This window comes from Companilactobacillus sp. y65-5 (assembly GCF_057541095.1).
The window spans coordinates 576,715-634,385 of sequence record NZ_BAAJOA010000001.1; the positions used below are offsets into that span (position 1 = coordinate 576,715).

The 57,671-nt window shown below is 38.5% G+C and carries 55 protein-coding genes and 1 riboswitch (2 of these 56 only partly in view); of the genes, 12 read left to right on the top strand and 43 right to left on the bottom strand.

What is annotated here, in order from left to right; translation table 11 throughout:
* From AC27FM_RS02970 to AC27FM_RS02995, 6 genes are all read right to left on the bottom strand, one after another.
* Nucleotides 1-335, bottom strand: the start of a protein-coding gene (locus AC27FM_RS02970; RefSeq protein ID WP_487085840.1) for an NADP-dependent oxidoreductase. 571 nt of this gene lie to the left of the window's left edge; 335 of the gene's 906 nt are visible here — the first part of the coding sequence; its start codon is at nucleotides 333-335; the stop codon falls past the left edge of the window.
* 89 nt (nucleotides 336-424) lie between these two features.
* On the bottom strand, nucleotides 425-1,057 hold the full coding sequence (locus AC27FM_RS02975; protein ID WP_487085841.1) for an NUDIX hydrolase N-terminal domain-containing protein: 633 nt from the start codon (nucleotides 1,055-1,057) through the stop codon (nucleotides 425-427).
* A 107-nt stretch (nucleotides 1,058-1,164) separates the two neighbouring features.
* Nucleotides 1,165-2,031 carry a hypothetical protein gene (locus AC27FM_RS02980; RefSeq protein WP_487085842.1) on the bottom strand — a complete coding sequence of 289 codons (867 nt, stop codon included), beginning with the start codon at nucleotides 2,029-2,031 and terminating at the stop codon, nucleotides 1,165-1,167.
* Between the two features lie 156 nt (nucleotides 2,032-2,187).
* Nucleotides 2,188-2,883, bottom strand: a complete 696-nt coding sequence (locus tag AC27FM_RS02985; RefSeq protein WP_487085843.1) for an aspartate/glutamate racemase family protein — start codon at nucleotides 2,881-2,883, stop codon at nucleotides 2,188-2,190.
* 36 nt (nucleotides 2,884-2,919) lie between these two features.
* Nucleotides 2,920-3,702, bottom strand: coding sequence for a PhzF family phenazine biosynthesis protein (locus AC27FM_RS02990; protein WP_487085844.1), 783 nt, complete (start codon nucleotides 3,700-3,702; stop codon nucleotides 2,920-2,922).
* A 20-nt stretch (nucleotides 3,703-3,722) separates the two neighbouring features.
* Complete coding sequence (locus tag AC27FM_RS02995; protein WP_487085845.1) at nucleotides 3,723-4,193, bottom strand: YbaK/EbsC family protein; 471 nt, start codon at nucleotides 4,191-4,193, stop codon at nucleotides 3,723-3,725.
* A gap of 99 nt (nucleotides 4,194-4,292) precedes the next feature.
* On the opposite strand from AC27FM_RS02995, the gene AC27FM_RS03000 reads away from it, so the two are divergent.
* Nucleotides 4,293-5,162 (top strand): LysR family transcriptional regulator, encoded by an 870-nt coding sequence (locus AC27FM_RS03000; protein WP_487085846.1) that lies wholly within the window; start codon nucleotides 4,293-4,295, stop codon nucleotides 5,160-5,162.
* A 91-nt stretch (nucleotides 5,163-5,253) separates the two neighbouring features.
* Here AC27FM_RS03000 and AC27FM_RS03005 read toward each other — a convergent pair whose 3' ends face one another.
* The 3 genes from AC27FM_RS03005 to AC27FM_RS03015 form a co-directional block, all read right to left on the bottom strand.
* Nucleotides 5,254-6,663 (bottom strand): C39 family peptidase, encoded by a 1,410-nt coding sequence (locus AC27FM_RS03005; RefSeq protein ID WP_487085847.1) that lies wholly within the window; start codon nucleotides 6,661-6,663, stop codon nucleotides 5,254-5,256.
* A gap of 405 nt (nucleotides 6,664-7,068) precedes the next feature.
* Entirely contained in the window at nucleotides 7,069-7,344 is a 276-nt protein-coding gene (locus tag AC27FM_RS03010; RefSeq protein WP_487085848.1) for a hypothetical protein, read from the bottom strand.
* A gap of 23 nt (nucleotides 7,345-7,367) precedes the next feature.
* A complete protein-coding gene (locus tag AC27FM_RS03015) occupies nucleotides 7,368-7,673 on the bottom strand; it encodes a hypothetical protein (RefSeq protein WP_487085849.1) in 306 nt (101 codons plus the stop codon).
* Nucleotides 7,674-7,850: 177 nt separating this feature from the next.
* Between AC27FM_RS03015 and AC27FM_RS03020 the strand changes: the two genes are divergently transcribed.
* The gene (locus AC27FM_RS03020) at nucleotides 7,851-8,675 is read left to right on the top strand and encodes a helix-turn-helix transcriptional regulator (protein WP_487085850.1); all 825 of its coding nucleotides are present in this window, start codon (nucleotides 7,851-7,853) and stop codon (nucleotides 8,673-8,675) included.
* Here the strand turns inward: AC27FM_RS03020 and AC27FM_RS03025 are convergent.
* The 5 genes from AC27FM_RS03025 to AC27FM_RS03045 all read right to left on the bottom strand — a co-directional run bounded on the left by AC27FM_RS03025 (nucleotide 8,659) and on the right by AC27FM_RS03045 (nucleotide 14,172).
* Nucleotides 8,659-9,519, bottom strand: a complete 861-nt coding sequence (locus tag AC27FM_RS03025) for an alpha/beta hydrolase fold domain-containing protein (protein ID WP_487085851.1) — start codon at nucleotides 9,517-9,519, stop codon at nucleotides 8,659-8,661. The two genes, AC27FM_RS03020 and AC27FM_RS03025, sit on opposite strands and share 17 nt — an antisense overlap.
* A 29-nt stretch (nucleotides 9,520-9,548) precedes the next feature.
* Nucleotides 9,549-10,574 carry a MucBP domain-containing protein gene (locus AC27FM_RS03030; RefSeq protein ID WP_487085852.1) on the bottom strand — a complete coding sequence of 342 codons (1,026 nt, stop codon included), beginning with the start codon at nucleotides 10,572-10,574 and terminating at the stop codon, nucleotides 9,549-9,551.
* Between the two features lie 180 nt (nucleotides 10,575-10,754).
* A complete protein-coding gene (locus AC27FM_RS03035; RefSeq protein WP_487085853.1) occupies nucleotides 10,755-11,696 on the bottom strand; it encodes a zinc-binding alcohol dehydrogenase family protein in 942 nt (313 codons plus the stop codon).
* 12 nt (nucleotides 11,697-11,708) lie between these two features.
* Nucleotides 11,709-13,232 carry an ABC transporter permease/substrate-binding protein gene (locus AC27FM_RS03040; protein ID WP_487085854.1) on the bottom strand — a complete coding sequence of 508 codons (1,524 nt, stop codon included), beginning with the start codon at nucleotides 13,230-13,232 and terminating at the stop codon, nucleotides 11,709-11,711.
* 1 nt (nucleotide 13,233) lies between these two features.
* Nucleotides 13,234-14,172, bottom strand: a complete 939-nt coding sequence (locus AC27FM_RS03045; RefSeq protein WP_487085855.1) for an ABC transporter ATP-binding protein — start codon at nucleotides 14,170-14,172, stop codon at nucleotides 13,234-13,236.
* A 181-nt stretch (nucleotides 14,173-14,353) separates the two neighbouring features.
* Here AC27FM_RS03045 and AC27FM_RS03050 point away from each other — a divergent pair, with 181 nt between their 5' ends.
* Complete coding sequence (locus tag AC27FM_RS03050) at nucleotides 14,354-14,797, top strand: Rrf2 family transcriptional regulator (protein ID WP_487085856.1); 444 nt, start codon at nucleotides 14,354-14,356, stop codon at nucleotides 14,795-14,797.
* Nucleotides 14,798-14,835: 38 nt separating this feature from the next.
* On the opposite strand, the gene AC27FM_RS03055 is transcribed toward AC27FM_RS03050, so the two are convergent.
* Nucleotides 14,836-15,693, bottom strand: a complete 858-nt coding sequence (locus AC27FM_RS03055) for an SDR family oxidoreductase (RefSeq protein WP_487085857.1) — start codon at nucleotides 15,691-15,693, stop codon at nucleotides 14,836-14,838.
* 194 nt (nucleotides 15,694-15,887) lie between these two features.
* On the opposite strand from AC27FM_RS03055, the gene AC27FM_RS03060 reads away from it, so the two are divergent.
* Entirely contained in the window at nucleotides 15,888-16,706 is an 819-nt protein-coding gene (locus AC27FM_RS03060; protein WP_487085858.1) for an N-acyl homoserine lactonase family protein, read from the top strand.
* Here AC27FM_RS03060 and AC27FM_RS03065 read toward each other — a convergent pair.
* The 9 genes from AC27FM_RS03065 to AC27FM_RS03105 all read right to left on the bottom strand — a co-directional run bounded on the left by AC27FM_RS03065 (nucleotide 16,696) and on the right by AC27FM_RS03105 (nucleotide 23,253).
* Nucleotides 16,696-17,241 carry a TetR/AcrR family transcriptional regulator gene (locus AC27FM_RS03065; protein ID WP_487085859.1) on the bottom strand — a complete coding sequence of 182 codons (546 nt, stop codon included), beginning with the start codon at nucleotides 17,239-17,241 and terminating at the stop codon, nucleotides 16,696-16,698. The two genes, AC27FM_RS03060 and AC27FM_RS03065, sit on opposite strands and share 11 nt — an antisense overlap.
* Before the next feature lie 54 nt (nucleotides 17,242-17,295).
* On the bottom strand, nucleotides 17,296-18,060 hold the full coding sequence (locus AC27FM_RS03070; protein ID WP_487085860.1) for an ABC transporter permease: 765 nt from the start codon (nucleotides 18,058-18,060) through the stop codon (nucleotides 17,296-17,298).
* The gene (locus tag AC27FM_RS03075) at nucleotides 18,057-18,959 is read right to left on the bottom strand and encodes an ABC transporter ATP-binding protein (RefSeq protein WP_487085861.1); all 903 of its coding nucleotides are present in this window, start codon (nucleotides 18,957-18,959) and stop codon (nucleotides 18,057-18,059) included. Before AC27FM_RS03075 ends, AC27FM_RS03070 begins: the two co-directional genes overlap by 4 nt.
* A complete protein-coding gene (locus tag AC27FM_RS03080; RefSeq protein WP_487085862.1) occupies nucleotides 18,959-19,168 on the bottom strand; it encodes a PLD nuclease N-terminal domain-containing protein in 210 nt (69 codons plus the stop codon). Before AC27FM_RS03080 ends, AC27FM_RS03075 begins: the two co-directional genes overlap by 1 nt.
* Nucleotides 19,161-20,291: a helix-turn-helix transcriptional regulator gene (locus AC27FM_RS03085; protein ID WP_487085863.1), complete on the bottom strand. Its 1,131-nt coding sequence runs from the start codon at nucleotides 20,289-20,291 to the stop codon at nucleotides 19,161-19,163. The genes AC27FM_RS03080 and AC27FM_RS03085 overlap by 8 nt, the downstream gene beginning before the upstream one ends.
* Nucleotides 20,292-20,427: 136 nt before the next feature.
* On the bottom strand, nucleotides 20,428-21,441 hold the full coding sequence (locus AC27FM_RS03090) for a WxLIP family cell surface protein (protein WP_487085864.1): 1,014 nt from the start codon (nucleotides 21,439-21,441) through the stop codon (nucleotides 20,428-20,430).
* A gap of 132 nt (nucleotides 21,442-21,573) precedes the next feature.
* A complete protein-coding gene (locus AC27FM_RS03095; RefSeq protein ID WP_487085865.1) occupies nucleotides 21,574-22,188 on the bottom strand; it encodes a WxL domain-containing protein in 615 nt (204 codons plus the stop codon).
* A 176-nt stretch (nucleotides 22,189-22,364) separates the two neighbouring features.
* Nucleotides 22,365-22,544 (bottom strand): hypothetical protein, encoded by a 180-nt coding sequence (locus AC27FM_RS03100; protein ID WP_487085866.1) that lies wholly within the window; start codon nucleotides 22,542-22,544, stop codon nucleotides 22,365-22,367.
* 1 nt (nucleotide 22,545) lies between these two features.
* Entirely contained in the window at nucleotides 22,546-23,253 is a 708-nt protein-coding gene (locus tag AC27FM_RS03105; RefSeq protein ID WP_487085867.1) for an NAD(P)H-dependent oxidoreductase, read from the bottom strand.
* 118 nt (nucleotides 23,254-23,371) lie between these two features.
* Here AC27FM_RS03105 and AC27FM_RS03110 point away from each other — a divergent pair, with 118 nt between their 5' ends.
* Nucleotides 23,372-24,082 carry a B3/B4 domain-containing protein gene (locus AC27FM_RS03110; RefSeq protein ID WP_487085868.1) on the top strand — a complete coding sequence of 237 codons (711 nt, stop codon included), beginning with the start codon at nucleotides 23,372-23,374 and terminating at the stop codon, nucleotides 24,080-24,082.
* 52 nt (nucleotides 24,083-24,134) lie between these two features.
* Here the strand turns inward: AC27FM_RS03110 and AC27FM_RS03115 are convergent, their stop codons facing one another.
* From AC27FM_RS03115 to AC27FM_RS03135, 5 genes are all read right to left on the bottom strand, one after another.
* Nucleotides 24,135-24,911, bottom strand: a complete 777-nt coding sequence (locus tag AC27FM_RS03115) for an ABC transporter ATP-binding protein (protein ID WP_487085869.1) — start codon at nucleotides 24,909-24,911, stop codon at nucleotides 24,135-24,137.
* Nucleotides 24,835-25,812, bottom strand: coding sequence for an ABC transporter permease (locus tag AC27FM_RS03120; protein ID WP_487085870.1), 978 nt, complete (start codon nucleotides 25,810-25,812; stop codon nucleotides 24,835-24,837). Before AC27FM_RS03120 ends, AC27FM_RS03115 begins: the two co-directional genes overlap by 77 nt.
* A gap of 19 nt (nucleotides 25,813-25,831) precedes the next feature.
* Nucleotides 25,832-26,803, bottom strand: a complete 972-nt coding sequence (locus AC27FM_RS03125; RefSeq protein WP_487085871.1) for an ABC transporter substrate-binding protein — start codon at nucleotides 26,801-26,803, stop codon at nucleotides 25,832-25,834.
* Between the two features lie 437 nt (nucleotides 26,804-27,240).
* Nucleotides 27,241-28,539, bottom strand: coding sequence for an aspartate kinase (locus tag AC27FM_RS03130; RefSeq protein ID WP_487085872.1), 1,299 nt, complete (start codon nucleotides 28,537-28,539; stop codon nucleotides 27,241-27,243).
* Entirely contained in the window at nucleotides 28,539-29,711 is a 1,173-nt protein-coding gene (locus AC27FM_RS03135) for a homoserine dehydrogenase (protein ID WP_487085873.1), read from the bottom strand. Before AC27FM_RS03135 ends, AC27FM_RS03130 begins: the two co-directional genes overlap by 1 nt.
* A gap of 102 nt (nucleotides 29,712-29,813) precedes the next feature.
* Between AC27FM_RS03135 and thrC the strand changes: the two genes are divergently transcribed.
* The 5 genes from thrC to AC27FM_RS03160 all read left to right on the top strand — a co-directional run bounded on the left by thrC (nucleotide 29,814) and on the right by AC27FM_RS03160 (nucleotide 34,526).
* On the top strand, nucleotides 29,814-31,301 hold the full coding sequence (gene thrC / locus AC27FM_RS03140; protein ID WP_487085874.1) for a threonine synthase: 1,488 nt from the start codon (nucleotides 29,814-29,816) through the stop codon (nucleotides 31,299-31,301).
* A complete protein-coding gene (gene thrB, locus AC27FM_RS03145) occupies nucleotides 31,288-32,163 on the top strand; it encodes a homoserine kinase (RefSeq protein WP_487085875.1) in 876 nt (291 codons plus the stop codon). Before thrC ends, thrB begins: the two co-directional genes overlap by 14 nt.
* A gap of 147 nt (nucleotides 32,164-32,310) precedes the next feature.
* The gene (locus tag AC27FM_RS03150) at nucleotides 32,311-33,525 is read left to right on the top strand and encodes an MFS transporter (protein WP_487085876.1); all 1,215 of its coding nucleotides are present in this window, start codon (nucleotides 32,311-32,313) and stop codon (nucleotides 33,523-33,525) included.
* Between the two features lie 64 nt (nucleotides 33,526-33,589).
* Nucleotides 33,590-33,979: a winged helix-turn-helix transcriptional regulator gene (locus AC27FM_RS03155; RefSeq protein WP_487085877.1), complete on the top strand. Its 390-nt coding sequence runs from the start codon at nucleotides 33,590-33,592 to the stop codon at nucleotides 33,977-33,979.
* 112 nt (nucleotides 33,980-34,091) lie between these two features.
* Nucleotides 34,092-34,526 carry an ACT domain-containing protein gene (locus tag AC27FM_RS03160; protein ID WP_487085878.1) on the top strand — a complete coding sequence of 145 codons (435 nt, stop codon included), beginning with the start codon at nucleotides 34,092-34,094 and terminating at the stop codon, nucleotides 34,524-34,526.
* A gap of 299 nt (nucleotides 34,527-34,825) precedes the next feature.
* Here AC27FM_RS03160 and AC27FM_RS03165 read toward each other — a convergent pair whose 3' ends face one another.
* The 11 genes from AC27FM_RS03165 to hutI all read right to left on the bottom strand — a co-directional run bounded on the left by AC27FM_RS03165 (nucleotide 34,826) and on the right by hutI (nucleotide 49,833).
* Nucleotides 34,826-36,133, bottom strand: a complete 1,308-nt coding sequence (locus tag AC27FM_RS03165) for a bifunctional folylpolyglutamate synthase/dihydrofolate synthase (protein WP_487085879.1) — start codon at nucleotides 36,131-36,133, stop codon at nucleotides 34,826-34,828.
* A 29-nt stretch (nucleotides 36,134-36,162) separates the two neighbouring features.
* Nucleotides 36,163-36,687, bottom strand: a complete 525-nt coding sequence (locus AC27FM_RS03170; RefSeq protein ID WP_487085880.1) for a folate family ECF transporter S component — start codon at nucleotides 36,685-36,687, stop codon at nucleotides 36,163-36,165.
* Between the two features lie 39 nt (nucleotides 36,688-36,726).
* Nucleotides 36,727-36,827, bottom strand: a riboswitch (THF riboswitch).
* 16 nt (nucleotides 36,828-36,843) lie between these two features.
* Nucleotides 36,844-37,722 (bottom strand): YitT family protein, encoded by an 879-nt coding sequence (locus tag AC27FM_RS03175; protein WP_487085881.1) that lies wholly within the window; start codon nucleotides 37,720-37,722, stop codon nucleotides 36,844-36,846.
* Between the two features lie 108 nt (nucleotides 37,723-37,830).
* Complete coding sequence (gene hutH, locus AC27FM_RS03180; RefSeq protein WP_487085882.1) at nucleotides 37,831-39,381, bottom strand: histidine ammonia-lyase; 1,551 nt, start codon at nucleotides 39,379-39,381, stop codon at nucleotides 37,831-37,833.
* 39 nt (nucleotides 39,382-39,420) lie between these two features.
* On the bottom strand, nucleotides 39,421-40,818 hold the full coding sequence (locus AC27FM_RS03185) for an APC family permease (protein WP_487085883.1): 1,398 nt from the start codon (nucleotides 40,816-40,818) through the stop codon (nucleotides 39,421-39,423).
* Between the two features lie 49 nt (nucleotides 40,819-40,867).
* Nucleotides 40,868-41,461, bottom strand: a complete 594-nt coding sequence (locus tag AC27FM_RS03190; protein WP_487085884.1) for a HutD family protein — start codon at nucleotides 41,459-41,461, stop codon at nucleotides 40,868-40,870.
* Nucleotides 41,462-41,463: 2 nt separating this feature from the next.
* A complete protein-coding gene (locus tag AC27FM_RS03195) occupies nucleotides 41,464-43,143 on the bottom strand; it encodes a formate--tetrahydrofolate ligase (protein WP_487085885.1) in 1,680 nt (559 codons plus the stop codon).
* A 36-nt stretch (nucleotides 43,144-43,179) separates the two neighbouring features.
* A complete protein-coding gene (locus AC27FM_RS03200; RefSeq protein ID WP_487085886.1) occupies nucleotides 43,180-43,806 on the bottom strand; it encodes a cyclodeaminase/cyclohydrolase family protein in 627 nt (208 codons plus the stop codon).
* Between the two features lie 12 nt (nucleotides 43,807-43,818).
* Nucleotides 43,819-44,715: a glutamate formimidoyltransferase gene (gene ftcD, locus AC27FM_RS03205; protein ID WP_487085887.1), complete on the bottom strand. Its 897-nt coding sequence runs from the start codon at nucleotides 44,713-44,715 to the stop codon at nucleotides 43,819-43,821.
* Nucleotides 44,716-45,360: 645 nt separating this feature from the next.
* Nucleotides 45,361-48,420, bottom strand: a complete 3,060-nt coding sequence (locus AC27FM_RS03210; protein WP_487085888.1) for an ATP-binding protein — start codon at nucleotides 48,418-48,420, stop codon at nucleotides 45,361-45,363.
* Between the two features lie 147 nt (nucleotides 48,421-48,567).
* Nucleotides 48,568-49,833: an imidazolonepropionase gene (gene hutI, locus AC27FM_RS03215; protein WP_487085889.1), complete on the bottom strand. Its 1,266-nt coding sequence runs from the start codon at nucleotides 49,831-49,833 to the stop codon at nucleotides 48,568-48,570.
* 214 nt (nucleotides 49,834-50,047) lie between these two features.
* Here hutI and hutU point away from each other — a divergent pair, with 214 nt between their 5' ends.
* Nucleotides 50,048-52,075: a urocanate hydratase gene (gene hutU, locus AC27FM_RS03220; protein WP_487085890.1), complete on the top strand. Its 2,028-nt coding sequence runs from the start codon at nucleotides 50,048-50,050 to the stop codon at nucleotides 52,073-52,075.
* A 75-nt stretch (nucleotides 52,076-52,150) separates the two neighbouring features.
* On the opposite strand, the gene AC27FM_RS03225 is transcribed toward hutU, so the two are convergent.
* Nucleotides 52,151-54,961: a BspA family leucine-rich repeat surface protein gene (locus tag AC27FM_RS03225; protein WP_487085891.1), complete on the bottom strand. Its 2,811-nt coding sequence runs from the start codon at nucleotides 54,959-54,961 to the stop codon at nucleotides 52,151-52,153.
* 163 nt (nucleotides 54,962-55,124) lie between these two features.
* On the opposite strand from AC27FM_RS03225, the gene AC27FM_RS03230 reads away from it, so the two are divergent.
* Entirely contained in the window at nucleotides 55,125-56,285 is a 1,161-nt protein-coding gene (locus AC27FM_RS03230; protein ID WP_487085892.1) for a cation:proton antiporter, read from the top strand.
* 42 nt (nucleotides 56,286-56,327) lie between these two features.
* Here AC27FM_RS03230 and AC27FM_RS03235 read toward each other — a convergent pair whose 3' ends face one another.
* The gene (locus tag AC27FM_RS03235; RefSeq protein WP_487085893.1) at nucleotides 56,328-56,789 is read right to left on the bottom strand and encodes a GAF domain-containing protein; all 462 of its coding nucleotides are present in this window, start codon (nucleotides 56,787-56,789) and stop codon (nucleotides 56,328-56,330) included.
* 44 nt (nucleotides 56,790-56,833) lie between these two features.
* On the bottom strand, nucleotides 56,834-57,671 hold the 3' portion of the coding sequence (locus tag AC27FM_RS03240; RefSeq protein WP_487085894.1) for a YhdH/YhfP family quinone oxidoreductase. It continues 173 nt past the right edge of the window; 838 of the gene's 1,011 nt are visible here — the last part of the coding sequence; its start codon lies beyond the right edge, outside the window; the stop codon is at nucleotides 56,834-56,836.

The window sequence follows — 57,671 nt, forward strand, 5'->3', positions numbered from 1 at the left end:
GGGACTTGAAACAATAGTGGCGGAATCCGCGAATCTATCACCGTACTAGACGACCCATTAAGAGACGCACCGATAACCCTCTTACCTAACCATTTTTTACTACGTAAATCTCCAACGTTAGACACGATCCCCGCAAATCCGTATCCAATTACGATTGGCAACTGAACTGGTCGGATACTTTGAAGCTCACCAGTTTCCGTCCGCCAATCGTACGGTAATACTGGAGTGTACTTGGTATTGACTATCACTGACAAAGGACTTATTTGTGGTCCAGCGATTTCTTTTATTTTTAAATCAGAAATCCCATTGTACGAATCTTGAATAATTGCTTGCATTTGACTTCACTCCTTTAAGGTTTAGTGAAAATATAGCAAGCATTGAACAATTGCGATAATAAGAGTTCTTATATTGGAAATACCCATAATCAGTCAAAAACCGTCTGCCAAACTGTACTGTTATGACACTCAAATGCTCTTTTTAAGTCGACAGGCAAATTACGATTCAACGACAAATTTAGTTTTAAGGCCTCATCCAAAGTAAAATATTCCGCATCATCAGTCTCGGAATTATCAACATCCGTCAATTTATTATCATCGGGTGCGCATTCAATAAAAATTTTATAAATATAACTAAGATTCTTTTTAGCATACGCGTGCTTTTGCATGTCTATAACTGCGATCACACGCTTAGGATCAACATGAATGCCAGCTTCTTCACGTGTTTCTTTAACTGCGATCTCACTAGGAGCGTATCCGATATCTGCCCAGCCACCAGGGATAGACCAAGTACCACCTAGTTTTTCATTTACTAATAAAATTTTGCCATCACTATTAAATGTCGCTGCTCGAACGTCGACTTTTGGAGTTACATATCCGTTGTCGGAATCAAAAAATACGTCTAGTTGTTTTTCGTTGGCTCCTGTATATCGAAACATCAACTTCTTGGCTACACCTTCTAGCTGGTCGTATCTTTCCATATCAAAAACATCCTTGGTATAGTGTTTGCCAGATTGTGCGATGGCCTGTAATTGTTGTATTAGTATCTCTAAACTATCCATGTCTGATCTCCCCCGATAAATTTAGTTAAAGCATAGCAAAAAAAACTAGCCTGAGGCAAATATCAAAAAAGCACCTCTGGCTAGTTTTTCATTCCGACGACGGTATTCTAGTCGCCCGGTTGATCATTATATGTCTTTTTAATTAATTGAGAAAATGGCGTTACTTGTCCGTCCATTTCCATGTTGCCGCTGTAACTAATAAAAGCAACATTGGTCGGAGCATCTGTACCGTATACCTTGAATCCACCTTGGACGGGTACTGCAACAATGTCAGTACGTCCTGCCATTGCCAATGCATGCTTGTATAATCCAACAGCTTGTTCGGAATTTTGAACCATATCAGAATTTCCTGACGAATATTGCACGGCATTTGCCTTCGGAGTTGCACCAGTATAACTGTGAGTTTGACTTGAAACTGGCACATTACTATTTGCATTAGTAGATGTTGCAGTCGCACTCGGCATAGCAGCTTGTTCACTGCCTCCCGCTTGATTAGTTGGAGTAGTTTGATTAGGTAATCCTTCCGTATCCTTTACAGATGCAAGACGATAATTCTTATTCAAATAATAATAAGAACTTTGACCTTCAAAGACACTCAAAGGAATATTTTCAAACACTTTTCCCAGTTCGGCAGATTTTCCTGACTTCACAGTAATGACACGTTTAAGATTTGAAACGACATGAAAACTAGAATCTTGTAAGTCCATGATCATGAAGCAGGTCGAATGGAAATTCACATCCCTGTGGCTATCATTTTTAATCTTCAAATCAACTGTATATCCGTTTGCATCCTCGTTAGCGATGAATTTGAATTTAACATCTTTTCTTTCTGAGTTCGGCAAATTTTGATAATTAGTAGTTTGAACTTTTTCTTCTGGCTTGGTTGATTTGGTAGTTTCACTCTTCTTAGCACCACAACCAGCCACGAATAAGAAAGCAAGTAATGCTAATAAAATCCATAATTTCTTTTTCATAATCTTACCTTCTATTGTGAATATTATTAATTCACAACTCATATTTAAGCACGGTAAGATTAGATAACAATTAATTTTCACTGAATATACAACTTGTATTTTCAGTAAAAATCATTCCGGATAAATTGAAATTTTAAAGCAATTTTATTAATTTTTTTAGTTTAGGATAAACTCTGTCGCCCGTTCGATGTGAATCTGTGCAATATCTAAAACTTTGATTGAAAAATCTGTAGGTCGAAGGATCAACGGAAGCTCTGTACAACCTAAAATAATGCCATCTAATTTATTCTGCTCAATCAACTGTTGTGCCATACTCAGTAATTCCTGCTTTGTATCTTTTTTTACTAAGCCATTTTCTAATTCATCAACAATCTTTTGATGCAGCCAAGTTTGTTCTGTCATACTAGGCAATACTATCTCGATGCCAGCATCAATAAAAGGTTGACTGAAAAACTTATTTTGCATAGTGAACTTGGTCCCAAGAAGGGCCAAACGCTTCAATTGTAAGTCTTGTGCTCGTTTTAAGGTCGCCGTTACGATACTCAGTAGTGGTAATGTGGTTTGTTGTTGAACTTGATCAAAAACGATATGCGGGGTATTGCCACACATCAATCCAAAATCAGCTCCACTCGCCTGTAATTGATTAGTTGCTTTGACAAGATAATCAACCACGGCTGAATAATTCTTCTGGTCTAATAATTCAAACATACGGTACATATTAATACTGTTAATAACGATTTCCGGAAGCTGTTTATCGGTTCCAAGAATTTGTTGCGTTTGCTTGATCACATCTAAATAATAATTAACCGTCGCTTCAGGGCCGATTCCACCAATAATGCCTAACTTTTTCATTACTATTCACCTTCGATTCAGTAATAATTGCGACCACTAAACATAGATTTCACTAGCTGAATAAAGAGCGGCATTGCCACTTAATAAAGTTCGTGAACCTTGATAATCGCAATATAATACACCTGAACGAGCCGATGCCTGATAGGCTGTTATTTTAGTTTTACCCAAGCGCTTAGCCCAATAAGGAACAATGTGACAGTGGCCACTGCCGCAGACAGGATCTTCTGGCACTGCTAACTTGGGGCCAAAAGAACGAGAGGCACAATCATAACTATCACTTGCGACCGTGGCATGCTGTAACAAACCGTCTAATTGACTCAACTGGTCCATGTTGGGAGTAAGTTGTTCAATATCAGTTCCATCTGGAAAGACACATAAAAGATCTCTACCCATGTACGCCTCTTCTGGCTGAGCACCAAAAGCAGTCGTCATTGCTTCAGTCACAGGAACTGGTTTCAAATCGTAAGAAGGAAAATTCATTTCATACAGGTCACCTTTTTTAGTTACCGTTAACTCCCCACTCTTAGTTTTGAAAGTTACTGTATCGCTATTTTCGGGAGCGGCGTATTTAAATACTAGAAAACCCGTCGCCAAAGTGGCGTGACCACATAGATCGATTTCACCACCTGGAGTGAACCAACGCAGATCATAATAGGTACTATCATGTTTGACGGCAAAAGCCGTTTCTGATAATTTATTTTCCATCGCAATATTTTGCATCAATTGATCACTTGGATATTGTGGTAAAAACAGTACCGCCGCTGGATTACCCTTAAAAACTTCATCTGTAAAAGCATCAACCACGTAACTTTTGAACATTATAAGACTCCCTTTCTCTACTAGTTCACTAACCTACCGACATCAACCCAACGCTCGGCATTAATGTATTTTTCAAGTTCTGATTGTGATAATTGAATAGCACTATTACTGTCGCCGCCACCCGGATAGAGGACTGAAAATCGTTTCAAAGAAATATCCAAAAAGATTTTTACACCCGGCTTAGTCACAAATGGGCAAACTCCGCCAGGAGCATGTCCAATGGCATCTTCAACTTGTGCACCCGGGATCATTTTCGGTCGTTGTCGAAATTCACTTTTGAACTTATGATTATCAATTTTGGTGTCTCCCGTCATCACGACTAATATTGGTTGTTCATCAATAAAAAATGATAAAGTTTTAGCAATATGAGCCGGTTGACAGTTTAAGGCTTGCGCGGCTTCTAAGACAGTCGCACTTGATTCGTTAAGCTGGATCACACGATCGTCCAGACCTAATTGATCAAAATACTTTTTGACAGTTTGAAAAGACATTTGCTCAACTCCTTGTTGTCTGTATAAGGATAATGTATAGTAAATTCCATCATTAGTAAAACAAATAATAGTAATACTAATATGAAGGGAATTAATACGATGAAACGTTTATTGGCCTTACAAAAAGTAATTGAACTACATAGTTTTTCCAAGGCCGCTTTAGAGCTAGGCTATACCCAATCGGCTGTCAGCCACATGATTGCTAGTTTAGAAGATGAATTTTCAATTAAACTACTGTATCGCTCACATTCAGGTGTAAGTCTGACCTTAGAGGGCGCTCAAATATATCCCTTGATTCAAAATACCATTCGCCAATATCAAGCAATGCAGGAAAAAGTTCAAGAAATCAAAGGACTAAGTTCTGGAACCGTCCGGATTGGAACTATTTCTAGTATTTCTGCACATTGGTTACCGTTACTAATCAAAAAATTTCAGGAAAAATATCCACAAGTCAATTTTATTTTGCACCAAGGCGACTATACGACCATTCCTGAATGGGTTCGAACTAATCAAACTGACTTCGGTTTCGTCAGTCCCGATGCCCTGCCAAATACCCAAGTTCAATTCGTTAAATCTGGATATTTAAGGGCCGTATTACCGCCAAACCATCATTTGGCTAAACAAAGTTTCGTCACCTTGGAGGACTTAGCATCTGAACCCTTCTTAGAATTAGAAGAAGGTTCATACAGCGAACCATTGGCGGCTTTTGCGGAGGCTAATCTTCAACCCAATGTTAAGTTGAAAGTTCACGATGATTATTCCATTCTCTCCATGATTGAATTAGGCCTAGGTGTGAGTATTCTACCTGAACTAGTTTTGCGAAAAACGGCGTATCAAGTGGCTATTTTGCCGATTAAACCAGAATTAACTAGAAAGATCGGTATCATCAGTCAAAAGAAAATCATGTTACCGATAGCCAGCCAATATTTTATTGATTTTATGATGGAAAATGTCGATTTACTGCCATAATAAGATAAAAAAAGACACACTCCCTCGAGTGTGCCCAAAGTCTAAAATATCTCATCAATTCGATTCATTTTAGACCCAAATTTTTTAATAATTATTGAATAGTAATAGCTGAGCCATTATATTCTTGATTGAATGTATCAAGACTTTCCCAATGAATGGCACCCATATCCCAACGATTATGTCCGCCTTGTCCAGCAGCCATTTTATTAGGATAATACAATGGATCTTGCACAGCAAAGCCTAAACTAGGACTAAATCCTACAATAACCTTACAGTGATTTCTTGGACCAACTGCATCATATGAAGAGTATCCATAATATAGGACAGCATGATTACTTTTTACTAAACTGGCGATAGTATCTGCATTAGCACCAGAAATATTAACAACCTTTGAAGAATAACGTTTACCAAACTCTGTTAATCCATTGGCATTAATTACCCATCCAAAGCCTTCACCAGTATAAACATTACCTTTTTGACCGTCAGCGTATGTTGGGTACATTGGCAAATTGTCTTGGGCATTTTTGAGCCAAGCGTATGAACCAGTATTAGCTACACCAGCATTTTGCAAAAGCATTGCCATTGCTGCAGATGCACAGCCCCAAGGAGCGAATACAGGTGCGTATTGGCTAATCCAAGGAGTGTCTAAGTAGCTGCTAGTTTTAGTAGTATCTGCTATTGTCAGATATTGTCCTGAAACCCATTCGTCAAGACCTACTTGATACCAACGTTGATTGTCTTGATCGCGGTAATTGGCTAATTGCCAAGCAGATCCATTTGGTAGATATGTTCCCGTAGTACCATTTTGTCCTGCATCACGCCAAACAGCTGCTCCATAGCCTTGTAAATAAGAGATAACTCCAATTTTATTTTCAAGTTTGACATTTTCTTGTTTAACTTCAACTGAACTTAAAGCATTATCTTTAACCCAAAAGACTGGGGAATTGTCGATATTGACTAAGTAGTAGATTTGGCCTTCTTGTTCAGCACGTGAACTTAGATGGTAACTATCCCTATAGCTAGATGTGCTGAATTCTGCATTTGAGAATCCATTATCAAGTAAATAATAAGTTTGTTGATTATTAGCTAGATAACTATTGTCATCCGCATAATACTTCACCACTTGATTTTGTGAAGCATTAGCTGGTTCAACTTTTATTACACCTTCAGATGCTGAATTATTACTATTTACTGCATCTGTGTTTGATAAATTATCATTTACTGAATTGTTATCGGTAGTTGCAGTCTGTTCAGTTTGTAAGGCATTGGATTGTCCAGAAGTATCTTGATCCACCGTTGATTCAGCAGTAGATGTTGATGCTTGACTTGCCTCAGAGATTTGTGGTGCAGTAACTGTAGATTCAGAGACTGCTGCTTGTTGAGTTATTTGCGGTTCAGCAACCTCAGCTGCTGATACTGAATTACTAGTTTGACTATTAAGAATAGCAACTGATAATAGCGTAGCTGCCACACTTGTAAATAATAATTTATGTTTAACCATACATATTTCCTCCCTATAAATATATATTAATTACTCAATTTCAAATTGAAAATTTCAAAAATATTAGTCGATTATTTTAACTGTGTGTGGAAATCCTCATCACTATTTTTTGCCTTTATTTTAATCTATACAAGTATTTTATGCCCTAAACAGGATACAGCTTTCCCCAAAGCAGTAACTAAAAAATCAACTATATAATTCAACTTGAAAGCGTTACCTCTCTTCTCCCCCTTATTATTTCTTTAATGTTATATTACCACAATAAATATAAACGTATACATGCTTATTCATTTTTTACACATATAGTCATCTGGATTGATATTCAAAAAACATCCCCTTAACTAAAAGTAGAACAAAAAATTGCCGTGAATTTGATCACGGCAATTTTTTTATTATATTCAATTATTAATATATGGCGTAGTTAACGCCTTTTGCAAGATAGCTGATCTTGTCTTCGTAATCTTTTCCTTCGTCCATTTGTCGCAAAGTTCGAGTGACTTGTGTGTCATCTTTTAATCGACCAAACAAATAGTTGAAAGAATAATTCTTGTCGAGTAGATTGTAAGTTCTCAACACTAGATTCTTCGAATAGTCATCTTTATCGATTTCTTTGTTGTTATTGATATCCGTGTATAATTCTGATAAAAGTCTCTTTGCTTCTGTATTGTCTGTCATTTTCATAAATATACACCTGCTTTTTATTTTTACTGTCCGTTAAACGTGTTATTAACTGAAGATACGGTAGTATACTTCCTATCAATAGTTTCAATTTGTTTATATAAGTTTTTCCCATCTTTAGTTAATTCAAAATCTTCGAACAATGATAGTCGACCCAAGTACGATTCCAATGAAAGTAATGTTCGATTATTAATATCATTGACATCGTCTAATTCTCTATAGACATTTAAAATAGCTTTTCCCGCAAGCTTATTACTTTCAAGCGCCATATCAAGAGTTTCGTATAACTTTGAAAGGACTAGTCTCAGTCCCTCCAAATCTTCTTGCTTCATTGGGCTTCACTCTCCGTCCCTCTAAGATTTATAGGCAATCATACAACATAGCCAAAACTATGTCTATCTATATGATACCGCTTCCACATAAATACTTAAATAGAGGTTAATACTTTCCTAAAAATATTAGATATGAGATTATTTTATTTACAACAAATTGGAATTTAGGTGGAATAGATGAATGACTTAGGTACGTTTATTAAAGAAAAACGGCAAAAGCTCGGTCTGACACAGTCGGAACTTGCTGACGGCATTTGTACGCAACCGATGATCTCTGCAATAGAAGCCCAAAAATACATTCCTAATTCGCAAATCTTAATGGCCATCTGTAAGAAGTTACAAATAAAACTAGATGATTTATATTTAGATGAAAATTACCAAATAAGCCGCTTTGATAAATTAAATAAACAGATTATATTATTGTGTAACAATCACCAATATCAACAGCTAAAGGAATTCTTGCTCCTACCTGCAACCATCCATGCGGTCGAAACCGAACGAGAAACACAAGCCTATCATTATTATCTAGGTGTCAGTTACGTACAGGCTGACGACGATCATTTCAATGCCAAGTTGAATTTCAAATTAGCCTTGTCAACGACCAATCGACATTCAAAATTATCTACCTTGGATCGACTGGCTGCTATTTCCATGTCAGCCATCCTTGCTCAGGACCAACTAAAATTGGAGTCGGAACATTACCTCAAACTAGCATTTCAAAAATTTTCAACGGCAAAATATGAGACTAATCAAATCGCACTATTTTATTTAGCGGCATATTCTGCACGGTTGCTAGATCACGACGCAGAGGCGATCACCTGGCTTATCCATGGCATCGAATTTGCTACTTCTCATGATTCGCATTACATGCTAGGTAATATGTACTACTTGCTGGCCCAATTAGTAAGTGATTCTAAATCAACGCAGGTTGGAACTTACGAGACACGCTCCAAAATATTCGCAGATTTATTTAACGAAAAAATATTTAAAACAGATGATTGACTAACCAATCTGCAACTAAATTGATCACTTCCGGTTGATACCATTCGATCGTGGCATGATCAGCACCTTCAACAATAATTTTGTCGACGGGCACGCTGTTATCCCTCAAACGTTGCTCCATCTCTTCAGCTTGGTATGGAGAAACCACCGTATCGGCATCACCGTGCATCAACAAAAATGGTGCCAGGCCTTTTTTGACGTGGTCGATCGGACTAGCGAACTTCGCGTTCTCTTCAACCTCCGTGATAGAGCACGCTGTATCCTCACCAAATGAAACTCCGTTAACTAATAAAGCCTCAGTTGAAGTAGTAGAGGCGTGAAAATCAGCGTTCAATCCCTTACCGATCGTCAATAAGTCGGAGATTCCATAGAGAGAGACCACCGCTGAAACTGTCGTATCATCAACATCTCCTGTATCAGGAATGTATTCGCGCTTTTCAGCTGTTGTACCCAAAAACTGCGCTAAATATCCACCTGCAGAATCTCCCATCACAGCGATTCGCTCAGGATCGATGCCATATTTTTTAGCATTGTTCCGCAAATATCCCAACGCATTCTTCCCATCATTTAATATATCTGGAAAGGCATTAGGTACGGCACGGTACTCTGCAGCGGCGACCACTATCCCTCGCTGAGCAATGGCCGTGCGCATCTGGATGTACTTGTGATAATTGGCAGAGGTGAATCCACCGCCCGGAAAGTACAAGACTGATGGCTTAGCATGGTCAGTCTCTGGTACTAACAATGACATTTTTAATTCACGAATCGTATCATTTTCTTTGATTTGTGAAAAAGTCACATCTCGATATTCATTTACTTTTGGTACTGTAATTTTTATTTTCAAAATTTCCCCTTCTCCTACTAAAATAAAAGTTAGTGTTTAATGAGACTGATTCCAACTAATCCTAACAATGATACTAACGAAAAACTTGCTAGTGTGATGTAGTAATCCGTATTTGAATCCAGAACGTCTCCTTGATCCGCACCTGTCTGTCCCACCGTCTGACTAGTATTGGCTTTGTTAGATTTAGTAGTTGACGTAGCTGGTTGTGACAACAAACCTGATTGTTGAAGCTGACTGTTCGTATTAGTGTCAGCTGCTGTGGAACTACTCTTTAACAAATTGGCTGAACCACTCGAACTAGTGGTTGAATCTGTGGCACTACTAGTTGTTGCTGCCTGACTAATAGGTTGGTTATTTTCAGACTGTGCATCATCGTTATCACTATTAGATGTTTCCGTCGAAGAACTAGTTGTAGTACCGGAATTAGCTGAATCCGTTACTGAATTATTATTATTTATTTGTGAGTTATTATCAATTTTGTTATAAACATAAGTCACCGTGCCACCTGTACCTGATAGCGTACCATTGGCAGGTAGGCTGTTTTCATCCATCTTTAAAAAGCTGTATCCAGCGATGTTTAATTGGTTCGTCGTATAATTCAAATAATCAGAATCAGCTGGATTATTTGAATGACTAGCTTCTGTGCTCTGCGAAATTTCATTACCATCAGTATCGACGTATTTTACTTTTACATCCCCAACGGTGACTTTACCTTGCAGCAAGATCTTGCCATTATCATCTAATTCATTAGCAAATGAATACTGAGTATTATCCTCTGGGTTCACAACGATCGACACATACCGTGAACCAACTTCTGATTGTCCCGCACTAAAGTGGGCTACGACTGGATCAGTTAGGTTGTCCCCTGTAATGTCAGGTAATTTAACTGATCCATCATACCAATAAACACTGTTACTACTGGATAATGTAGTTTTTACTTGTTCGCTCGTTGTAGTTTGTTCGTCTGCACTAGCGATCATGGGTTGTGATTCATAAACTCCGAATCCCAATGTCCACAATCCCAGCGACAGTACTGCATATTTCTTGAAATTCATAACCAAAACTCCCTCTCCGTAAAATCAGTAAAACTTACATTACAAATTAAATTGTAATAATGATATTTGAATTATTTATGAAGTTTACGGTTACATTTTTGTTACCGTTACATTTCAAGCAAAAAAGTCCAACTAAGTCGAATTAGTGAATCCGTCTTAGTTGAACTTTTTTCATGATGATTATGGTAACACTACGATCTTGCCGAAGCTGTGACCACTCTGTAAATATTCGTGTGCCTGCGATACTTGATCTAAGGTGAATATCTTCGTTGGACTGACATCTATGTGCTGGTCTTCGATCAATTTGATCAAATCATTCAATAAGTCTACATCCACATCACCTGAATAAAATGATGTCAAATATCGATTATTTGGTATTCCCATGATCGGATCGAAATCATTCAGATCCCAGACGCCACCTAATTGTCCAGTTGAACTAACAATGCCAAACTTATTCAATAGTTTGAGTGAATCAGGAACTGTTTTGGGACCCATCAAGTCCAAAATCTTATCGAACTTTTGATCAGTCTGTAAGATGCCGTGGTCATCTAAGACTACATTATCAACCCCAACAGATTTTAGCAGGTCTGATTTATCCATGTTCCTCGTCGTACTAGTCACCATGACTTTTTTCATCGCCTTAGCTAATTTCACAGCAGAAACACCCACTCCACTAGTTCCCGCACGAATCAATAATGAATCATCGTCATGTAACTGCAGTCCAGTCAATGCGCCATAAGCAGTGTAATAAGTCTCCGGGATGGCTGCTAAATCTGACCAGGAGAGATCGGTAGTGATCGGGAAGATATGCTTGTTTGGTACGAGGACATATTCCGCATAGCTCCCGTCGTATTCTCGACCCATCTCACCCATGAAGGTCATTACCTTTTGACCAACCAGTAAATCAGTCGTTTGCTCAATAACACCAACGGCTTCGATCCCCAATATCCTTGGGAATTTAACACTAGGTGACTTACCTTCGCGAGTGAATATCTCTGAATGATTGATACCGAATCCCTTTACCTTGATCAAACTCCAGCCGGACTTGACTTCAGGTGTCGGAACATCTGTATACTCCAACACTTCTGGGCCACCCGCTTTTCTAACCATCACTGCTTTCATAAGTCATTCTCCTTATCTATCCAATAATCCGTGTTCGACTAAGTATTCACGAGCAACTTTAGCTGCTTTTTCATGTTTAACAGCTACGCGATAGTTCATTTCTTGCATATCCGTTTCGCTGATTTTGCCAGCTAATTTATTTAGCGACTGTCTGATCTTTGGATACTTGGTTAGTATCTTTTCAGACATCAGTGGAGCTCCTTGGTATGGTGGGAAAAAGCTCTTGTCATCTTTCAAAGCTACTAAATCGTATTCTTGAATCTGAGGGTCAGTAGTATATCCATCGACTAAGTTGACCTTGTCATTCGCAATAGCTTTATATCGAATCGAAGCTTCCATTGTTTGAGTGTGATCAAATTTCAAATGATAAGCCTTGCTGATACCGGGATATCCATCGCTCAATTGATAGAAGTCGGGATCAAATCCAGCATTGATCTTGCTCTCGATGGCGATCAAGTCAGATACACTTTTCAAGTTATACTTTTTGGCAAAGCTCTTCTTAACTACTAGTGCATATCCATTCTCATACTTCATGGGTTTCAAGTATTCGAGATTCTCCTGTGATTTCAACAGAGACTTCGCCAACTTATATGTCTCTTCTGGATTATGCGTGGCACCTTTTTTGGTTTTAACCAATGATTCCAAGACTGTACCTGTGAATTCTGGATAAATATCGATCGAGCCAGACTTCAAAGCCTTGTATAAGAATGATGTTCCACCAAAGTTAGGCTTAGTCGTCACCTTGATATTCGGATTATCTTGTTCGATCAAATCCTTATACATGTTGATCAGGATCTGTGGCTCACTACCCATTTTACCGGCGATAGTGATAGTTGTTTGGGGATTAGCGATGGTACGATACCCAGCTACGCCTCCGATCAAAACAACTAGCGTCGCAAAAATAATTCCAATCTTCTTCAATGATAATTTGGAGATCCCACGAATCAATCCACTGAAAATCAACGCTAAAATTGCAGAAAGAACTGCACCGATAATCAATAGTGAATTATTATTAGTTTCGATTCCCAACAGAATATAAGTACCTAATCCACCCGCACCGATCAAGGCTGCCAATGTGGCTGTACCAATAATCATTACCATTGCGATACGCAATCCGGAAATAATCATCGGCATGGCTAGTGGAATCTCGATCTTTATTAACTTTTTCCTACGAGAAAGCCCAAAGGCTTCCGCGGCTTCTTCAAGGTTGGGATCAATCGTCGTCAATCCAGAATAGGTATTCTGAAATATCGGCATCACTGCATAAACAACCAATGCAATAACTGACGGCACTGTACCAATCCCCACCAACGGAATCAACATTCCTAATAATGCTAAGCTTGGAATCGTCTGTAATACGCTAGTTATGTTCAGAATCAATTCGGCTGCCTTTTTATGATTCATCAAGATAATTGCTAAAGGAATAGCGATAACTGCTGCAATCAATAATGAAATCAATGAAATTGAAATATGTTGACCAACGGAACTTAAAATATCGTTTCCCTGCGTTTTGAAAACATGAATAATCCCTGACACGCTACTCACCATCCCCTGCTAGATAATTCAATAGATTTTGAGTAGTGACTTTCCAAACCCTATCATCAGAACTCTTTACTAAGGCAAAATCATTAGACTTTAAAAGATTTGCTAAATCAGAAATATTTTCTTCTTCACTTAATTCAGCTTCATCTCCCGAAACTTCCTCGCAAATCTGACTATCTATGATCAGTTTGATCTTCTTATCATCATTATGTTGATTTTTGAAAAAACCATCGACAAACTGGTTTTTAGGATTATTGATGATTTCATCACGGCTACCGATCTGCTCTAAGTGTCCGGTACGCATGATCGCAATCGTATTTCCCAAACGCAAAGCTTCATTCATATCGTGAGTGACAAAAATAAATGTCATGTTCATCTCTTGATGTAGCTTCAAAACCAATTCTTGTAGTTGATTACGCGATATCGGATCAAGCGCACTAAATGGCTCATCCATCAAAACTACCTTGGGATTAGATGCTAAGGCTCTAACAATACCCACCCGTTGTTGCTCTCCACCGGATAATTCGTGCGGCATTCTTTTAGAGTATTTGTTAGGATCAAGTCCGACCTTTTCTAGTAAGTCAGTCGCCACCTGATGTCTTTTTTCTTTAGGCCACTTCAATGACTCCGGTTGGATAGTAATATTATCCTCAATATTTAGATTGGGGAATAATGCGATATTTTGCAAAACATATCCCATCTGTAACCTCATGGCTTGTATGTCAAACTCATCGATATTTTTACCATCGATAGTTATTTCACCTGACGTTTGACTTATCAGACGATTTATCATCTTCAAAGTTGTAGTTTTCCCACTTCCACTAGGTCCAACCAAAACAAAAAAGTCTCCATCTTTAATCTGAAGATTTAGATCATTAATTGCGGTATTATCATTGTTATCGTATCTTTTATATACATTTTTAAACTCAATCATATAAACACCCTTTTTTAGCACGTTCTATGTAACTCAATAAGTTACAACTAGAATATAATTTTTATATATCATTGTCAACCGATACGCTTATAGTATTAATTAATTGACTTATAATCTAAAAGTATTTAATATTAACTGTAATTAATAGTGTTACACCATTATAGACAAAGGAGGTCACACAATGCGTGTATCTACCCGTTTCAGTGATTCGATTCATATTTTGGCTTTTTTAGAGATATACAAGCATATCAAGCTATCCAGTGAGGTCATCGCAGGTAGTGTGGAAACCTCTCCGGTCGTTGTTCGTCGATTGATGAGCGTTCTACGTGAAGCTGGTTTGATAGATACTAAGCAAGGATCTGCCGAACCAAAACTAGCTAAGCAACCTAAGGATATAACTTTACTAGACATATACTTCGCCACAGAGGGCAATAAACCACTGTTTGAATTGGATAAAAAAACTAACCCTGAATGTATCGTCGGTGGTAATATCCAAGACGTTTTAGGCGACTATTATGAACAAGCAAAAATTTCTGCACAGCGAAAACTCAATGACACGACCTTAGAGGACTTGATCGAAACGATTTTGGTGAAACAAAAAGCAAAAGAGATCACAAAAAAATGAGAGCTTAGGCTAATAACCTAAACTCTCATTTTTTGTAACTAATTTATTTTTGAATTCAAGAAATCTTTTAGATCAGTTGCAGAATGTCCCATGATTTGTTCAAAATCATCCGTAACGACATCGAGTAATCCCATGGCACCAGCTTGATACATCGAACCTAACATGTGCCCTTCTCCACCTTCGTCATACATATCAGCGAATTCTTGGACCGTTACTGGTTGATAACCAATCTCTGATCCAGATACTTCTGACAAAACTTCAGCTAGAACAGGCATTGTGTAATTTTTATTTTGAGTTAACGTATAAATTTTACCATTCAAGCGCAATCCTTCAGTTGTAGCAACCTTGGCGAATGCCTTAGCACTATCTTCCAAACTAATAAATGACAGTGATTTATTACCTATCGGATAAATCACATTTTTGCGTTCAACCAATTCTGGTAAATAAGGAACCAAAGGATCAGCGTACAAAGCGTTCTTAATGATCGTGTAGTTCAAGTCTGATTCTGCTAATCGACGTGGTAAGTATCCATAAAACGCGGACAAATCAAAAGGATTATTTTCTTGGTCCGCAATAAAGCCCATCGCTAAAATATGTCCTACTCGAGCTTTTTCAGCAGCAGCAATTACATTTTCTAACTCAGTTACACGGCTGAAACTATCGTGGCTCTTACTTGGAACATAAACAAATACATCCTTGCCAGTTAAAGCCTTGACCATCATAGTTTCATTCAGATAGTCGATCGGTAAAACTTCGATTCCTTGATCAGCTAAGTTGCTGGCCTTACTAACAGTGTGTACCCCAACACTTATATCTGAGTTAGGTACAAGTTCCATAACTTCTTTCAATATTTGTGAGCCTAAATGCCCTGTGGCACCAGTAATAATATATTTCATTTTTGATCACCTCTGTATATTTGTTATGTACATGTTACTTTATTAGTTACATGCTTGCAAATATTTTATCTTCACATATTATCTAACACATTTCAACAGACTGTATGATATCTTACAGATTGCGTATTTTTAATTATTGTTTAATAAAATAATCCTTATATACTGAAATCATCAAACAATTGAGAGGACAAAATATGCAAGATATAAAAATTCACGTTTTACATACTGGGTTAGTACGAGTAGATAAAGGAGTACCATTTCACGAAGTTTCTCGTAATCCATTGGCTTTTACGGGGCTATTCAGATCTCAAAAAAATCAAGTCGTCCTACCTGTATCAAGTTACTTGATCGAGCACCCTAAAGGACTAGTCTTGATCGACACAGGGTGGAATGAATTAGTAAGAACTTCTCAATGGCAAGAACTAGGTTCACAAATCGTCATCAATAAGGCTTACCTGCCAGCTGGTTGGTCAGTCAGAGAACGCTTAGATGTTTTAGGTTACAAACCTGAAAATATCGACTATCTAGTCTTTAGCCACCTTCACAGCGATCATGTCAGTGGATTGCCACTAGTCAAAAAAGCCAAGAATATTTTGGTGTCCGCTGAAGAATGGCAAGCCGGTAATAGCGATAAGCTAAGATACATCCCTCGATCATGGTCAAACACTGACGTGAAGACTTTTAATTTTCATCCCTCAGATTTAGGACCATTTCATCGTTCATTCGACCTATTCAATGATGGTTCTATTAATTTCATTTATACACCTGGTCACAGTCGTGGATTGGCAGCCACACTGGTCAAAGGAAAAGACGGCAAGGAAGTCTTATTAGCATCTGACGTCGGCTACGCCCAAAAGGCAATCGACAAGTTATACACACCCGGTATCGTAATCAACCGTAGTCAGGCTATAGAATCCATCGGTTGGGTTCAAGAAAAATCCCAAGAACCACAAGTAATCGAGACCATCACTAATCACGACCCAGATGTGCAACAACATATCATCACTCTATGATCCAGTACGACATTATGGAATCAAAAGACTTGTTCATGAAATCCACAATATTATCATCTATGCCATTTTCCAAGCTCCATTTAATAAATGTCATCACATTTGTAGCATAGATGGTTTTGGTAAACTCATTAGGAATAGCTATCTTAGTTCTTTCCAAAAGTGAGTTCAGCGATTCTCCAATAATCTGTTCAAAATCAATTTGTAAATCAATCTTCTCAGCATGAATCGCCAGTAAAGCTAAAATTCTTTCAGCACTAGGTTCCAAGTATCTAATAAATTTTTTCAACGAGTCTGCATTGCTAAAAGAACTCATACGATCGTCCATTGCCTGTTGTAGTAACGATGTGTAATGGGCATTTTCTTTTTCTAGCAGTTCGTATTTATCTACATAGTGCTGATAAAATGTCGAACGACCAATCAATGACTCATTACAAATATCAGTGATCGTCAATCGCTCAAAGGCTTTGGTTCTGAGCAGTCGATAAAAACTGTCGACAATCAGTTTGTCTGTTTTTATTACTCGTAAATCCTTCATCTTCACCACTCCTTGCCACTATTATGACACAAAAAAAGAACCACATTCGTGGCTCTAAAGTTTCTTCTTATTCAAAATCAAGATTGCTAAATAAACAAACACGCAAGCTAGCAATATAGAAATATAAGCCGCTGGTAAAATATCAGCCACGTCTTTGGAACCTTTAACTAACGAGACATTATTAGTGACTAATGAGGCGGGATTGTATTTGTGGATATCTTCAAACAGGTTCAGCAAACTCATCACCACGAAAGCGACGACTGACATCAGAAATCCTAGATAGTTGCTTCGCCCCATTGACGATCCAAAGATCGCTACTGCAACAAACAATAAACCAAAGACCAATAACGGCCACAAACCATTCCATATATTTGGACTCTTGTCATCTGGAAAGTAATACAGTGTGTAGCCCCAATTGATCAAAAAGGCTAGAACGATTGCTACAAACCATTGTAAATAGGCCACTATGTATTTTGACAAAATCACGGCATAGCGCGGCAACCCTTTAGTAACGAGATTGACCAAAGTTCCTCGCGCCACTTCACTACTGACGGTTCCACTAAAAATAACAATCAAAACATACATCCCGATTTGCGTTATATTTTTGTAATACTGTTGCCAAGAGTCAATACTAGTCGGGTCTGGCATCTTAATCGTGATTCCACCCGTCGAAGCCATTTTTAAAATATCAGGTGTCAACTTAGCCATCAACGGACCTTCGATACCAAAAATAACAAAAACGATCACGATGATCAAAATATGATAACTGCGAAAAGCTTCCATTAATTCCTTGCGGGTAAAATACCAAGTTGCTTTCATTTAGTCACCTCCATGAATATATCTTCCAGACTAGTCTCCTGACTATTCATCGATACGGGAACTAAATGTGCTTGTAGTAATGAGTTCAAGGTTGATTCTGCCATAGTGTCATATTCCACTTGATAGCTGAGTCTAACTTGTCTATCCACCAACTGGTCAGTGCATAATAATTTAGCGGCCTTTTGTGCCTCATGTTCAGTTTTAAATGTCAGTGAAATTTGAGGTTTCGCATATTGTTTTTTGAGATTTTCCAATGAATCATTGGCTTTAAGGATTCCATCGTGCAAAATACCGACACGGTCGCTGATACGTTCAACGTCATTCAAAATATGCGTGGAAAATAAAATCGTCGTTTTACCACGTAAGCTAGCCAACAAATTCAGAAACTCACTTCTACCGATCGGATCCAACGCTGAAGTAGGCTCATCACAGATCAGAATTTTCGGTTCGTTCAGTAAGGCTTGCGCTATACCCAATCGCTGTTTCATCCCACGAGAGAATCCATGAATGCGTCGTTTATTGATCGGTAGATCAACGGTCTTTAATAGTTCTTTGATCCGTTGTTTTAATCGCGGATTAGCTATTCCCGTCAAGTGACCACATAAACTCAAGTATTCCGTTGGTGTCATGTAGTTATAGTATTCGGGAACATCGGGCAAATAACCGACCGTCTGATTTGCTGACGAATTACCATAGTGAACTTCTTGACCGTCAATCGTGATCGAACCTGAATCTTTAGTCTCCAATCCCAAAATAATTTTCATCGTAGTAGTTTTACCGGCACCATTTTCACCAACGAAACCAAAAATCGCACCTTCCGGTACCGAAAAATCCAAATCCTGTAAAACCTGCTTGTCACCGAACTTTTTTGTTACATGATGTAATTCTAAGATTGCCATCAATACGTCTCCCGTCCGATGATAAAGTACAAGATTGCACCGATCGGATTGACTAGTAACGTTACTAGTACCCACAAGATTCGATTGCCATAACGATAATTGTCATGTCTAAAAATATGGATCAAGGCTGCGACATCTAAGCCGATCTCTAATAAAATCAAGGGGATAAACAATGGTAGATTATTCATAATAATATCAGTATTATTCATTTTCAAAACGCTCCTTTACTTTGTCTAATCTCTGTAATATCGCCTTAAAATCCTGATTAGTGGCATATTGTTGAAGCACCGGATTCTGAGTGACGATTGTAATAAAATCCAGCTTGAGTTGATTCTCATCACGAGGTAGCTCGTGTCCTAAGTCAGTTTGGTTCAACCATTCATCTACTTGGTCAAAATAATTATCGCCGTGCAGTTTCAGCGGAAATTTCATTTGTTCCAACAAATCAACGTATTCTGACAAAGATTGCATAGTTGCATCTACTTCTTGTCTCTGCGCAAATCCCATGGCAGCAGAGTTTAAGAAGTTCACTACTATAGCCGGATTGAGTCGATTCAGTTCAAAGTTATCGACCAATGAATGACCAATTTTGTATGTTTTATCGAATTTATCAGGCTGATCTATGATCAATTGTAAATAATTAGTAATCTGGCTCATCATGACGAATACGTATTGATACAACGAGCTTTGAGTAGTTGATATGGCCCTGTTCTTGTCATTTTTCAATTGATAGGCCCATGCGATCAAGCTCTCACTAGGATAGTATTCAGGAACATATTCGCCTAACTTATCTAATACTTCGTCAGGTTTTTTTAAGATCAACGAGCAATAGGCAGAATAATTAGTCGCTTTATCTAACAAAACTGGATCCTTAGAAATCTTCAATACTCGTATAAATAATTCCTGTGCCATATTTAAATAATGTTCCAACTTATCTTCTCTGGATTCACCCGGCAACAGATCGCCGTGATTGATCAATAGTTGTCCCATTTCCAATAGTAACGGCGCGCAGGAGTAATAACGGTGGATCACATCTTCGATATTGGTCAATACTTCTTGCGATGTACTAGTTTCAAATGAATCAGTGATCGAAGTGTAGATTTTTCTGATTTGTTCAGTCGAAAGATTATTACTATAATTCATCAATTCATCAATCGAGATATTAAAGTAACTCGATAACATCGGTAACAATGTAATGTCTGGATATGACTGTCCAGTTTCCCACTTGGAAACTGAAGCCTTAGATACGCCAATAAAGTCAGCTAGCTGTTGTTGTGTGATTTGTTTTTCTTTACGTTTTTGAAGAATAATCGTCCCCATATTCAAGTCCATATTTCTCATTCCTTTCTATACTTAAATTATATTAGGTTAACTAAGTTAAGTATAGCGATACAAAGTTAACTATTCACACGATTAATCAACCAACAGGAAACAAAAAAAGCCGCGATTGCGACTTTTTTTGGTATCTCTATAATCTTCTATATCTCTTATGGTAGACGATCACCACTAAAATCATGATCAGTAAGATTGCTATGATGAAGGCAATCAATAGATAATTAGGACCATTATTCTTATTACCGATCGTCGTCTTAGCTAATTTTTTGACCGTCTCAGTCGTAATCGTGAACTTACGATCGAAGTGCCACGTGTGTGAACCCGACTTAGCATTGATGATCATCTCGTAGTTGCCGGCCTTTAAGGTTTGTTTGGGACCACCTATCAAGAAGTCAAAGTCACTATTTGGTGCCATTGATAAGTTGGACTTATTTTGTGTATAAACTTTCTTACCGCTAGTATCCTTGACCGTTGCCTTAACTGACAAATTATCAATGATCGATGGCGTCGGATTGATCAAGTTGGCGGCTACATAATTATAGTAATTCTCTTGTTTTTCTCTGATATCTCCTAAGTCCAGCTTAGGTTTTATCTCGTCTTGATTTTGTCGTAGCTCTAATCCAATGACGTAAGCATACTCATTGTTGATAGTGATCTTACCCTTGGTGGACTTAGGCGTATCAGTAATCTCTTGCACCCTGATACCACCTAACAATATTCCTGAAAAATTTCCTTTTGGCGCGTCCAAGTGGATCGTTACGAATTTAGTAGATTTGGCGCCAACGGTGACATCTTGTGGGCTCGTTACCAATGATTCAATATTATATTCCTGTCCATCGTCTTTAGTAACACCGTGTTTACTATAATCAATTATGCCGTTTTCATTAGTTAAACCACGATTGATCGCAATCTCATAATGATGACTATCCGAATCAACATTTGATATCTTAATCGTCAGATCCTGGCTTTGCCCAGGTGTGACCTTGAGATTAAAGTAGGCTCCGGATTTGTCGATCTGATTCTGTGGTAGATCAGCTCCAACTGTATAATTTAGCGTATCGGCTTTGGCAGTCGTAAATCCAGTCATTAAAAATAACAAGATTGATGCCAAACCCAAAGCTACCGATAAAAATACTTTCCTTATCATTATCATCCATCCTTCCTGATTAGGAACGAGACGTTGAGGTAGTAAGCCTCAAATTTCGATAAAGGAAAGTGATTGGCGCAAATATGTCCCAATCACTTTCTAAACTAAATTTCATTTAAAATCAAAAAATCATTATGCAGGAGTATCATTCAACGTCCATGTGACCGTTGAAGTATAAGTACCTGGTAAATTACCAGCTGGTACGTATAATGATGCATCTGCTTTGCCAAATGTGGCTGTATATTGTCCGACACCTGCGCCAACAGCTGCAGATTCAACTCTTTGTGCAGTTGGTGTGAGTGTCAATGGATTTACGTACGAAGGCATTGCTGAAACGTTAGTTGAATCATCAGCTGCCAAAGGAGTTGTATTCGAATTATCTAGTGAGAAAATAGCTCCCTTCAATGGTACCGTAGTACCTGCACTAGTCGTAGTGTCAGTAAATGGCGTTGCCGAAACCGTTACATTCCATCCTGAAGAAAAACCAGGGTTTGAAACGTGCAGAGTTGGGGTAATGTCAGATGACAAATATGTTTGCTTCGTCATTGACAACGATGTTGGTGCAAAACTAATAGTTGGTGCCGCATCAAGATTCAAGTTACCTGTTTGTGTTAATGTTTGCGTGGAAGTCGTCGATATTGGGCTTGGCGATGTTTCGGTCGTGGCAGCTCCAGCGGTGACAAGCGTTGCCGCAGCCCCAAAGGCTACAGCTCCCAATACGGCCGTTCCTCTAATTAAATTTTTCATGATTTAATCCTCGAATAAAAAAACTTTCTCGTAAAAATATTGTGTTTGGATGCCATTAATCTGTTTAAACATCCATCATCTTTATAGCCTATTTCTCAATGAATATCAAAACTTATGCACAAAAAAAATAAACTAACCATACTATCAAAATATCGTTAGTTTATACAATTCAATTGCTACCATTTATCGTGATTCCACAGGCGTCCATCGAGCTCATGCTGGATCTGGTCGATCCGCGTATCCTGTTCTGCGACTACCTTACTCAAGGCAGTCAAGAAAGCTCGGTCTTCGTACTCTGGTTGACTATTTTTTAACTGTTGTATTTGTTCACGTAACCACTGTGATTGTTCTTGCATCTTACTCGTCCTCACCCTCCTTGATCATCTTCAAAGTATCACTCACTTGCTCGAGCTCTTCTTTGTTTTGGATAAAAGTATCAAGTATCAAATTACCCATGACTTGGTCTTGATCGTTCAATCCACTGACTAATTTCTCTAGATGTTCAGCGAACCAATCCTCACGATTAGCCAAGGAATCTGGGCTTATCTGAGTTAAATACCGTTGATAATCAATCAGCAGTTGCATCTGTTCATCTTCAGACATATACCAAAACTGTGGGACAGCAAATAATGGCAATATTTTCATTTTGCCCAGACTGGCAATAGCACGATATGGTGCCATTGCTTCATCCAAGGTAATGTTTTCCTTTGCACCTTTTTGGAAGTCTTTGAGTGGCATCCCTGTCGTTACGACGAGGCCGAATTCCTTATCTCGAAGTGGGAATCTTCTATCTCCATAGATAAAGTTGCGCGTTAAAACCGTATCTTCCCATTTTTTCAGTCCAAATGGAGCCGCATACCAATACAGTGGGAATTGAAAAATAATTCGATCTGCCTGTTGAAGTAACCTTTGTTCTGCCTCGATATTTATTTCATCCAAGGATTCGACGTGATGCCATGTTACTTGCATATCCTCGGCACCCTTTTTTAAAAATTGCTGAGTCTGAGAATTGTCGATCTCTGGATGTGAAACTATGACTAGAGTTTTAATGTTACGCACCTCCATAATATTTTTAGAATAACATATTTCAGTTAAGGAGACTTATCATACGAACTAGATGAAGTGATATAATTAATAAGCATAATATATATAAATAATAATTATTAAATAATTGGAGGATGAAATGCAAAAAATTATCGTTGATCCAGAGTTTTGGGAAATCTTTCCGGATGTCGAAATTGCTTGTATGACTGCACGTGATATTGACAATCATGATGATAGTAATGTTCCTGATAATTTGATCCAACACGCAAATGAGGTTGCTAAGAAATGGGTGCCAGATGATCCGATCAGTGCCAATCCTGTTGTTCATGCTTGGCGTGAAGCATATCGTAAATTTAAGACTAAAAAAGGCGCTCGTAATGCTGTCGAAAATCTTCTTAAACGTGCTAAGAACGATAAGGGCGTCGGTAACATCAATCCAGTTGTTGACGTTTATAACTCCGTCTCACTAGAATACGCCTTCCCGATCGCCGCTGAAGATCTTGACAATATCGTTGGCGATGTACATCTTACCGTAGCTAAGGGTGGCGAACCATTCATGCCGATCGGTGAAGATGAGACCGAAGAAGCTTTACCTGGTGAAGTAATCTATCGTGACGAACAAGGAGTTCTTTCACGTTGCTGGGCTTGGCGTGATAGTTCTCGTGTGGAAGCAACTGACGAAACTAAGAACCTATTATTCTATATGGAAAATATCCAACCTGATCGTAAAGACGATCACAACGAAGCCGGCGAACAATTGATCAAACGCTTCAAAGATTATCTTGATATTGATATCAATGACCTAACTGTTATCAGTAAAGATAATCCTGAATTTGTTTTTAATAAATAATTCAAATTAAAAATAAGAGGAATTGGGGCTATCCCCAATTCCTCTTATTTTTTTATTCTTGGAACAATTGAACTAAATCTTCTGAACGGAGATTCTTTTTTGCTTCTCCACTGACGTCCAGTTTGATCTGTCCATCTTGAACCATGATCAAACGATTGCCATATTTAAGCGCATCAGACATCTTATGAGTGATCATCATTGTCGTTAATCCCTCACTAGTAACGATATTCTGTGTTATTTCCATAACGTCGCGGCTAGTCTTTGGATCAAGTGCTGCTGTATGTTCGTCCAGCAATAACAACTTGGGCTTACTCAAGGTTGCCATCAGTAATGACAGGGCTTGACGCTGTCCACCAGATAGATATTTTACTTGAGTCTCAAGTCGATCTTCCAAACCCATGTTTAGTGTCTTCAACAATTCTTGATATCTATTCCATTTATCAGCTTTTTTGTATCTACGCAAACTGGCAGTTTGTGTATGACTTTGAGCTAAAACCAAATTTTCAGCTACACTCAGGTCTCCAGCAGTCCCCATCTTGGGGTCTTGGAAAACTCTGGACATCCAACGTGCACGATATGAAACTGGCTTCTTAGCGACGTTATGTTTTTCTAAAACAATCTCACCTGCATCGGCTGGCAATGTACCAGCAATGGTATTGAGCAGTGTTGATTTACCAGCACCATTATTCCCAATCACGGAGATGAAATCACCATCATAAACTTTTAGACTAACGTTTTTTAAGATATGCTTCTCATTCTCTGTTCCCGGAAAGAATACCTTTTGTAAGTTTTTGACTACTAATGTTTCTGATTCCGTCTTGTTGTTCATAATTTTCACCTTCCGATAATTGTGTCAAATATTGTTTTAGTTGTCTCTTGGTCTTGATACGGTTTTGGATAATTGGAACACAGATAACGATCACTAAGATGATTGCTGAGAGAATCTTGAGATCATCTGGTGGGAATCCTAATCCCATCGCAACTGTTAGTAATAGACGATAAATAATTGCTCCAAATACCATTGCTAATAATCTAACGATGATCTTGCGTCCACGTAAGAAGATCTCACCAACGAGAACTGAAGCAAGTCCGATAACGATGGTTCCAATACCCATTCCAATATCGGCATATCCGTTGCTTTGAGCTATCAATGAACCTGATAAGGCGATCATTCCGTTAGAGATCATGTAGCCAAAAATAATCATGCCATCAGTTTGAATCCCGTTCGCTGAACTCATAGCTTTGTTATTACCGGTAGCCATCAATGATAGGCCTAATCTAGTTTTGAAGAGGCTGTATAGCAATGCGACTACGATCGAAACGATTATCAATCCAATAATGATTGTTTGGATATCTGGTGCCAAGCTCTCTGGTAAATAACTTGTTAAAACTTTTTGATCCAATAGTGGAATATTTGACTTGCCCATAATGTGCATGTTGATCGAATACAATCCTGTCATTGTTAATATTCCAGCTAATAGTGATGGAATTCTCAGCTTTGTGTCCAGAATACCTGTGACCACCCCTGCCAGACATCCGGCGAGGAATCCAGCAATCGTAGCTATAAAAGTCGATTGACCGTTCAGCATCAAACTAATTGTGACTGCGGCACCGAATGGGAAACTTCCTTCTGTTGTCAAATCTGGAATGTCCAAAATTCTAAATGTGATGAAAACACCGATAACTAACGGTGCCCACAATAATCCTTGTCCTAAACTAGATATAAGCATATACGATTATCTCCTTTTTTTAAGGTTCCTTGATTGAACTTGGGTCGATGCCAATTGCCTTGGCATTATCTTTGTTGACATATAATCTCAAAGTTTTCGATGTTTCAACTGCCATTGTTTGTGGCTTCTTCTTGTTGACTAATACTTGGTAAGCCATTTCCCCAGCTTGTTTACCTAGATCTTTGTAGTTGATTCCGTATGTAGTAGTACCACCGTCTTCTGCCATTTCGATCGAACCAGTTACTACGGGAAGATTTGCCTCTTTAGCTTTTTTACCGATTGTTTTCATTGAGCTAGCCATCAAGTTATCTGTTGGCAAGTAAATTCCTGAAGCTGTATCTTTCAAACTAGAAACTGCACTGGCAACATCATTCGTACTAGTTACACTGACAGTTTTGATTTCAATATTATTTTTCTTGGCATATGCCTTAGCTCTTTTAACTTGTAATACTGAATTTTGTTCTGATGAATCGTACATGATACCGATTGGCTTATCGCTCTTAGTGATTGATTTCAACAATTTGATTTGTTTTTCAACTGGTGATCTGTCGCTGGCACCAGTTACATTCGTATTTGGCTTTTCATTTGACTCAACTAAGCCTGCACCCTTTGGATCCGTAACAGCTGTTACAACAATTGGAGTAGTTTTTGTTTTTTTAGCTAAGCCTTGAGCTGCTTGAGTACCAACTGCTAACAATAAGTCTGGTTTCTTCTGTGTTAGTTGTTGACTCATTGAGTTGACATTTGATTGGTCACCCTGAGCATTCATATATGTGTACTTAACTTTCATTGACTTGTCATGTTTCTTTACTGCTGCTGTCAAGCCTGACTTGAAGCCATCTCTAGCAGCATCTAGTGATCCATGTTGAACGATTTGTAAAATACCAACATTAAGTGTCTTGCTATCTGATTGTGATGATGAAGATGAGCAGCCTGTTAATACGACCGCTGCCATAATTATTGTAATTAATCCCATTAAGTATTTTTTCATAAGTAATATCCTCCCGATAATTAAAAAAGGTAAATAAAAAACCAGATAGATTTTTAGAAAAATCCATCTGGTTAAACATCGGGCCCGAATATTGTCCCCAGATAGATTTTACCCGTATCTATCTGGCTTAATGACATGTTCAAAAACTTTAGCCAATCAATAGATACGAACGCTACTACTTCTGCGTTCGCATCCAGTTGACTGAACACAAACGCTATCTAAAGAAAAAGCTAAAGGCAAATTGGCTATTCAAATGTGTGATATTTCTATTCAGTTTTATCATAGTTATTTACCTTTCCTTTCATGTCTTTAATTTACAATGACTAGTTAACCATGCATAAATTACATTGTCAACACTTTAATTAATAAATACATAACTTTATGAGTAAATATCTAATTTTAGATACCCTCAAAACTCTTGCTACAACAAGGTTTATTTATAATCCAACTGCATTCTGATAAATATTTGAAATTGTTTTCTCATAATCATCATTTGCGACTCCGAAGACGACTTTCATATCGCTACCTTCTTGAATCACTAGTCTAATATTGATCAAGCTCTTATCCAAATGCTGAATGATCTTACCGGCGATGGCCGGGCGATTACTTAATTCTGTCGAAACTGCGGCGATCAGTGCAATATTGTCATTTACGAAGACATCATCCAAATTGCAGTTATCTTTTAATTCTGAAATTACCACTTCCATATTCTTAAACATGTTTTGTGGTAATAAGAATCGAAAAGAATCTGTACCTGAAGGTACGGAATCAACAATCAAATTGTATTTTTGGAATATTGACAAAACTTTTTGTAGGATATCCAAGTGCTTGTTCAATTGATATTTCTTAATTGTAATAATCGAATAATTCTTTTTACCAGCGATGCCTGTGATGAATTGCTTTCCATCCCTCTTGATGCGATCAACGACTAATGTCCCACCGCCGTGAGGATGATTCGTGTTCAAAATCTTTGTAGGAATATTTTTGATTCTAACAGGTTGAACGGCTTCTTCTTGGAAGACATTGAATCCCATATATGATAATTCTTGTAATTCACCATATGTGAGTGAATCGATCCGCTTGCACTTATTAATGATCCTAGGATCAGCCATCAAAATGCCAGACACATCTGTCCAGTTTTCATAGAGGTCAACGTTGTTGATATTAGCCAAAATAGCTCCAGAGATATCACTACCGCCACGTTGCATCAAGCGTATTTGACCATCAGCACTACCATAGAATCCAGGTACAACTATCTTGTCACTGTCAGAATACAATTGTTGAAACTTATCAGATGTAGCGGCCATATCGATCTCGCCCTCAACAAATGTCATGAAGTCGGCTGCATCCACGAACTTGAATCCTAAATAGGCAGCCATAAGTTTGGCTGTCAAAAATTCCCCACGGGAGATTAAATAATCACTTGAACAGCTATTCAAATTGGCATTGATGATGTTTAATTCACGTTCAATGTCAAAATCTATCTTGAGATTATTTCTGATCCTTAAAAATCTCTCTGATATTTTATCGAAAACTTCTGAACCATCAGCATCATGCAATCTTAATTGATCCAGACTGATCAGTAAATCTGTGATTTTAATTTTTTCTGCGGCACTTTTACCTGCAGCACTCACTACAACGATTCTTCGGTCAACATCGTCATCAACGATCGACTTTACTTTTGCGAATTGCTCAGAATCTGCGACTGAACTTCCACCGAATTTAACTACTTTCATTATGCTACTACCTCCATGGGTAAACTCGCCATAAAGGCTTTGTCGTCAAAGGAAAGAACTTCTTTCATCAACTGATGCATGTTTGCGGCTGAAATTTGTTCGATCCTCATGAAATCTCCTTCATGATAAACTTTGTAATTTGAAAAAATATCTTTAATATCATATGAAGATCTCACTAAGTAATCATTCTTTGTTAAATCTGAACAATATTCGACTTTGCTTCCAAAATCCCTAATCAAATGATCTTTTGATTCCTTAATATCTAAGATATCTTGCACAACAGCATTAGCTGTTGGTAACATACCTGCTCCTTGACCGAAGAAGTCAAGTTTACCGATTGTTTCACCGTTTAGTGAAATCAAATTGTAATTATCAGGTGTGTTAGCTTCTAATGTATGACTCATAAATAATGATGGTTCAACCACGTAGTCGAATTTATTTTCACGTTGTTGTGTTTTTCCAATTAATTTGATCGACATACCTTTTTTAGCAAAGTAGTCAATATCACTGGCATCGATATTACGAATACCAAAGATAGGCATCTTATCTTGATCAGAAATATCAATATTGTAGGCAATATCTGCACTGATAGATAATTTGTTAGCGACATCGATTCCGTCAATGTCTGCACTAGGATCAGCTTCTGCATAACCTAATTTTTGAGCTTCTTTAAGAACATCTGCGAATGACTGTCCGTGCTTGCTCATTTGGTCGAGAATAAAATTACTTGTTCCATTGAAGATTCCTTGAATAGAATTAACTTGGTCGATTCTCAAGGCTTTTTCCAATCCTTGGATCCAAGGAATACCGCCACCGACACTTGCTTCAAAATAAAATTTAACGTTGTTTCTCTGTGCAGCTTCTGTGAATTCTTTTAGATATAACGCTATAACGGCTTTATTAGCTGTGATAACGTGTTTCTTGTGTTCCAATGCTTTCAAAATATACTCATGTGCTGGCTCAATGCCACCGATTGCTTCTACTACAACGTCCAAATTCTCATCGTTCAAAATTTCGTCTATATTATCTGTCATTTCCGGTAAAATACATTCTTTGTTTTTACGAATTAGAATATGATCCACATGGAGGCTTTCGGTTCTACCATTAGCCTTCTTTACTATTTCATAAACGCCCTTACCAACTGTACCAAATCCCAAAATAGCTATGTTCATGGTAATAACCTCCTGTTTTCTGTGTTCATTATCAGTAAACACTTGTTTTTTGTATAAAAACAAGTTATCATAATAACATTCAATTTGCAAGGGGTTATGATTATGAATAATTTATATACAAGTACAAGAGATGACCAAGTCAAGATTTCAGCTAAAGATGCAATTCGCCAAGGATTCTCAACTGACGGCGGATTATACGTCTTTCCAAATTTTGACAATAACTCTATTAATATAGAGGAATTAAAAAATAAAAATTATCAAGAAATCGCTAGATTAGTCTTGAGACAACTATTACCAGACTTCTCTGATCAAGAGATTATTGATTGCCTCAGTTCAGCTTACGATTCGAGTTTTGATACAAATGAAGTAACCCCTGTCACTGATGTCGATGATTTTCACATCCTAGAATTATTCCACGGACCAACAAGCGCCTTCAAAGATGTCGGCTTACAACTATTACCACAATTGATGAAACGTTCGATCGGTGATAAGCGTGTAATGATCTTGACGGCCACAAGCGGTGACACGGGTAAGGCTGCACTCGAGGGTTTCAAAAACTCAGACAAAATCGCCATCACAGTTTTTTATCCACACAATGGTGTCAGCAAGGTTCAACAATTACAGATGGCTTCAACAGACGGTAATAATACTGAAGTAGCTGCTATCGAAGGAAATTTTGACGATGCTCAGAGCAACGTCAAAAAAATCCTCAACGATGCTTCTCTAAAACAAGAATTGGGGAATGACGTTAGTTTATCCAGTGCTAACTCAATCAATATCGGTCGATTGATACCGCAGATAGTGTATTACTTCTATTCATATAAGGATCTGGTACAGAGAAACCAAATCCGCAACGGCGACAAAGTAAATTTCAGTGTACCGACAGGTAACTTCGGTGATGTTCTAGCAGGCTATTTAGCCAAACAATTAGGACTACCCGTTAATAAATTCATTGTTGCCAGCAATGAAAATAACGTACTGACGGATTTCTTCAATAGTGGCATCTATGACCGCAATCGTCCATTCTTCAAGACGGTAGCACCTAGTATGGATATTCAAATTTCTAGTAATTTTGAACGTTTACTATATTATAAGAGTAACGGCGATACTAAATACGTTAAACAATTAATGGATGAGTTGGAAGAAACTGGCAAGTATCAAGTCTCAGCAGAATTACTCGAGAGTATCCAAGAAGACTTCTATTGTGGATACAGTACCGATGCAGAGATCAAAACAACTATCGCCGATGTTTATCACGAGCAAGGATACTTGATGGATCCACATACAGCCGTTGGTTACAAAGTCATGCGTGATTATCAAGCCGTAGACGGCTCGTGTCCAACGATCCTGTTGAGTACAGCAAGTCCTTACAAATTCATCAAAGTCGTTGCAGAGGCAATTCTAGACGATGTTCAAGATGACGACTTACAACTGATGAATGACATTCAACAACAAACTGGTGTTGAAATTCCCGTAAACCTAGCCAAGGTTTGGAATCTACCTATCCTGCATACAGACGTCATCGAAAAAGACGACATGCGAGATTATGTTAAAGAGAAAGTGGAGGCTGATCTATATGATAAGAATTAAAGTCCCGGCAACTAGCGCTAATATCGGCGTTGGCTTTGACGCTTTAGGACTGGCCGTTTCGTTCTACGGAACGATCGAATTCGATGATTGCGACCAACGATTAGAAATCAGCGGTTGCCCCAAAAAATATCAAAACGAAGAAAATTTGATTTATCGATCCTTCGTCATCGGTTGTGACTATCTGAAACAACCAATCCCCAACTTAAAAATAAAAATCAATAACAACATCCCCATCGCCCACGGCCTAGGTAGTTCAGCCGTTTGTATCGTTGCTGGATTAAAGGGTGCCAGTGCTTGGTTTGACAACTCACTGTCAGATGAGGACATACTCGACTTGGCGACAATGATCGAAGGACACCCTGATAATGTCTCACCAGCTATCTATGGTGGTCTCTGTGCCTCGATCAATCACAATGACAATATTCAAGTGGCGCAATATAGGGTCAATAGCAAGCTAAATTTCGTTGCCATTATTCCTGATTATTCGATCAAGACGGAAGAAGCCCGTGAAGTTTTGCCAGATACTATGAGTTATGCGGATGCGATATATCAAATCAGTCACCTCGGCGTATTGATCAAGGCATTGGAACTGGGCGATATGCCGATGATCAGAGACTCGATTGCTGATAAGATGCACGAACCTTATCGTAAGCAACTGATTCCTGATTATGGCCAGGTGGCGCAGATCTGTGCAGATAACGACGTCATCCTCTATATCAGCGGTAGTGGTTCAACCTTGATGACGATCGCTCAAGATTATCAAATCGACCCACTATTCGATCAAATTTCACAAGAATTTCCTAAATGGAAAATAAAACCCTTGAAGGTAGACACTCAAGGCGCAACTGTTGAAATAGTCTAAAAAAAGTACCTATAAGAAGCCGTCTCCATGAACTTCTTATAGGTACTTTTTCGTGCCTACTGCACTTTAAAGTACGTAATTGTTTATTCGATCTAACTAACTATAATGATATTCATGTTCAAAAAACACATATAGGGAGTTAACGATATGAACAACAAAAAAGTTTCACCAACATGGATTTTGATGTCACTCGCCATCAGCGCTTTCGCAATTGGTTCGACTGAATTCATCAGTGTCGGCATCATGCCCATCTTAACTAAAACATTTAATATTTCACTCGCAACTGGAGGATTGACAGTCTCGATCTATGCCGCCGGTATCATGGTCGGTGCACCTGTCTTGACTTTGATAACTAACCGTTGGAGCCGCAAAAAATTACTGATCGGAATCATGATCAGTTTTGTTATCGGCAATTTGATTGCCGCATTAGCACCGAGCTTTTGGATTTTATTATTGGGAAGAATCGTCACGGCACTTTCGCACGGAATCTTCATGGCGATCGCTTCTCTGATCGCCGCAGATGTGGTCGCACCTAACAAGCGTGCTTCAGCCATCGCCGTCATGTTCACAGGTTTGACTGTCGCAACAGTCACGGGAGTTCCGCTAGGAACTTTCATCGGTCAAAACATCAACTGGCGTGCGTCATTTTTATTCCTAGTAATTTTAGGTTTGATTGGATTGATCACTAATATTATTTTAGTACCTAATAACTTACCACTACCTCGACCAACTAATATTAAAGGATTGTGGAAGATCATTAAGCAACCTGAATTATTGCTCATCTTGATCATCACTGCTCTAGGATATGGAGCAACTTTCCCCGTCTATACTTATTTGACAACGATATTGAACAAACAGATGGGTTGGTCCGAATCAGCAATAGTTATTATCTTGATTTTTTACGGAATCGCAGTCGCTATCGGTAATACCATGGGCGGTCGTTTAGCAAACAGCAATCCTTTGAATGCACTACTAAAAATGTTAGTCGGATTGGGCGTCGCTCTGATTTTAGTGAGATTGACGGTCAACATGCATCTATTAGGTTTGATTGCTATTTTGATCATGGGATTATTCGCCTTCATGAATGTTCCCGGATTGCAATTGTACATCGTTCAATTAGCAGAGAAATTCACACCTAATGAGATTTCACTTGCTTCTGCCTTGAATATTTCAGCTTTCAACGTCGGCATTACATTCGGTTCAACTATCGGTGGTCAGGCCGTGGCCGTAAATCAATTGGTCAACACGCCATGGTTGGGTGTCAGCATGCTAATAGTCGGTATAATCTTGATTTTGGTATTGCAAAAAATGGTCACCGCTAAAAATGGTGTTGCAAAAGATGTCAAGTTAGAAAATTGCTAAAATTTGTATAATTAGTGATTGATGATAAGATATTGTTACTAGTTTATGAGGGTGGTAATTATTAATGAAACAGTCTATTTATAATATCGGCGTCGAAGCAACCATGAATATCATCGGCGGAAAATGGAAACCAATAATTCTCTGTCATTTGAAGCACCAAACTATGAGAACTGGTCAATTACGCCGTGCGATTCCCAACATCACACAAAAGATGTTGACACAACAACTACGTGAATTAGAAGATGATGGTATCGTAAATCGCAAAGTATTCAATCAAATCCCACCTAAAGTAGAATACTCACTGACCGATTACGGCGAGAGCCTCAACGTCATTCTTGAAGCGCTGTGCCAATGGGGTGAAGATAATATTACTCGTCGAAAACAAAATGGCGAAAATATTATTTTACTAAACAGCGATTATATGGAAACTCAAGATTTACCTGATGTAGAATAGTAACTAAAAAGAACAGTCCACGACAAACTGTTCTTTTTGGTTAAACATTAGTTCACTAATAGTGATATAATTTTAAGTGAATTTACATTATTTCAAAGCAAGGAGACTCATTGTGGAAAAATACTATATCGTTGATAGTTCCATACTGCCAGAATCATTCGACAAGGTCATTAAAGCACGTGAACTGCTAGAAACTGGAAAAGCCAGCAATGTGAGTGAAGCTGTAAAAATGGTAGGAATCAGTCGTGGCACTTACTATAAATACAAAGACTTGGTTTTCTTACCCGATGAAGATATGAATGACCGCAAAGCCTTGATCTCAATGATGTTGAATCATCAGCAAGGAATCCTATCAAGAGTCTTAGGTGTTGTATCAGAGACCAACGCCAGTATTTTGACGATCAACCAAAACATCCCTATCCACAACATTGCTAGTGTAGTTATTTCAATAGATATCAGTCACCTGACAGGCACCCTAGATGACCTGCTTGATAAATTGAAGCAATTTGATTTTATCAGTAATGTTCAACTAATATCAGTTGAATAGCCTCATTCAGTACAGCTATTTAGGCCACGCAATGTACATCGCCATTATGACGCCAAAGGTCCCAATACAATAAAAGAATTTTGATACGTATTTGCTTTTGATATGGCTAGCTGACAATAAGAATGACAAACCAATGACAAAAGTCAAAGGAATAGCTAAGAAATTCATGTATCGTCCTCCGTTTAATTAGAATAATTGTTAACTTCAATATACCGAAAAAATGTGACGAATTAGTGAATATCATATGGAGATTTAATATACAAAAAGGAGAATCCGCTGGATTCTCCTTTTTATTTTTTTCAATGTATAGCTTGTTTCATCTCATCTCGTACTTGAGAAATGAAGTACAACGACCCCGTGATGAATAACACGTCGTTTGAAGACATATCTGACTTGATATTTTCCAATCCTTTGTGCCAATCATCAATCAAAGTTATTTCGTTAATATTTTTCAAACTCAAGTAATCTTCTAAGTTCAAAGAACTTGGGAAGTCAAATGTAGTGATCGTGATCTTGATATTTGGAACATCCACTAACATATTCAACATCTCATCGATATTCTTCGTCGTGATGGCAGAGAAGAGCACGTGAATATTCTTATTCGCATATTCACTGACCATATTGTCAGTCAAGCGACGCATTGCATGTGGATTATGTGCTCCGTCCATGATGATCAATGGTTCTTCACTAACTGTTTCCATCCGTGCTGGCCACCGAACTTTTTTCAAACCCTTTCGAACCCTGTTTTCATCCACACGAATACTCTCATGTTGACAATACAACGAGAACAATTCTAATGCTACTCCAGCATTTTCGGTCTGATGTCTGCCCTTTAGTGGCACACGCAAGTCTTTGAGGTAGAATTGATGATTTCTAAAATTGAATCGTTCGTGACGATTTTTATCGAAACCTAAATAATCAACCAAGAAATCTTTGTTTTCACCATAGAAAGGTGCTTTCATTTGAACCGCTTGGTCACGGATGACCGCCAAGGCATTTTCAGGGATTTCTCCTGTTACGATTGGAATACGTTCTTTGATGATGCCAGATTTTTGTAGGGCAATGGCTTCCAAAGTGTCACCTAGAATATCAACATGGTCAAGCCCTACCGTCGTGATGGCAGCGAGCATGGGATGAACAACATTAGTGCTGTCCATCTTGCCACCGATTCCGGTTTCGATTATGGCAATATCCACTCGATCCTTGAAATAATAAAATGCCATTCCGGTTAAGATCTCAAATTCAGTAATTCCTTGTAAATGATCATCAGCATCTAATCGTTCGATCAACGGCATGAACACATTTACCAATTCTACAAAATCCTCTTCTGGAATTGGATGACCATTGATCGAGATACGTTCGTAAAAAGTCTCGATATAAGGTGAAGTAAATGTTCCCACTGTCAAATCTAATTCTTCCAGCAAGCAACATAGATACATCACAGTCGATCCCTTACCGTTCGTCCCTGCAATGTGAATGCTCTTAACATCATTTTCTGGATTATCTAACATCCCTAATAGCGCATTGATCCTATCCAATCCCGGTCTAGAACCAAACTTTCTTCTCGTGTGAATCCAAGCTACCGCTTCCTCACCAGTTCTAATCATAATAAGCACCCCTTGCTATGAAACTATTATTATGCAGCAAATCTCTTCGATAATGATTTAAATGGAATTACGTTACCGAAGAAAACAATCATTATTGTTTGAATTGGCAACATGATCGATGATTTAACGATCCGAATCATCCACAGTCTTCCATCTGTGAAAGGAATCTTATACATGATCGACAACCATAGTGGTGTTAAGAATAAGCTGATAATCAATGTGTTCAACAACACGCATAAGAAGGCATTTTTGAAATTGATTGGTTTCTTGTAGAAGAAATATCCGTATAAAACACCTGTGATAAAGGCGTTCAAAGTGAATCCAATAAAGAATGCCCCTTTACCAAGGACGGTACTACCGATCAAGTCAGCGATAACTGAGCCCACGCCAGTCCAAATTGGACCAAACAAACTTGCCATAACCACTTGTGGTATGAAATCAAAAGTTATCTTGAGCAATTGTGTTTCAAAACCAAAAACTTGTGATAATACTATCATCAATGCAATCAATAGTCCCATTGTTGCGATAAATTGTGCGTTACTTCTCTTTCCCATTCCTAGCATCTCCCTTTAGAGCTGCCACATAAATCCTTATGCAGCGAATGCGTTAGTAGAACCGCAAATGGATTGTCATTTTTCGTCCGAAAAGCACATTCCGTCTCTTCGACACTTAACGCTCTACTAACTACTCTGTCCTATTTGATATTTTTTTTAGACGATATCTAATTCCTCGAAGGTTCCGAGAATCTTGATATCTTGCGATACACTTACAAAAGCCTTTGGATCTACTTCTTTCATGATCTCAGCTAAGATTTCCATCTCATAGACGGTAATCACTGTGATCAAAACCGATTGAGTATTAAAGTCATATGCTCCGTATGCTTGTGGAATTGCAGTGATACCACGTTTTAATTCCTTCTGCAAAGCAGGGATCACGACATCTGGGCGCCGTGTAATAATCATCACTTGAACCTTTTGATGTTTTACATAAACCAAGTCAGTGACTTTCCCACTTACAAAGATCGAAACTAAACTATAAAAAGCATAGGGCCAACCGAACAAATACCCAGCCGTCAAAACGATAACACCATTAAATGCCATTGAAATTGCTCCAACACTTAATCCAGTCGTCTGTCGTAAAGTGATGATAAGAGCATCCATACCACCTGTGGAAATCCCATGTTTAAGTGCTAATCCCATCGAATATCCGTTGATCAATCCACCAAATATTGCACAAATGATTGGATCATCGATCAAAGTCATATTAGGCATTATTTGAATTGCAAATGAAGCAAATGTGACTGCAATGATAGTAAATACTACAAACTTACGATTGATCTTGAACCACGCCAGAATGAACATTGGTACGTTTAATAAGTAATAAATAACCGAAATCGGAATATTTATGTTATCAGCTCTTTCTGCAAGAGTTGATAATATCTGCGCTATACCAGTTAGTCCACCAGAATAAATATGTCCTGGTTGCCAGAAGAAATTCAAAGCCATGGAATATAAGACAGCGTATATCATAGCAATCGTCAGTTTGGTAACAACATCTTGCCAAAACTTCTCTCGCTTATTATTCGACATGTTTTAAATTTGCATCCCTTCTAAATAACTTTTGATACCACAAAGAACAAGCAAAAAGGTTCGCAGCGGTCTAAGTCATTCAACACTTTTTACTTGCTCATATGCTAATTATTTAAATTGAATATCTAAGTCCACTGTTTTTTCAACAGCGTCCAATAAATTACCATTTTCAAGTACTTCTGTTGCTTTGTTTAGTTCGTCGTAAATTTCAATATCCTTATCGTTTTCAATGAAGTTTACTGATTTACGGAATTCTTCATAGGCAGGTTGTGTACCTTTTCCAAGTCCATGTTGACGTGACTTGATGTCTAGTGCTTGGCAAGCTGCCATGATTTCTGTAGCAACGATTCTTCTGGAATTACCAATGATTTCTGCGGCTGTACGTGCAGCAGTCGTACCCATACTTACGAAGTCTTCTTGGTTTTCACATGAAGGAATTGAATCAACACTGGCTGGATGTGCCAAGATCTTGTTTTCTGATGCCAATGAAGCACATGCATATTGTGTGATCATGAATCCTGAGTTGAGTCCCGGATGTTTAACTAAGAATGAAGGCATCTTGCTTAGTTGTGTATTAACCAGACGTTCGACACGACGTTCTGAGACGTTTCCGATTTCTGAAGCAGCAATTCCTAAGAAGTCGAATGGTTGTGCCATTGGTTCACCGTGGAAGTTACCACCTGAAATAACTTTACCTTCACGAGTAACGATTGGATTGTCAGTTACTGAGTTGATTTCGATTTCAACTTTTTCTTTGACATAAGCGATCGAATCTTTACTTGCTCCGTGAATCTGAGGAATACATCTCAATGTGTATGCATCTTGAACACGGTCTTGTGTTGCTTCAGTTGTGTAGTCTGAGCCATCGATCAATCTGCGGATATTACGTGCAGTTGCCAACTGTCCACTTTGTGGGCGAATCGTATGGAGATCTTCTTCAAATGGACTTGAGATTCCTGAGTGAACTTCAAGTGACAAGGCTCCAGCGATATCTGATAGTTTGAGCAATTCGATTGAATCATATGTTGCTAAAGCGCCAACGGCTGTCAAAACTGTTGTTCCGTTGATCAAAGCTAGTCCTTCTTTAGCACTCAATTGAATTGGTTCTAATCCAGCTTTTTCCATTGCTTCTTTACCAGGTAGTAATTCACCTTGATAATATGCTTTACCTAATCCTAGAAGTGGGAGAACCATGTGAGCTAATGGAGCCAAGTCTCCAGATGCACCGAGTGAGCCCTTTTCAGGAATGAATGGATGTACGCCCGCGTTCAACATATCCATCAATGATTTAACGGTGCTCAAGCGAATTCCTGAGAATCCTTTGACAAGTGAATTAACACGGATCAACATGACTGCACGCACGACATCTTCTGGGAATGGATCGCCATATCCTGATGAGTGAGTTCTGATTAAGTTCTCTTGTAGTTGCGCTGTATCGTCTCTTGAGATACTTACGTTACAGAGTGAACCGAATCCGGTATTAACACCATAAACGATTCGTTTGTCTTCAACGATCTTGTCGATGATCTTACGAGAATCATTAACTGCTTGTTCTGAATCTGGAGCAATACTTACCTTGACGTTTTCACGTGCAACTGAAACAACGTCTTCAAGTGTTAAGCTGTTACCATCTAATATGATTGTCTTTTCTTTGATCATTAGTAAAACCCCCATGTGTTTTTGATTCAAAAAGATTTTTTAAGCGGGATCGACATCATCAGAATCAGAACCTGAGTCTGAGCCTAATTTCTTCCCTTTGATAAATAAGAAGTACATGGTACTTGTGATGATCACACCTACCAATCCAGCGATAAGGTTGATTGGGTTAGCTGCTGCGACCATCCAAATACTTACGATAATAGAAATAACTGGGATAACTGGACCGAATGGTAATTTGAACACTGGCTCGTTGTCCATATCTTTGTTCCTTAACCAAATTACGGCAAGTGCAGTTGGAATGTACTGGAAGAAACGGAAAACAACACTTAATTCTGCTAATTGTTCAAATGAACCACTTAGTAGGAAGCCAATTGTAACTACTCCTGAGAAAATAATAGCTACGAATGGAGCACCTTTTTTGTTTTGTTTTGAGATGATCTTTGGTAATAATCCTTCGTCGGAGATCGAAGCTCCGTAACGAGGGATCATCAAGGAATCACCCATGTTCAGTCCAGCGATAGAGATCAAAGCTCCGATGGAGATGATCCACTTACCAGCTGGTCCTATCATTTGTACAAATGCATCTTGAACGGGAGCATTACTTTGTAAAATACCCGCACCTAACATAGCAATCGTTCCGGCGATGATCATGAAGTAGAATAGCGAAACAATACTGATCGAACCAATAATAGCCTTAGGAACGTTCTTCTTAGGATTACGCATCTCACCAGCAACAACTGGCAAGGCTTCGAATCCGATAAATGCATAGAAAACTGTTAGGGATGTTGATGCAGCTGCTTTGGAAACTGTCATACCTGGACTCAATTGTAGGAATGGTGTGAAGTGTCCTACTTTGATACCGTGCTTGATAAAGAATACTGTAACTAGAGTAAATGCAATAATTGGAATGATCTTTGCGATAGTGATAGTAATTGTAAAGACCTTTGAAGTTTTAATACCAGTACTATTGATAATTGATAAGAACGTTACCAATAAAATACTTATAATCGTGTTCTTCCCTGCTAATGAAGGGAAAGTTTGAATTAATAATTTTGCGAAACCGGCTGCCATAGCAGCCCAAGCTACGATCGTAACGAACCAACCCAAGATACCAACATTGAAACCAATGAAATCTCCAAACGCTGTTTTTGCATATTGGAAGGCTCCACCGTTCTTATTGAAGTACCCTGATACTTCAGCGAAACATACTGCTAACATCAATACTAGGAACACGTCTAACAACATAGCTACCAGTGATGCTGGACCTAAATCCTTATAGATGTCCTTAGGTAAAAGGAAGATTCCTGACCCGATAACAGCATTAATACCATAAAGCGTGGCGCCATTGAGACTGAATTTGGCGTCTTCACTCACTTTTTCTAATTCCCCTAGGTCCTTGATATCTGAATCTTCAGGAATTTGGCTTTCACTTTTCATATTCGATTCTCCTCTCGGTGTTACACCTGTTCTTGAAGCGCAATTTCAATCATGATTCCTTCTCACTTGTCCAAACTAAAATGGCCATAGGATTTATTGAAGAACCTGCCGCACTTGTCACAAACATTGTCGAGGTTGAATTTGTTTTAAAATATAAAGATTCATTTTTACTAACGAATTTACTTTGTATTGATTCGTCGTCTTTAAAAATCACTGAGCATCCGTGTAAGAAATAACAAATGTATTCCGTATCCGCTTGTAGCTTCAAAGATTTATTATCGATTAGAAAATTGACATGTCCCTCTAAATCAGAACGATATATCAAATTGAAATCAACACATTTGCCATGACTAGTAATCTTGTCATCACCTGCAAAATAATATTTTTGAAAAGGTTCCAAAGTGATCGTCTTTGCATTATTTTCCAATACTAATTGATTTTGCAGTGGTAAAATAATTCTCTTGTAACCTGGCAAGGGGGTAAATTCTGTCGTATCTAATTCAACAGTCGCACTTGAAATCCGATAGTCAAAATTGCCTGGTCGATATTTACCATTAGTTGGAGACAGATAAAACTGTGTTGTCTGACCTCCACTCCAATTGGAAATTTGATAATCATTCTCTGCTATCTTAATTAATTCCATTTCTAGAATAATCCAGAAATATTTCCATTCTCATCAACATCGATTCGTTCTGCTGCTGGTGATTTTGGTAATCCTGGCATTGTCATGATTGCTCCAGTTTGAGCAACGATGAATCCAGCACCTGCAGAAACTTTTAAGTTACTGATTTTAACTGTAAAGTCTGTTGGTGCACCTAACTTCTTAGCGTCATCAGAGAATGAATATTGTGTCTTTGCCATACAAATTGGATATTCATTGAATCCTAGTCTTTCTAGTTCTGATAATTGTTTACGTGCACCACGTGTGAATTCTACGCCGTTTCCTCCGTAAACCTTTTGTACGATCTTGTCTAGTTTTTCTTCGATCGAGTCTTCTAAGTCATATACGAAGCTAAAGTTGTTTGGTTTGTCAGCAGCTTCAACAACGGCACTTGCTAAGTCAACTGCACCTGCTCCACCTTTGCCCCATACATCTGCAAGAGCTACTTTAACGCCTAATTCCTCACAAGCCTTTTCAACAATTGCCAATTCAGCATCTGTATCATTAGGAAATTTGTTGATAGCAACTACAACTGGCATACCGTATACGTTTTGAATGTTATCAATGTGTTTCTTCATATTTGGTAGTCCGGCTTCAACTGCTGCCACATTTTCTTCATTGAGGTCTGTCTTCTTAACGCCACCGTGCATCTTCAAGGCACGAACTGTTGCTACTAAGACTACAGCATCTGGTTGCATGTCTGCCAAGCGGCACTTGATGTCGATGAACTTCTCTGCACCAAGGTCAGCACCGAATCCTGCTTCTGTAACTGCGTAGTCAGCGTATTTAAGAGCTAATTTAGTAGCCAAGATACTGTTACATCCGTGAGCGATATTTGCGAATGGTCCACCATGGATGAAGGCAGGTGTGTGGTCCAATGTTTGAACGATATTAGGATTGATTGCATCTTTGAGTAATGCCGTCAATGCTCCTTCAGCCTTGAGATCACCTGCAGTAACAGGATCACCATCCATGTTGTAGGCAACGATCATCTTGCGTAATTTTGATTTGAGTTCTGTAATGTTGTTTGATAGACACAACACAGCCATAACTTCTGAAGCAACTGTGATATCATAGCCGTCTTCACGAGGAACACCGTTGACACGACCTTGCAAGCCGTCAACGATATGACGTAGTTGACGATCATTCATATCCACTACACGCTTCCAAGTGATCTTACGAGTATCAATGTTCAAAGCATTGCCTTGATGGATGTGATTATCTAGTAAAGCTGCCAATAAGTTATTAGCGGCTCCAATAGCATGAAAATCACCTGTGAAGTGTAAATTGATATCTTCCATTGGAACTACTTGTGAATGTCCACCACCAGCAGCACCACCCTTGATTCCAAAGACAGGTCCTAATGATGGTTCACGAACTGCGATCGCAGCTTTTTTACCAATATTTGATAATGCATCAACCAAACCAACTGACACCGTGGTCTTACCTTCACCAGCTGGAGTTGGTGTAATAGCTGTAACTAAGATGAGTTTTCCACGTTGACTGGCATCATCTAGACCAGTCATATTGTTAATATCGATTTTGGCTTTGTACTTGCCATACATTGATAGATCATCTTCAGAAATACCGACTGACTTAGCGATATTTTGGATCGGTTCCATTTCAACTTGACTTGCAATTTCAATATCAGATAAATTTGCCATAATATTTAACTCCGCCCTTCTCATTGGTATTAACAGTTACACCACTTTTAAAATTTCTTGATAAATTGTATCTGCCAAAGGACATCCCTCATCTAGTAAGACCGTTCCCTTTTGTTTGTATTCAGTAACGAATTCTTCATCTTTGATACCAGATAAGTTGATCAATACATTGAGCCATGCTCCTTGAAGTGCTGACTTCAAGTTCAAAGCTGCTACCCCTAGATCACTTGCGGCATTAGTATTTGATTTACCGATGATAGATTCAGTTACTCTCAATGCTTCAACACATTGTTCCATAATGCTGAAAGGAGCTTTGGTAGCGCCTTTCAATGCTTGTTGCATTGCACTTCTACGTGCAGCCTTTTCTTCATCAGTTGACTTTGGCATTGAGAATACCGCTGAAACTTCATTGAATGCTTCGGTATCTTTGTCAATTGCATCGAGCAACTCAGCTTGCAGTTTTGTAGCTTTTTCACGAGTTTCTTTTGCAACATCTTCGAATTCTAGATACTTCTTCTTACCGATCGTTAGTTCCGTAACCATCTTAGTAAGTGAGATCCCCATCGAACCTGCTAGTGCGGAAGCGGAGCCTCCACCAGGAGCTGGTTCATCAGAACCTAGAACGGTCATGAATTCGCGTACTTGCATATCAGTTAATTTCATTGATCATTCTCCTTAGATTAAGTGATTTTCTAGAACTTGCTTGTCGTAATCGAAGTCTTCAACTTGTAAGTAGTATTCAGCAACGTCTACTAATGCTTTAGCAGGTGTTAATCCGATCACTTCACTACCGATGATGTTTACTCCATAACGTTTAGCTTCAAACTTGATTGTTTCAAATGTACGATATAGTGGTGTTCCTTCGTAATTAACCATGTTCATCGAAACTTGAGCGATATTACGGTCTTCAAGCATCAGTCCGATTCCCTTGCAATACTTGAAACCGCCACTTGAACCACGGATGATCTTAGCAATCTTTTTGGCGATCGTAACATCATCTGTATCTAAGTTTACGTTGAATGCAACTAATGGCATACGTGCACCAATTGCTGTTACACCAGCTGTTGGGTGAATCTTTCTTTCGCCATAGTCAGGTGCCCATTCGTCTTGAAGAAGTTTTTCTGGCATTCCTTCGAATTGGCCTTTTCTTACTTTAGCAAGGTTTCTACGTGCTGGTGTAGATGCTGAATCTTCATATAGGAAGATTGGAATTTGTAATTCGTCATTTACACGTTTTGCAACTTTTTTGGAAATTTCAACACATTCTTCTGCGGTGATGTTCTTGATAGGTACAAATGGTACGACGTCAGTAGCTCCCATACGTGGGTGTCCACCTTCGTGCTTAGTCATATCGATATGTTCACTTGCATATTTAACGAGTTGGAAAGCAACTTCTTGGATCCCATCCTCGTCTCCAACTAATGTAAATACACTACGATTGTGATTTGTATCTGAAGAGTGATCTAATAGTGTGACACCTTGGATTCCCTTAGCTGTCTCAACTAATCCATCAATTGTTTCTTGATTTCTGCCTTCACTAAAATTTGGAATACATTCAATTAATTTATCCATGATCAAACATCCTTTCAAATTTGTGTACTTGATTGTTTTAACAAAAGACAACAAACTCAGATTTCCATGGGTCACATAAAAACTCATCACCTCGATTTTTATCAATCATCCAAAATTGGACGGCCCCCGAGTTTAGTCTAAAACCTGTTTATACTTGTTATCGCTTTCATTAACCGCTATTAACTTATCACGGTAGTAAAAGTGGGTCAATAGCACTCATATCAAGGTATCCGGCGATTCTAATGTTTGAATTTTATAAATAATCTTCAAGAAATTATGATATATGTTTAAACATATGTTCAAAGATTAAAAATTTGACACTTTTTTGACAGTGATTTTTGAGATTAATATGCTCTGAAAGATATATCTATCAATACTTTAATTTGATTTAACGATATTAACTATTAAATTTATTAATAGAAAGCAATAGTGCTGATAAGTATAAAAATATCCCAAATTGGTGTAAATGGTTTGTCAAGTAATCTAATCTTCATGACTAGGTCATTTGACGTTTAATAGATACAAACATTAAAAAATATTCACTAAAATTAAATTTTTCTAATCTCACGAAAAAGCAGAAAAGGCGCCAAAAATGACAATAATTATCATTCTTGGCGCCTTTATTAATATAATTTTTTTAATTTACTAATTAGTCTCGATCGAGTTATTTCCGTCAAAAATACCGTCTAAATACTGTAACTCGAATTGGTCACGATACTGACTCAAATTTTCTCTTGCCTTTGCTAAATAAAATGATTCATCTTGACCGAGTAACTCTGACAACGAAGAATCAGTTATCAACTGCTGATTGAGCATATTCTTAACGATAGCTTGAATGAAATAGACGATCCCCATGTCCCTTGGGTTGGACAAGTAAGTGTAGTATTCGTTGAAGCTCAATAAGAACCGCATGACAGATTCGTAATCGCCATCATGTAATTCGTTAAGTGCCAAATAAGCATTTAATTGCGTCCGTTTCCATGGCGAGGATAGATTGTCGTAGAGTTGCTGAGCCTTCTGAAGATAAATCTTCGAACCACTATAATCTTCGTTAGCAAACATCGAGATACCCATATCTACATAAAAAATAACCAAACTAGTCTTCAAACCAGTCTCTTCACAGAGCTCGATAGCCTTCTTCTCATTTTTAATAGCCGCATCGTAATTCTCACGCAACCGTTCGATCTCCGCCAGATAATCATAAGCCGCCGCGATATTACTGGAATACTTCTCCCTAACTTCATCAGAGATAGTAAAAATCGTGATCGACTCGATCAATAAGTGTTCGGCCTCAGTTAAATTACCGATCATCAAATTGTACAATCCCTTGAGTCGTAACAAAATACCAATCGACTGGTGGTCGTTTGACTTGATCGAAATACTCATTGCCAAGTCAATATAGTGTGCCATGTCAGTCGCATTGTCAGTCTGAATGTAATAATAAATCATCTGACGATAACCACGAATCAGGAAGTCATCGTGATGAAGTTCCTTAGCTTTAACGATGACTCGCTGAATATTTTCGATACCTTGATTGTAATTACCACTATTGATAAAGTAGCGACCTTCAAAGTACAAATACTTCATTAGTAACAATTCATAAGTTTGATTACCTTCATATTGGTATTCAATCGCTTTGAGTCGTTCTCCGATTTGCTTGAACTTAGTCAATTCATTGTGCCATTCGATGTCACCTAATTCGATAGACTCCTTGTTGTACTCCGAATATATCGGGAACAATTCATGTTGGAATTTTAGTGAAATCTGTAAGTGTGATAATTCATAATCTAACGACTTTAATTCCTGATTAGCATACTTATAGTGATAAGCAATTTGCGACAGTAATGCCGATTCATCATCAGCAGAGCGCAATTTTTGTTCCAATAAAACAGCGATTTTTTCGTGGATCACTCGTAATTTTGACGGTGCTTGTTGTGAATAAATAAATTCTCTAAACTTCTTATGAAGGAAACTCAGATGAATCTCGCCTTCAACCATGTACTCACTGATCAGCTGGTGCTGTTTGATGCGAGCGATATCCTTGGCGATGCTATCTTCAGTACGGTTCAACAAAGTCGAGACGATCTTTAGCGGTGCCCCCTCAGGAAAATATGAAACCACCTCTAAAATCTCTTCTTCGCTCGGTTCCAAATCTTGTAAGATAAACTTTAATTCTTTTTGAATCTTTGGCGTCATGAAGTCGGGGCGCAGGCCTAGTCTGATCTGTCTAACATATTCCATCAGGAAGAAGGGATTACCTTCTGATTCATCGTATAGCTCATCTAAAGCCGCAAAGTCTAAACCATTAGACGGAATTTGTTTTTCCATAAATGAAGATATCGAGTCTTGACTGAACGGCTGTAAATCAATAATATTCAATCTACCATAATGATTGACGGTGTTGATGAAATCATCAATATGAGTCTGATAATTAGATCTCAGCGTCAACAAGAATAAGGTTTCTTGATCATGCAACATCAGACTAGTTAATAATTTCAAACTCCATTCGTCCATCCACTGTAAATTATCAATATTGATGATCAATTTATTATCACGTTCAATTATTTTCAATGACTCTAAGATGATTTGTGACAAATAGTTGATCTGATCGTCCGTCATTTGATCGTCAAAATTTTGCAGGCTGTCATTGGAATAACATGGAAAGAATTTTTGACAAGTTTTTTCAAATAAATTGGAAGTGACGATTTCATTGTCCTTGAGAATTATTTCGATTTTTTGTAACAACTCACGCCACGGTCTGAGTGTAAATAATCTTTCGGAATGAAAACAAGTAAAATTCAACAATATATGCTTGCTGTGAACATTATTGATCACCAAATTAGCGAGTGCTGTCTTGCCGATTCCAGCATCACCTTGTATGATAACTGACTTGAAATTATCATCATGGAAAAAGGCGTCAAAATTTGCTTCTAAAACTTCGATCTCATTAGTACGACCAAAGAAGTGAAAATTCTCTAGATTCTCCTCGCGGTTTTTCTTGCGATTTACGATTTCCAAAGTCTTCTCGTAAATCTTACGTGTTTCCTCACTCGGTTTGATGCCAAGTTCTTCTTTTAGCGTATTGACTAATTCATAGTATGATTCAATGACCTTGCCGTTGCGATGACTATCTTGATAGAAGCGCATCAGTAATTGATAGTTTCTTTCATCGTATTCATCGATCGCAATCAGTCGTTGAATATTTCGTTCTACATCTTCCAATTGATTGTTAGCGATATCCTTCGAAACCTTATGGTAACAATTATGTACGAATTTTTGTTCATAAATATTCCGCATCCGCGTCGTCCACTGATCGAAATTTTCTGAGTCTTTCAAGAAGAATCCTTTCAAAAACTCACCTTGATACTTACTTAGTTGTTCAGTCGGTGCCGATAAAAATTCCTCAACATCACTCTGAACGGATAATTCTTCATTCAACTGCAAAACAGATTTGTTTGGAGAAACGATATAGTCGTCACCCAAAACTTTGTTTGCCTGATAAATCGTATTACGGAGATTCTTTCTGGCACTCTGTTCGGATTTATTCGGCCACAGCAATCCGGCAATTTCATCCCTGCTGATCGACTGATTTACGGCTAAATAATACAAAAGAGCATTGATTTTGGAGAAGGAGAAAAAAATCTGTTGATCGGCTAAATAAATCTTGGGATTACCAAACAATTGAAATTTTAGTATTTTCTTCATGCTATGCTCACCTCACAAATACTATACGTCAAAAAAAGGTCAAAAGACAACAATTTGTGAAACCGATAACAGTCTCAAACTTTAAAAGACAAAAAATGCAAATAAAAAGACCGGAACATAAACGTTTCGGTCTCTAGTCAAGTGGAACTATACTCTCTGTCTATCTTGAACGACTAAATTACCATTCTTATAAACTTCACTTACTAGATTAGTTGCAAAGAAATAAAATGGATAGTCGATGTTTGGTGAATCAAAAATTGTAATATCAGCATTCTTGCCTTCGTCAAAACTTCCGATCGATTCGTTACGACAAACTGAATACGCTGCATTGATCGTTACAGCATTGAGAACTTGAATCGGTGTTAATTTCATCATGAATGTACCTAGCTGCATGATGAATTGTAGATTGGAAGTTGGACAACTGCCGGGATTACTATCTGTGGTCAAAGTGATCGCCATACCACTATCGATCATCTTCTTAGCTGGAGCATAAGTATCTTGCATCAAACTGAAAGTCGTTCCCGGTAAGAGATTACCAATAACGTGAGCCTTGCTTAACTTATCGATACCTTCATCCGTGATGACCATCAAGTGTTCAGCACTGACAGCACCTAGTTCAGCTGCAACGTCTACACCGCCGATCGAATCGATCTCATCAGCATGGATTCTCAACTTGAAGCATTGATCTTTAGCAGCTTGTAATAGACGTTTTGATTGTTCAGCCGTGAAGACACCTGTTTCGCAGAAGATGTCACAAAATTCGGAGAGATGTTCTGCTTTGACCTTTGGCAACATATCTTCAACGATCATATCAATAAATTCATCAGATCTACCCTTATATTCTGGAGGAATGGCATGTGCCGCCATGAAGGTCGAAACCAAGTCCATATCGTGATCTTCATCGATCTTCTTGATGACTTCTAACTGTCTCTTTTCAGTTTCCCAATTCAACCCGTAACCACTCTTAGCCTCAACAGTCGTAACACCGTGAATTATCATGTCATCAACTAACTTAGATGTCTTGTCATACAATGTATCAAAATCAGCATCTCTAGTAGAATTAACAGTACTCAAGATACCACCGCCAGCAGCGAGGATATCTAGATATGGCACACCGTTTAATTTTTTAGAAAATTCATTTTCACGACTACCACCATATACCAAGTGTGTGTGACAATCGATCAAACCCGGTGTAGCCATCTTGCCAGTGCAATCTACGATTTCAGTCGAATCATCGACTAATTCAGCGTCAGGATCACCAGCAGCAATAGCTAATATTTTACCGTCTTTTATGGCAATATATCCGTTCTCAACTATCGTAGCGTCGTTCATTTCTTCGCCTCTCAATGGATGACCGATATCTGAGGGACAAAAAATCTGACTAAAATTACTTAAGATCTTATCTGCTTTCATTATGCACACTCCATCAATTATGACTTTTCCTCCATTCTAAATATTCACTGTCAAATTTGTGTCAAAAAAAGGATTGCCGTTTTGGTAGCCACTGATCAAATAATAAATTCTCAGTATAGACTCTCAATTGACACATGCTTAATATACTGAACTTGCAGTATTAAATAAGTCTAAGTCAATACAAATAAGAGTATGTAACTAGGAGGCTATTAAGATGATCGATTACAAAGAAATGGAAGAAGCAATGACAATCAAGTTGGACGACGAATTACCAGAAAAAACTGTTTTCCAAGAAGGAATTAGACGTGCACCTGATCGTGGATTCCGTTTGACAAAAGAACAAACAGAACTAGCATTGAAAAACGCACTTCGCTATGTTCATCCTAAATTTCACGATGTAGTTATTCCTGAGTTCTTAGAAGAATTAAGAACTCGTGGACGTATCTATGGTTATCGTTGGTATCCAAAAGAAAGAATCTATGGCAAGCCTATCGATGAGTACGAAGGAAAATGTACTGCTGGTAAAGCAATTCAAGTCCAAATTGACAACAACTTGAATTTCGACGTAGCACTCTATCCTTACGAACTAGTTACATATGGAGAAACTGGCTCAGTATGTCACAACTGGATGCAATATCGTTTACTCAAAAAATACTTGCAAGCTATGACTGACGAACAAACATTAGTAGTTGAATCAGGACATCCATTGGGATTATTCAAGTCTAAGAAGACTGCACCACGTGTAATCATCACTAACGGCTTGATGGTCGGAGAATATGACAACATCGACGACTGGGAAGTTGCCGAAGAAATGGGCGTTACTAACTACGGCCAAATGACCGCTGGTGGTTGGATGTATATCGGACCTCAAGGTATCGTTCACGGAACTTTTAATACCCTCTTGAATGCTGGTAGATTAAAATTAGGCATTCCTGACGATGGCGATTTAACAGGTAAATTATTCATCTCATCTGGATTAGGTGGCATGAGTGGTGCTCAAGGTAAAGCAGCTGAAATCGCAAAATCAGTAGCCATCATCGCTGAAGTCGATAGATCAAGAATCGATACACGTATGAGTCAAGGCTGGGTAAGTAAGCTCGCTGAAACACCTGAACAAGCTGTAACGATGGCCAAAGATTACATGGAACGTGGCGAAAGTACATCTATCGCCTTCCATGGTAATATCGTTGACTTGCTAGAATATATCAACGGAACAGACTTACATGTCGACTTGTTGTCAGATCAAACATCTTGTCACAACGTCTATGAAGGTGGCTACTGCCCTGTTGGCTTGACCTTTGACGAAAGAACAGCCATGCTCGCTGACGACAAAGAAAAATTCCGTGGCTTAGTTGACAAGACATTGGAACGTCACTTCAATGCTATCAAGTCATTAGTCGCTGACGGGACATACTTCTTCGACTATGGTAATTCATTCATGAAGTCGATCTATGATTCAGGCATCACAGAGATCTCAAAGAACGGACACGATGACAAGGACGGATTCATCTGGCCTTCATACGTTGAAGACATCATGGGACCAATGTTATTCGATTATGGATATGGACCATTCCGCTGGGTATGTCTAAGTGGCAAACATGAAGACTTGATTCAAACTGACCACGCAGCTATGGACGTGATCGACCCTAATCGTCGTTACCAAGATCGTGACAATTATAATTGGATCAGAGACGCCGAAAAGAATGCCTTAGTTGTTGGTACTCAAGCACGTATCCTCTATCAAGATTGTTACGGACGTGTAAATATCGCGCTCAAATTCAACGAATTAGTGCGTGAAGGTAAGATCGGTCCAGTTATGCTAGGACGTGATCACCACGACGTATCAGGAACAGACTCACCATTTAGAGAAACATCAAATATCAAAGACGGAAGTAACGTCTGCGCTGATATGGCAACACAATGCTACGCTGGTAACGCTGCCCGTGGTATGACATTAGTTGCACTCCACAACGGTGGTGGCGTTGGTATTGGTAAAGCCATCAATGGTGGATTTGGATTAGTATTAGATGGTTCTGCAGAAGTCGATGAAATCATCAAGTCATCAATTGCTTGGGACACAATGGGTGGAGTAGCTCGTCGTAGCTGGGCTCGTAACCCACACGCTATCGAAACATCAATTGAATACAACAAGATGAATGCTGGAACTGATCACATCACAATTCCATATCTCGCTGACCAAGATGCTGTTGACGTAGCTGTAAATTCATTGTTTGAGAAATAAAATTAAAAAATATATAGTCATACAAAAATAAATAAGGATCTCTCCTATGTGAGAGGTCCTTATTTGATTTGTTTCTTAGTTGATAACAATATCGTCAGTAGCTCTAACAAACTTGTTAGTAGCAACACGGTAATAATCCACACCATCGATGTTGATCATCTTATCTATCGCATAGACTTCCCCACTATTGAGATGTGAAGTTAGCTTATTGCCACGTTCATCATACAAGTCAGTCCATGAGTTAGTAGTTAGTGTACCGCTGACATTAATATATTCATAGACATCACTGGCATTCACGAATTCATTCGTAGCCACACGGTAATATTGTGCATCATCAAACATCACATATCTATCTGACTTCCACTCACTCTTTGATTTGAGTGCGCGATTGACCGCATCGATCTCTGAATCCTTTAATCTACCGAGCACATCGCGGTAGACACGGACGTTGACGTCTTTTGCATGATAGACGTAAGCGTCACTAGCCTTGACCCATTGATTTGTGGCGACACGATAATACTTAGTACCGTCTAAAGTCATGACGGCATCGCTAGACCAATTACTGGTTGGATTCAACTTGATCTTTTCAGTAGGATTACCTTCGTTGTCGTATGTCTGGACGGCGGGACTGTTGGGATGGATCGAGATAGTTTGATTTATCTTATCTACCGTTCCAGTCGTGTCCTCGTCATCTTGATCAGAGTTGTTGTGGGAACCACCACCACCGCCATTTGTATTGGTGTCTTTTTCTGGTTCGTAGACGGCGTGTACTATATAGGTCTGGCCAGCATAGTATTTTTCAATCAGACCATTATCTGGCACTATCCCCAGCATGCTAATAAGGTTACCAGCAGTTATTGAGTCAGACAAGCCAATCTGTTCTAATAAGTCTGCTGTTATGTGAAAGGGGGCGGGGGAACCAGGTAACTCTATATAAGTTCCATTTTTATTATCTTCATCGTATAAAACTAGTTTTTTATCAGAAAGCTTCAATAAACCATCATTAAAAATTTGTGTAGCTGAATTATCTCTGATTGGCAACTCTATTGTAGTAGTTTTAAGCTCTTTACCATTAGTATCTGTCTCAACAATCTGCCAAGTAAACGGTTCATAGACTAGTGCCTTGGGAACTTTGACAATAATCACTCTATTGCCAGGAACATTTGTTGCGGCAGGTACAGATGTCGCATCATATCCCTTATAATTTGTTTTACCATCGACAAACTTACTCAAACTTTTCGGAGTAAAAGAATCACCAACCACGTACTTGTCACTTTTATCAATTGTAGTCGTATATAGTATATTGGTAGGATCATCTTCAGCAACATATTTAACATCAAAACTTACATAGTCTGCATAATCAATCATCCAGGTAACATTGCCACCATTCACCGTAGAAGAGTATCGACTTCCTAAATCATCAGTACCCAAAATTGTGCCATCACCATCCGTCCAGCCATTTGCACGACGATCATCGGATTTTTTACCGAGAATAATCGTCTTATATCCAGTAGCCGTGAGGTCATTTATCGTAGATAATGTTAGGCTCTCTAATTTGTTATAAGAATCACTGTATCCTTGGCTGAAGCTAAGCATGTCGACTCTTGTAGCATTTTTAATAGCTGTATTGATCTTTGAAATATCCAGTGATACCAAACCGTCACAGTTTGCAAACATGTTAGAAAAATCACAAATTGCATCTGAACTCACTTTGGTAGATATCCCCTCCGAAGGTAAAGTGATAGCGCTCAAGGCCGAACAAGTATAGAACATGTGATTTAAAATTAATGCCTTAGTCATATTCCAGCTAGAAATATTCAAATTTTGTAAACTCGTACAATATGCAAATACATTGTGAAAACTAGTAACCCCAGAAACATCAAGTCCCTCGACATTAACTGATCCTAATTTATTCGCACCCAAAAATAACCCTGTCATATTTTTCAGAGTAGCATCTTTGAAACTTGACAAATCAGCTGTCGTTAATCCTGAACAATTTCTGAATAATTCAGTTATATTTGTAACTTTGGATGTTTTAAAATTAGATAAATCGACTGACTGTAGTGAGGAGCATTGAGAAAATAACCCGCTCATGTCTGTAACATTGGATGTATCCAAACGGTTTAGATTTTCAATATTTTTCAAATTATTAAAATTATAGAACAAACCCGCAATGCTATTTGAGGCGGTGACATCTCCATCAAAAGAAATCGATGTTACTTTATCCTTTTGGCTTTGCGTCCAGGGACCGGTACTGTTTGATATGGTATCACTATCATAAGTCGTATCCTCCAGCGTGCCACCTTGAATATGCAATACCCCATCATCAGTGATATTCCAATCTATTCCGTAGGTGTTTGAATCCGGAACCTCAGTTGCCGCACTTGTAGTTGTCTGTTGCACATCGGTCGTATTAGTATTGGCTTCAGAAGTAGCGCTCGGAGCAGTGCCGTTTGCACCATCTACATCATTCGTACTATTACCATTAGAATCAATTCCCACATTTGATGATTCATCACTGGATCCCGTCACAGTGTCTGTTAATTTCTTCGCATCTATTGAAATATTATTCGAAGCACTGTTCGAATCATTGTTTGCAGTGCTATTAGGTGTGGAAGAATTGTTATTTGTCACTACTTGATCAGAACTACTTGACGCATCAGTCTGATTGGTATCATCAGCGCTGGGCTCGGAGATGCTTTGACTAAGAGGCGTGGTCTCATCACTAACATCATCAGCGCGCACCGTGATTGACTGGGTCATTCCCAACAATGCCAAGCCTCCGGCAAAACCCAGACTAGTTTTAACTATCCAGTTTTTACTATTCTGATAAATTTTCTTTCTAGGAATAATATCTGGGTACTTCTTCGATTGTTTATATCTCATAATAAATTATCCTCCACAGTAACTATTACAAAATCACTTACAACTACAATTAAACACAAAACATATATTATTTCTAGAGCAATTGAATAATATTAAACATTTCATTTGAATTTATCCTCAATTAGTCTAAACTCAATAAATAGAAATATTTAAGGGGTTTAAAATGAGTAAATTTTCAATATTGATCACGCTATTTGCCGCATTGGCAACACCTCTGATAATGGCTCGTTTCCGCATCACTAGAATACCGGGAACTGTTGCTGAAATTATCATGGGAATAATTATTGGTAAAACTGGCTTTAATCTGATTCAGCCTAATTCCACTCTGACATATCTAGCAAACCTGGGTGTTATCATGCTGATTTTCTTAGGTGGGATGGAAATAGACTTTTCACTGTTCGAAAAAAAACCTAAAGGAGCTGAAAAATCTCCTTTAGGTTTGGCATTTGGTAGTTTTACCTCGGTGCTCGCCATGTCGATCGTATTAAGTATCGTCCTCTATCATCTCGATTTGTTCGACAATGTGATTTTGGCAACTATCTTAGTCAGTACCGTCGCCCTAGGTGTCATCATCTCGTTACTGACTGAGGCCGGTTTATTGAACAACGAATACGGTCAAACGCTGTTGTTGATATCCGCTATGGGCGAGTTCATCCCCTTAGTCGCATTGACGATTTATTCTGCCGTCCAACAAAAAAATTATTTTTCAGCTTTCTTATTACCAGTTATCTTCATCGTTGCTATTTTTCTATTGAGAAGATTCAAGCGAGTTTATGTCTTCTTCGATAACATCGACAAGACTACAACACAGTTAGATATTCGTTTGGCCTTCTTCTTGATTTTTACTTTAGTAACCGTAGCTGAACAAATCGGAGCTGAAAGCATCCTAGGTGCTTTCTTAGCCGGAGTAGTAATGAAACTGCTCAATCCCAAAAAAGATACTCAAGAAAAGCTTAGTTCGATGGCATATGGATTCTTCGTGCCGATTTTCTTCATCGTCACAGGTGTAAATCTTAATTTAAGAACCATGTTTCAAGATCAAAATGCACTGATCCTGATTCCCGTCTTCCTGGTAGCCTTTATATTAGCCAAGTCGATCATCTTCTTCGTCTTGAGACATAAGTTTGGCAACAAAAAGTCATTCGGAGCCGCCATATTGATGTCGACAACTATTACCTTGGTATTACCGATCTTACAAGTCGGGCAGAGTTTAAAAATTATTGACGAGGCCCAAAATGGAGCTATTACACTGGCTGCTATCATAACTTGTATTATATGTCCTATGATTTTTAATAAGATTTTGAGTTCAGAAGCAACAGAATAAAAAGGTTGATGAACAAGACTTAAAATCTTGTCATCAACCTTTTTAATTTAAATGACTCGTCAAAATCTCAACGAACTCTGTCAGTTCAATCTCGTCCTCAGCAGTAAATCTATCCAATGACGGTGAATCAATATCCAACACACCAATCTGGTGATCTCCCTTAGTAATAGGTACGACAATTTCAGAATTGCTGGCACTATCACAGGCGATATGACCTGGGAACTCATGCACGTTAGCGATACGTTGAATTTCTTGTGTCTTAAACGACGTACCCACTACCCCTGAACCGGGTTTGATGTGCATACATGCGACTTTTCCTTGAAAGGGTCCTAAGTCCAATTCACCAGTTTCAGGATTATACAAATAAAATCCTGCCCAGTTGATATCTTCATAAGTATCGTTGATCAAGGCACTGGCGTTTGCCAGATTTGTGACTAGGTTAGTCTCTTGAAATAATAAAGCATCTAATTGTTGATTCATCAGTGAAGTTTGTGTCTCTGTCATAATTTATCCTCCGAAATACGTTAATTGTATCATTAGGTGATTGTTTAGTCGGTAGATTTTGACTCACCATCAGTCAGATTAACGATGGTACGTCCGATATGATGACCATTTTTTATTTGTTCAATAACTTCTGGTACCTCATCCAGTCCCACTTCATTGTATTGTAACTTCTCAAACACATTCCATTCAGCAGTGAATTTTTCCCAGATCCGTGCTCGTTGTGCGATGGGATAATTGACCGAGTCGATACCGAATAAACTTACACCACGCAAAATAAACGGTAAGACGTTTGTATCCAGCTTGATTCCACCTGCATTACCACACATTGTCATACTGCCGCCGTAATAAATCTTCGACAACAAGCTAGAAGCCACTTCACCACCTACTGTATCTATGATAAAATCAAACCTTTGTTTATCTAACGGTTTGCCATTGGCTGCAATGTCCACTGGTCTCAAGATACTAGTAGCTCCTAATTTTCTAGCAACTTCTTCTTGATAATCCTTTCTGACCAATGCATTGATGTGAGTGAATCCCATCTGAGCTAACATTTGAACGGCAATACTACCCACTCCACCAGTTGCCCCAGTAACTAACACTTCTGGATCATCAACTTGAACCATGCCGTTATTCGATAACTTATCAATTGATAATGCGGCTGTAAATCCAGCCGTACCAATTATCATCGCCTGTTTCATCGACAATCGTGCTGGTAATCTAACCAGCCAATCAGCTGGAACTCTGACATACTCAGACAAGCCTCCAGTGTGAGACATCCCCAGCTGAAGGCCTGTGATCAAGACCTCATCTCCCGATGTGAATCGAGGATCACTTGATTCTACAACGACACCACTTGCATCGATCCCCGGAATCATCGGATAA

Coding starts and splice junctions, on each gene's coding strand:
- AC27FM_RS02975 (WP_487085841.1), bottom strand. CDS start 1,057: ATGGATAGTTTAGAGATACTAATACAACAATTACAGGCCATCGCACAA.
- AC27FM_RS02980 (WP_487085842.1), bottom strand. CDS start 2,031: ATGAAAAAGAAATTATGGATTTTATTAGCATTACTTGCTTTCTTATTC.
- AC27FM_RS02985 (WP_487085843.1), bottom strand. CDS start 2,883: ATGAAAAAGTTAGGCATTATTGGTGGAATCGGCCCTGAAGCGACGGTT.
- AC27FM_RS02990 (WP_487085844.1), bottom strand. CDS start 3,702: ATGTTCAAAAGTTACGTGGTTGATGCTTTTACAGATGAAGTTTTTAAG.
- AC27FM_RS02995 (WP_487085845.1), bottom strand. CDS start 4,193: ATGTCTTTTCAAACTGTCAAAAAGTATTTTGATCAATTAGGTCTGGAC.
- AC27FM_RS03000 (WP_487085846.1), top strand. CDS start 4,293: ATGAAACGTTTATTGGCCTTACAAAAAGTAATTGAACTACATAGTTTT.
- AC27FM_RS03005 (WP_487085847.1), bottom strand. CDS start 6,663: ATGGTTAAACATAAATTATTATTTACAAGTGTGGCAGCTACGCTATTA.
- AC27FM_RS03010 (WP_487085848.1), bottom strand. CDS start 7,344: ATGAAAATGACAGACAATACAGAAGCAAAGAGACTTTTATCAGAATTA.
- AC27FM_RS03015 (WP_487085849.1), bottom strand. CDS start 7,673: ATGAAGCAAGAAGATTTGGAGGGACTGAGACTAGTCCTTTCAAAGTTA.
- AC27FM_RS03020 (WP_487085850.1), top strand. CDS start 7,851: ATGAATGACTTAGGTACGTTTATTAAAGAAAAACGGCAAAAGCTCGGT.
- AC27FM_RS03030 (WP_487085852.1), bottom strand. CDS start 10,574: ATGAATTTCAAGAAATATGCAGTACTGTCGCTGGGATTGTGGACATTG.
- AC27FM_RS03035 (WP_487085853.1), bottom strand. CDS start 11,696: ATGAAAGCAGTGATGGTTAGAAAAGCGGGTGGCCCAGAAGTGTTGGAG.
- AC27FM_RS03045 (WP_487085855.1), bottom strand. CDS start 14,172: ATGATTGAGTTTAAAAATGTATATAAAAGATACGATAACAATGATAAT.
- AC27FM_RS03050 (WP_487085856.1), top strand. CDS start 14,354: ATGCGTGTATCTACCCGTTTCAGTGATTCGATTCATATTTTGGCTTTT.
- AC27FM_RS03055 (WP_487085857.1), bottom strand. CDS start 15,693: ATGAAATATATTATTACTGGTGCCACAGGGCATTTAGGCTCACAAATA.
- AC27FM_RS03060 (WP_487085858.1), top strand. CDS start 15,888: ATGCAAGATATAAAAATTCACGTTTTACATACTGGGTTAGTACGAGTA.
- AC27FM_RS03065 (WP_487085859.1), bottom strand. CDS start 17,241: ATGAAGGATTTACGAGTAATAAAAACAGACAAACTGATTGTCGACAGT.
- AC27FM_RS03070 (WP_487085860.1), bottom strand. CDS start 18,060: ATGAAAGCAACTTGGTATTTTACCCGCAAGGAATTAATGGAAGCTTTT.
- AC27FM_RS03075 (WP_487085861.1), bottom strand. CDS start 18,959: ATGGCAATCTTAGAATTACATCATGTAACAAAAAAGTTCGGTGACAAG.
- AC27FM_RS03080 (WP_487085862.1), bottom strand. CDS start 19,168: ATGAATAATACTGATATTATTATGAATAATCTACCATTGTTTATCCCC.
- AC27FM_RS03085 (WP_487085863.1), bottom strand. CDS start 20,291: ATGGACTTGAATATGGGGACGATTATTCTTCAAAAACGTAAAGAAAAA.
- AC27FM_RS03090 (WP_487085864.1), bottom strand. CDS start 21,441: ATGATAAGGAAAGTATTTTTATCGGTAGCTTTGGGTTTGGCATCAATC.
- AC27FM_RS03095 (WP_487085865.1), bottom strand. CDS start 22,188: ATGAAAAATTTAATTAGAGGAACGGCCGTATTGGGAGCTGTAGCCTTT.
- AC27FM_RS03100 (WP_487085866.1), bottom strand. CDS start 22,544: ATGCAAGAACAATCACAGTGGTTACGTGAACAAATACAACAGTTAAAA.
- AC27FM_RS03105 (WP_487085867.1), bottom strand. CDS start 23,253: ATGGAGGTGCGTAACATTAAAACTCTAGTCATAGTTTCACATCCAGAG.
- AC27FM_RS03110 (WP_487085868.1), top strand. CDS start 23,372: ATGCAAAAAATTATCGTTGATCCAGAGTTTTGGGAAATCTTTCCGGAT.
- AC27FM_RS03115 (WP_487085869.1), bottom strand. CDS start 24,911: ATGAACAACAAGACGGAATCAGAAACATTAGTAGTCAAAAACTTACAA.
- AC27FM_RS03120 (WP_487085870.1), bottom strand. CDS start 25,812: ATGCTTATATCTAGTTTAGGACAAGGATTATTGTGGGCACCGTTAGTT.
- AC27FM_RS03125 (WP_487085871.1), bottom strand. CDS start 26,803: ATGAAAAAATACTTAATGGGATTAATTACAATAATTATGGCAGCGGTC.
- AC27FM_RS03130 (WP_487085872.1), bottom strand. CDS start 28,539: ATGAAAGTAGTTAAATTCGGTGGAAGTTCAGTCGCAGATTCTGAGCAA.
- AC27FM_RS03135 (WP_487085873.1), bottom strand. CDS start 29,711: ATGAACATAGCTATTTTGGGATTTGGTACAGTTGGTAAGGGCGTTTAT.
- thrC (WP_487085874.1), top strand. CDS start 29,814: ATGAATAATTTATATACAAGTACAAGAGATGACCAAGTCAAGATTTCA.
- thrB (WP_487085875.1), top strand. CDS start 31,288: ATGATAAGAATTAAAGTCCCGGCAACTAGCGCTAATATCGGCGTTGGC.
- AC27FM_RS03150 (WP_487085876.1), top strand. CDS start 32,311: ATGAACAACAAAAAAGTTTCACCAACATGGATTTTGATGTCACTCGCC.
- AC27FM_RS03155 (WP_487085877.1), top strand. CDS start 33,590: ATGAAACAGTCTATTTATAATATCGGCGTCGAAGCAACCATGAATATC.
- AC27FM_RS03165 (WP_487085879.1), bottom strand. CDS start 36,133: ATGATTAGAACTGGTGAGGAAGCGGTAGCTTGGATTCACACGAGAAGA.
- AC27FM_RS03170 (WP_487085880.1), bottom strand. CDS start 36,687: ATGGGAAAGAGAAGTAACGCACAATTTATCGCAACAATGGGACTATTG.
- AC27FM_RS03175 (WP_487085881.1), bottom strand. CDS start 37,722: ATGTCGAATAATAAGCGAGAGAAGTTTTGGCAAGATGTTGTTACCAAA.
- hutH (WP_487085882.1), bottom strand. CDS start 39,381: ATGATCAAAGAAAAGACAATCATATTAGATGGTAACAGCTTAACACTT.
- AC27FM_RS03185 (WP_487085883.1), bottom strand. CDS start 40,818: ATGAAAAGTGAAAGCCAAATTCCTGAAGATTCAGATATCAAGGACCTA.
- AC27FM_RS03190 (WP_487085884.1), bottom strand. CDS start 41,461: ATGGAATTAATTAAGATAGCAGAGAATGATTATCAAATTTCCAATTGG.
- AC27FM_RS03195 (WP_487085885.1), bottom strand. CDS start 43,143: ATGGCAAATTTATCTGATATTGAAATTGCAAGTCAAGTTGAAATGGAA.
- AC27FM_RS03200 (WP_487085886.1), bottom strand. CDS start 43,806: ATGAAATTAACTGATATGCAAGTACGCGAATTCATGACCGTTCTAGGT.
- ftcD (WP_487085887.1), bottom strand. CDS start 44,715: ATGGATAAATTAATTGAATGTATTCCAAATTTTAGTGAAGGCAGAAAT.
- AC27FM_RS03210 (WP_487085888.1), bottom strand. CDS start 48,420: ATGAAGAAAATACTAAAATTTCAATTGTTTGGTAATCCCAAGATTTAT.
- hutI (WP_487085889.1), bottom strand. CDS start 49,833: ATGAAAGCAGATAAGATCTTAAGTAATTTTAGTCAGATTTTTTGTCCC.
- hutU (WP_487085890.1), top strand. CDS start 50,048: ATGATCGATTACAAAGAAATGGAAGAAGCAATGACAATCAAGTTGGAC.
- AC27FM_RS03225 (WP_487085891.1), bottom strand. CDS start 54,961: ATGAGATATAAACAATCGAAGAAGTACCCAGATATTATTCCTAGAAAG.
- AC27FM_RS03230 (WP_487085892.1), top strand. CDS start 55,125: ATGAGTAAATTTTCAATATTGATCACGCTATTTGCCGCATTGGCAACA.
- AC27FM_RS03235 (WP_487085893.1), bottom strand. CDS start 56,789: ATGACAGAGACACAAACTTCACTGATGAATCAACAATTAGATGCTTTA.